Genomic DNA, 57,671 nt, shown 5'->3' with positions numbered 1-57,671 from the left:
GGTTGCTCGCCTTGAAGGGGCTGTAGCCCTCGAGCACGACGCCCCGCTCGGCCAGCCCCTCGGCGACCGCGGCGTCGTAGATGCCCGGGCTCCAGCGGATCTGGTTGACCGCAGGGGTGACCCCGGTCGCGGCGACGAGCTCGTCGATCTGGGCGAGCGAGTAGTTGCTGACCCCGATGCTGGTGGCCAGGCCGTCCTGCTGGGCCTTGATCACGTGCTCCCAGACCTCGGGCGAGGCCTGGGAGTTCGGCGGCCAGTGCACCAGCCACAGGTCGACGCGGTCGAGGCCGAGCTTGGTCAGGCTCTCCTCGATCGTCTGCCGCTCGTGCCCGACGTTCTCCGGCGGGAGCTTGGTGGTGACGAAGACAGCGTCGCGGTCGAGGCCGGACGAGGCGAGCGCCGCGCCGATGCCGGCCTCGTTGCCGTAGCCGGTCGCCGTGTCGATGTGGCGGTAGCCGAGCTCCAGCGCCGTCGTCGTGGCCTGCGGGGCGTCGTCGTTCTCGATCTGCCAGGTGCCGAAGCCCAGCAGGGGCATGCGGTGCTGACCGAGCGCGACGGCGGGTTCGGTGTAGTCGGAGGACGTCATGGCTCCATCCAACCCGCCGGTTTGACAACCCGACGGGCGGGGTCGCCGTCGGGGCCCGACCCCGCTCAGACCCGGCGCAACCGGAGGATCGCGGCACGTCCGTCCACGGACGTGAACGCCCACGGACCCTGCACCACCACCGTCCCGATCGGCCCCTCGAACGTCCCCGCCACCCGGACCTGGCCGCGGTCGTCGCGGTCGAGGACCAGCGTCGAGCCGTCCTCGAGCAGGGCCAGCGCCACGGGCGCGTCGGGGAAGCCCGGCACCGTCGTCACGCCCACGAGCCCGGGCAGGTCGAACCGGCCCCAGCTGCGGGGGCCGTCGTCGACGGGCGGCAGGGGCTGCGGGTTGAGCTCGACCTCGCCGTCGCCCAGCGGTTGCGGCTCGTCGCGGCGCCCCCCGGTCGACTCGCGGCCGACCAGCACGGTCGCCCCCACCTCGTCGACGGTGTGCAGCTCCAGGTGACCGGGTTGCTCGACCACGAGCAGCGGTCCGCCGCGGTCGTCGGTCCTCAACCGGGCGCCGAGCGGCGCCGGCACGCTGGACACGGCCTCGAGCAGGACTGACTCGACGTCGACGTGCCCCGCGATGCGCGCCCGGTTGAGCCGGACCAGGCTCGACGACGGCTGGTGCGCCTGCACCGGCAGCAGCACCGGCAGGAGGGCCCGCCCGAAGCGGTCGGCGCTGACCTCCACCGTGTGGTCGACCGAGGAGAACCGGACCAGCTCGCCGGGCTCGAGGTCGCCGAGGGTGACCAGCTGGACGTCGACGCCGGGGTGGGACGTCATCAGGGTCACCCAGTCGGGGTGCTCGGGCGGGGGGTTCAGCGAACCCGGGTCGTCCGGGTGACCGAGGTACCAGGTGAGCCCGTGCTCGACGTTCACGACGAGGCAGTTGGGGATGTGGTTGACCACCGCGTTCGTGACGTGGCCCTCCGCGTCGACGGCCACCCGCGGCGGTACGCCCAGGTCGAGCAGCCGTACGCCGCGGGCCGTCCGCACGATGAGCCGGACCGGGTCGTGGATGCCGAGGGCGACCTTCGAGGGGATGGTGATCACGACCTCCGGGAACGTGGCCGGTGGCCTGAGGAACGTCTCGACCCAGGACCCGGGCGACACCACCTCGACCCCGCACCAGCGCCCGAGGTCGTCGAGCCACACGCTGCCCGTGGTGGAGACCTCGCTGAGCAGCACCACCTGGCTCGGGTCGCCGCTGCCGGACTTCGCCAGCTCGCGGCAGAACGTCGTCCGTACGGGCAGCCCGAACGGCCTCGCCGTGGCCCGCAGCGTGGCGCGGTCGGGCGCGAGCGGAAGCAGTACGGCGCCGCCCAGCGTCATGCCCTCGGGTGCGGCCAGGACCGAGTCGTAGCGGAGCCTGGCGCCGCCGAAGGAGACGCCGGGCAGGCCCGTGTCGAGGGTGAAGGAGCGGGCGCCGGTGGAGCTGCCGCCGAAGGTGGTCGGGTCCAGGGACCCGGCGATCACGGACGCGACGATGTCGTCGACGAAGGCCGGCACCAGGGTGCCGAGGTCGACGTGGAGCGACCAGGTCACGCTCGTCCGCAAGCCCAGCACCGGCGGCGGGCTGAGGGAGAAGTCGCAGGACAACGTGCCGTCGACGTCGCCGGCGAACGGGTCAGGCGCCGGCGCCTGGCCGGAGTAGTCCACGTCGACGTGCGGCGTGGTCCCGTCGGGGCGCCAGTGCGGGCTGACCCGCAGCCCGTCGATCTTGGCGCTCAGGTCACTCGGAACCTTGCTCAGCGCCAGCTGTTCGACCGCGGCACCGTCGAGGTAGAGGCCCCAGTCCTGTCCGGGGAAGAGGTGACCGGCCGCGGGGCCGTCCGGCCCGAGCCGGATCGCGACGACCCCGTCCACGAGCTCGACGGTCGCCAGCGCGAGGTCGGGCAGGCCGAACCGCTCCAGCGCGGGCCCGAGGTCGAGGGTCGTGGCGGCGCCGACGGAGGCGACCATCGCCGCCTGGTCGAAGCCCGGCACGTCGGGCTCGACGGCGACGCAGGTCATGGTCACGAGATGGCCGGCCGCCTTCAGCTCCAGCACCGCCCCCGCCGCGTGCGCCGGCCCCGACGCCCCCGCCGGGACGGCGTTCGGAGCGGCCAGCACGTCCGTCCGGCTCACCACGAACACGTCGAGCGGCACCCGCAGCCGTACGGCCTCCCCCGCCGGCTCGAGCCCCACGGGAGCGGCCCCGACGTCGACGTGGTCGACGAAGCCCAGCGGGGTGGGTGGGAAGCAGGCGACGAGCAGCTGCTCCTGCACGCTGCTCACCGCCAGCTCGGCGAGGACGGACGACCGGATCTGCAGTTCGAGTGCCATGCCCTCAGGAGGACGGTCCCGCGGTGCCTGATACGTCGACGCGCAGCGCGGTCCTAGCCGTCCCCGACGAGGCGCCCCGCAGCACGGGTGAGGACGTCGAGGACGTCGGTGACCGCAGCGCGGTAGGCGCCCTCGGGTCGCACCAGGGCGTCGACGTGCCGGGCGAGGACGAGGTCGCCGAGCGGACGCAGGACGACGCCGGCGTGGGACGGCGCCGTGTGGCGGGGCATCAGCGCGATCCCGCCCCCGGCGGCGACCAGGCCGGCGACGACCGTGAGGTCGTTGACCCGGTGGGCGATCGTCAGCGGGCGACCACCCGCCGCGGCGATCGCCTCGAGCGGGGCGAGGAGCGGGAACCCCTCGTGCACGGCGATCCAGGGCTGCCCGACCACCTGGTCGACGCCGACCGACGCCTGGCCGGTCAGCGGGTGGTCGGCCGGTAGGGCGACGTCGAGGGGCTCGCGCAGCAGCGAGGTCACGGACACGGTCGTCGGCCACGGCGGGCTGTGGTCGAGCCGGTGGGCCAGGACGACGTCGTGGTCGGCGCACAGCGCCGGGAAGCGGCTCTGGGCCACGTCGTGCTCCGCGCACACGACGGGCGGTCCGCCCGCGGAGGTCGCCCGCAGCAGCGGCGGGAAGAAGGCGGTGGCCGCGCTCGAGAACGCGGACACGCGTACGGGGCCACGCGGGTCGGCGAGGAACACGTCGACCGCGGCGTCGGCCCGCGCCAGCGCAGTGGCCACCTCGGTCGCCGCCGCGGCCAACGCCTGGCCTGCATCGGTGAGGACCAGGGTGCGGCCGCGGCGCCGGGTCAGGGCGACGGGGACGTTCCGCTGGAGGGCGGCGAGCTGCTGGGACACCGCCGAGGGGGTGATGAACAGGGCCTCCGCGACCGCGGTCACGCTGCCACGGTCGCCGAGCTCGCGCAGCACCGCTAGCTGACGTGCGTCCATGAAGCCACGCTACAAGGTCGGGTGAGCAAGACGTCCTTGTTCTTCATCGAGCCGTTGGCGACCGTGGGCGGGTGCGCACCACCCGAGCCCGGTCCAGCCGGCTGACCGACGCCGTCCTCCTGGGCGTCGCCCTGGTCTGGGGCAGCAGCTACCTCGTGGCCAAGGACCTGACGGTCGTGGCGCCGGTCGTCGTGGTCCTGGCCCTGCGGTACGCGATCTCCGCGGTCGCGCTGGGCCTCGTGTGCCGGCGCGCGCGGGCGAGGATCAGCGGGCGGCGCGAGGTGGGCGTCGGCGTCCTGCTGGGCTGCACGCAGGCGGCGGTGCTGACGTTGGAGACGTACGGGGTGTCCGCGACCACCGCGACCAACGCCGGGCTGATCATCAGCCTCGTCGTCGTCCTCACCCCGCTGCTCGACGGGGTCTGGAGCCGCCGGCCGCTGCCCGCACCGTTCTTCGCGGCCACGACCGTGGCGGTGGTGGGCGTCGCCCTGCTCGTGTCGGACGGTGGGTTCCGGGCGCCGGGGTCGGGCGACGGGCTGATGCTGGCCGCCGCGGCGGTCCGGGCGGTGCACGTCAGCCTCGTCGGGCGCCTCACGGCTGACCGCCCGTACAGCTCCCTGACGCTCACCACGATCCAGGCGGTGGTCGGCGCCGTGCTCCTGACGGCCGTCGCCGCGCCCCGGCTGGGGAGCGCGGTGCCCGCGCTGCCGCTGTCCGCCTGGGCGCAGCTGGCCTACCTGGCCCTGGCGTGCACCGTCTTCGCCTTCCTCGCCCAGACGTCGGCCATCCGGCGTACGTCGCCCAGCCGCGCCAGCCTGCTCATGGGCACCGAACCCGTCTGGGCCGTAGCCGTCGGGGTCGGCCTCGGCGGCGAGCGCCTGAGCGTCCTCACCGTCGTCGGTGCGGCGCTGATCGTCGCCGCCACCTCCTGGGGCCAGCGCGTGGAGGGCGCCCACCGCCTCGCCGCCGTCGAGGTCCCGGTGCCCGCCGAGGTCGGTGGCGCCTAGCCGGGCGGCGCGTCGTCCACGACGATGGCGTTGCGCCCGGCGCGCTTGACCCGGTACATGGCCGCGTCGGCCCGCCGCACCAGGTCCTCGAGGTCCAGCTCCTCGCCCGGGTCGAGGAACGCGACCCCGACGCTGACCGTCAGCCGCAGCTCGTGCTCGCCGTACGTGATGGGCTCCGCCACGGCGGCGGACAGCCGCTCCAGCACGACGAGGGCGTCGCGCTCGCTCTCGAGGCGCCGCAGGAGCACTAAGAACTCGTCGCCGCCCCACCGCCCCACCTGGTCGCCCGGGCGCAGCCGCCGCTTGAGGCGGCTCGCGATCGTCCTGAGCACGTGGTCGCCCGCGAGGTGGGAGTACTGGTCGTTGATCTGCTTGAAGCCGTCCAGGTCGAGGAACGCCAGCGCCTCCAGGCTCTGCCCCTGCTCCTGGCCCTGGTTGTGGCTCTGGCTCGTCCGACCGAGGTCGTCGATGATGCTGGACCGGTTGGCGATGCCGGTCAGCTGGTCCTGGCTCGCGAGCAGCCGGTAGCGGGCCTCGGACGCCTCGGCCCGCTGGCGGAGGGTGGCGTGCTCGACGGCGAGCGCGGCCGAGATCGCGAACGCCTCGAGCGCCCGGCAGGTGGCGGGCGTCGGCCGCCGGCCACCGGGCGGGAGATCCACCGACAGCACGCCGAGCCGGGAGCCGTCGCTGGCGACCAGCGGCGCGAACAGGGCGTCCTCGGGGTGCCACGCCGCCGGGTCGAGGCCGATCTCCATCTCGGGCACCCAGCTGAAGATGTCGGCGGTCGCCGCCTCGTTGCGGTGGTCGATGAAGCAGAGCGCGCCCCACGACTCGCTGACGGCGAGCATCCGGTCCCACCGGGCGCTGCCCTCGGTCGTTCCGAGGAGGACGGCGCGGGCGTCCTCGTCCCCGGCGACGGAGACGACCTCCAGCCGGTCGCCCGGACGGACGAGGTTGACGACGGCGACACCGAAGCCGAGCACGTCGACGATCGTCTGCGCGAGCCGGTCCAGCATCGCGACGAGGTCTTCGGAGAGGGTGGGCTCCGGCGAGGGCGCGCCCGGCTGGTCGGAGGCCGGGGCGACCTCTGGGTCTGCAGGCATCACGACTCCCCCGGTGCTCGGCATCCCGCCCGGAGAGCAGTCACGCGATCGACGTGGAGCCTACCGGCGCGACCTCCCGCTCGGGCCGACCACCGACGACGAGACGACCGCGTCCACCGCCGGTCTCACGGGCGGCAGCCGTAGTCCGGCAGCTCGGGGCCGCCGACCGCGAGCTGGATCAGCGCGGTCAGGGCCTCCAGGTCGGGCTCGGGGCCCGCCGCGGCGTCCGGCTCGGCGCCCAGGATGCTCTGCACGTGCAGGCGGCCGATCTCCTGGTTGGCCTCCGCGTACGCGCGCATCCGCCCCTCGTACGCGGCGAAGCCGACCTCCGGGTCCCAGTCGGACGAGGCCAGCTCCCCCGCGAGCACGTACGCACCGACGAGGGCCAACCCGGTACCGCCCCCGGACATCGGCGAGGCGCTGCACGCGGCGTCGCCGAGCAAGCCGACCCGGCCGTGGGACCAGCGTCCCATCACCACCTGCGCGACCTGGTCGAGGTAGAAGTCCGGGGTGTCGTCGAGGTGGGCCAGGATGCGCTGCGTCGACCAGCCGAAGCCCGCCATGCGCTCGCGCAGCAGGGTCTTCTGGCTCCGGACGTCGCGGGGCACGTCACGCCCGGCGGCCGGGAAGCAGCACATCGCGATCGCCCGGGTCGCGTCGCGCACGGGTCGCAGCCCCGCCGAGCGTCCACCCTCCTGGTGGTCGACCAGCCAACGGTCGAGCCCGAACTCGTTCGGCACGCTGAAGTACGCCAGCACGAGCCCGAGGTGTCGGACGTGCTGCTCGGGCGGACCGAAGACCATCCGCCGCAGGCCCGAGTGCAGCCCGTCGGCCCCCACGACGAGGTCGAAGCGGCGGCGGTCCCCGCCGGCGAAGGTCACGTCGACGCCGTCGGCGTCCTGGTCGAGACTCCCGATCCGGTCGCCGAAGAGGTACTCGACCGTGTCGTCGGTGTCGTCGTGCAGGACCTCGGCCAGGTCCCCGCGCAGGATCTCGATCTCGGCGACGTAGCCGTCCCCGCCGTGGTCCTCGGCCCGGTGGGTCTCCAGGACGTTCCCGTCGGCGTCCACCACGTAGGCCCCGGCCGTGTCGGTGCAGGCCGCGCGCACCGGCGCGTCGAGGCCCATCCGACGGACGACCTCCTTGGCCACGCCGCGCACGTCCACCGCCTGGCCGCCGGGCCGGAGCCCGGACGTCTGCTCGACGACCGTCACCTCAGCGCCCTGCCGGCGGAGCCAGTGGGCCAGGGCCGGCCCCGCGATGCTCGCGCCCTGCACCAGCACCCTGATCTCGGTCATGTCGCTCCCCCTGCTCCTCGGCCCGGCGCATCTGCACGGTCGTCGTCAAACCCAGACCCGTCCGGCGCCCCGAAGTCATCTGCCCGCCGCTACCGCGGCCCCCGGTCCGTGGCCGCGTGCGGGCCGAGCGGGAGGTTGACGATGGCCCGGCTCAGCGCCTCGACGGGCTCGCGCGACGACCGCGGGTTGTCCACCAGCGCCATCTCGACGTCCGGCAGCGCGGGCAGGTCGAAGCGTCCGGACAGGATCCGCAGGTCCCCGGGCACCCGGCTCTGGGCCAGCACGCAGATGCCGATCCCGGCGCGGGTCGCGGCGAGGACGCCGTTGATCTCCCGGGTGTTGCACGTGATCCGCCAGGTGCGGCCGGCCGCGTCCAGCGAGTCGATCGCCGCGGACCGGCTCAGGCTCGGCGCGTGGTAGGTGATGACGGGCACCGGCTGCTCGGGGGCCAGCTGCAGCCGGTCGATCCCGACCCAGACGAGCCGGTCCCGCCGGACCAGCGTGCCGCGGCCGAGGTCGGCCTCCTGGTTGATGAAGATCAGGTCGAGGTGGTTGGCCGCGAGCCGGCGGTAAAGAGTGCCGCTCTGGGTGACCGTGAGCTCCAGGTTGATCCGGGGGTAGAGCTCGCGGAACTGCCGCAGGATCGTGGGCAGCTCGCTCAGCGCCAGCTCGTCGGCGGCACCGAAGCGCAGCCGGCCGCTCATGGCCGAGCCGGTGAAGTAGGAGACCGCCTCGTCGTTGGCCGCGAGGATCGTCCGGGCGAAGCCGGCCATCGCCTGACCGTTGTCGGTGAGCGACACCGACCGGGTGTCGCGGCGGACGAGCTGGCGCTTCGCCGCCTCCTCCAGGCGCCGGATGTGCTGCGACACCGTGGGCTGGCTGAGACCGAGCTGTTCCGCGGCCCGCGTGAAGCTCAGCCCGTTGGCCACAGCCAGGAAGGTGCGCAGCAGCACCGGGTCGAAGTTGGTCTCCTGGGCCACCGCCCCACCCCCTCCTTAAGCCATCCCGCCGCCGTCCCGGCGGAGAGTCATTGCGATACACAATAGGAGATATCGACCCCATTCTCCCGTCGAATGGTCTGCGTCGACCTACGGTGACGAGGTCGGTTCAGCGTGGAGCCGCCCTCGTCGAGCCTCGGCTCCGTACCGCCTGCTACTCCGAATCTGGGTGAACCCTGTGTCCGCGGCTCCCGCCGAACACGTTCTGACGTCCTCCGCACCGTCAGCCGCTCCGCCTCCCGACCTCTCTCCCCCCGTCGCCGTACGGCAGTGGCCCCGGTCCTTCGCCGCCCTCGAGGTGCGCGACTACCGGCTCTACCTGACCTCGCAGATGGTGGCCACGACCGGGCTCTGGATGCAGCGAATCGCCCAGGACTGGCTGGTGCTGGAGCTGACGGGCAGCGTGACCGCCGTCGGCGTCGCGGTGGCCCTGCAGTTCATGCCGATGCTGTTCCTCGGGCTGCTCGGCGGTGTGGTCGCCGACCGCTTCCCGAAGCGGACGATCCTCATCGTCACCCAGTCCACCCTGGCGCTGGTCGCGACCACCCTGGGCGTGCTGGCCCTCACCGGGACCGTCCAGGCCTGGCACGTCTACGTGCTCGCCACCGTCCTCGGGCTGGTCACGGTGGTCGACAACCCCACCCGCCAGGTCTTCGTCTCCGAGCTCGTCGGCCCGGCCCACATCCGCAACGCCGTCAGCCTCAACTCGTCGGTCTTCCAGCTCGGCGCGCTGGTCGGCCCCGCCGTCTCGGGCGCGCTGATCCACGCCGTGGGCCAGGGCTGGTCGTTCCTGATCAACGCCGCGTCCTGCCTCGTCGTCGTGACGATGGTGGCCGTGATCCGCTCGCGTCCTGCCCCCACGACCAGGCGCGCCGCCGGCCAGACCCGTGAGCTGCGCGAGGCGCTGCACTACATCGGCCGTACGTCGGAGGTCGCCTGGTCCATCGTGCTGGCCGCGACCATCGGGCTCTTCGGCCTGAACATGCCGGTGATCCTGGCGGCCTTCGCCGACCACGTCTTCGCCACCGGCGTCCGCGGCTACAGCCTCTTCAACTCCCTCACCGCCGTCGGGGCCCTGGCCGGCGCGATCCTGTCGGCCCGCCGCCAGTCGGTCCCACGGCTGAGGGTGCTGACCGGCACCCTGGTCCTGCTCGGCCTCATGGTGATGCTCGCCGCGCTCGCCCCGTCGACCTGGCTCTTCGGGATCGTGCTGGTGGCCATCGGCTTCTGCACCCTGCAGTTCCTCACCGGCACCAACTCGCTCGTCCAGACCACCGCCACCCCTGCGCTGCGCGGTCGGGTGATGAGCGTCTACCTGCTGGTGCTGCTGGGCGGGCAGGCCCTCGGGGGCCCGTGCGTGGGCTGGCTGATCGACCACTACGGCGCCCGGGCGAGCATGTTCGGCTGCGGCACCCTCGTGGCCGTCGTCTCGGTCGGCGTCGGCCTGATGATGGCCCGACGCTCGCACCTCACGGTGGAGCTGGAGCTGCGAGGCAGCTCCCGGCTCCCGCTGCACATCGTGCCCGCGCACCACTGACGGTCACGCCTGCTCGCTATCGTCTCGGCCGTGGGCGGCTACGACGAGCAGATCGGGCGCAACCTCGGTGCGGTGCGCGCGCGCCTGACCTCGCTCGCCCCGGCCGACCTGGACCTGGCCATGCGGGTCCGGGGCTGGTCCTGGCCGGCCGGCACCACCGACCACATCGAGGCAGGCCGGCGGCCGCTGCTGCTCGCGGAGTCCGAAGACGTCAGCAGCATCATGGGGCTGTCCGAGGGCTTCCTCCTCGGTCGCACCGAGTCCGACACGGCCGACGAGGTCGTGTCGTCCCTGCTCGACCGCGCCTCCTACGCCGTGCAGCAGGCAGCCGAGCTGTGGTTCGACGTCACCGACGAGCTGAGGGCGGCGGTCGACTGCCTGGGCCTCCTGGACGACGCCGGCCCGGTGACCCCACAGCTCCGCGACCGGCTGCGGCGGTGGCTGGCCGTCACGCCGGAGACGGTCCTGGCGCAGGCCCGCGTCCGGTTCGCCGCCGAGGCGGAGCCCGGGTCGGAGGCGGACGAGGGGTCGGCGCCACCGGAGGAGGGACGCGCTCTCGACGTGCAGGCGGGCCTGGACGTGGCCCGCGCGAGGTCGAGCCAAGGCACGACCCGCGGCGACCTCGCCTCCCGCCTGCAGGAGCGGGGCTGGGGCTGGACGGCCGAGACCGTGCGCACCGTGGAGGACGGCAGCCGGCCGCTGCGGCTCGCCGAGCGCGAGGACCTCGAGGAGGTCCTGCAGGCGCGGATCGGGCACGACAGCAGCGGTGTGGACTACGGCACGGACGCCTACCCGGCCGTCGCGGCGGCGACGCACCTCTACCGCGTCAAGGAGGCCGCGCACCAGCTCCGGTCGGCCGTCGTGGCCTGGCTGATCGCGGACGAGGAGTACTGCGCCACCTACGCCACGTTCGGCCTGGTCGACGAACGAGCCCCTCGAGCCGAGCACGGGCCCATGATCGAGACCTGGTCGACGGACGCCGAGCCGGAGGACGCGGTCCAGCGGGCGCGGGCCGGCCGACCGATCTCGTCCGCAAGCGCCCCGACGCCACCCGGCTGAGGGACCGGCCGAAGCGGCCTCGTTCCGCCGAGTGCTGCCGTGGGTCCCCACGCGCACCCGGGTCGGACGGTTCTGCTGAGCGGTCCGCGATCGCGGCTTCTACGGCGGAGCTTCGGCGCCTCACGGCCGTGAGGCCAGGACGGGGGTGGCGGCAGCGGGTCGCACGTCGACGAGATCTCGACACTCGATCGCGCTCGGCCGACAGGCTGAGCGTGGCCGGGAGGTCGCAGGCTCATCGAGTGTCGAGATCTCGTCACGAGCGCGCCGGAGGACGCCCGTTGCTCCGTGGGCGGGCAGAATCACCGGAGCACCGCCCGCGCAGTGGAACCAGGGAGACGCAGAGACCGCATGGCCCGTCGTACGCCGAGCAAGCCGAGCCCGCCCGAGGACGACTTCACCGAGCGCATCCTCGACGTCGACGTCTCCTCGGAGATGCAGACGAGCTTCCTGGAGTACGCGTACTCGGTCATCTACTCGCGCGCGCTGCCCGACGCCCGCGACGGGCTGAAGCCGGTGCAGCGCCGGATCCTCTACGGGATGGAGGAGATGGGCATCCGGCCCGACCGGTCGCACGTGAAGTGCGCGCGCGTGGTCGGGCAGGTCATGGGCCAGTACCACCCGCACGGCGACGGCGCGATCTACGACGCCCTGGTCCGGACCGCGCAGCCGTGGTCGATGCGGCTGACGCTGGTCGACGGGCACGGCAACTTCGGCTCCCTCGACGACGGCCCGGCGGCGATGCGCTACACCGAGTGCCGGATGGCACCGGCGGCCCTGGCGATGACGGCCGACCTCGACGCCGACACCGTCGACTTCCGGCCCAACTACGACGGCAAGGACGTCGAGCCGTCGGTGCTGCCGGCCGCGTTCCCGAACCTGCTGGTCAACGGCGCGGCGGGCATCGCCGTCGGCATGGCCACGAACTGCGCCCCGCACAACCTCGTCGAGGTGGTGCAGGCGCTGCGTCACCTGATCAAGCACCCCAAGGCGGGTCTCGACGACCTGATGCGCTTCATCCCCGGTCCTGATCTTCCCAGCGGCGGCAAGATCATCGGGCTCGACGGGGTGCGCGACGCGTACGCGACCGGGCGCGGGTCGTTCCGGATCCGGGCCACGACGCGCATCGAGCAGGTGCACCCGCGACGCAAGGGCATCGTGATCACCGAGCTGCCGTACCTCGTCGGTCCGGAGCGCGTCATCGAGCAGATCAAGACCGGCGTCCAGTCGCGGCGGCTGCAGGGCATCCACGACGTGAAGGACCTCTCCGACCGGGCGCACGGGATGCGGCTGGTCATCGAGGTCAAGAACGGCTTCAACCCCGAGGCGCTGCTCGAGCAGCTCTACAAGGCGACCAAGCTCGAGGACAGCTTCGGCATCAACGCCGTGGCCCTGGTCGAGGGCCAGCCGCGCACCCTCGGGCTGCGCGAGATGCTCGACGTCTACCTCCAGCACCGCTACGACGTCACCACCCGGCGCACCGAGTTCCACCGCACCCGGGCGACCGACCGGCTGCACCTCGTGGCGGGCATGCTGCTGGCCATCGTCGACATCGACGACGTCATCGCGATCGTGCGCTCCAGCGACGACGCGGCGCAGGCGAAGGGCCGGCTGATCGAGGCGTTCGACCTGAGCGACGTGCAGGCCACCTACATCCTCGACATGCCGCTGCGCCGCCTCACCCGGCTCAGCGTCCTCGAGCTCGAGTCCGAGCGGGACGCGCTGCTCGCGCAGATCGCCGCCCTCAGCGAGATCCTCGACAACCCCGACCGGCTGCGCTCGCTCGTCTCCGACGAGCTCGCCGAGGTGGCCAAGACCCACGGCAACGCGCGCCGGACGATCCTGCTCGCCGCCGGCGGCACCGCGACGACGACCGCGGCCACGCCGCTGGAGGTGGCGGACGACCCGTGCTGGGTGCTGATGTCCTCCGCCGGGCTGCTGGCCCGGACCGGGCACGCCGACCCGCTGTCGGACGAGGGCTCCCGCAGCAACCACGACGTCGTCGTGTCCCGGATCCTCAGCACCGCCCGCGCGGACGTGGGCCTGCTGACGAGCCGCGGGCGCTGCGTACGGCTGAACGCGCTCGACCTGCCCACGGTCCCGGCCACCGCGGCCGCGCCCAACCTGCAGGGCGGGACGCACGTGAGCGAGCTCGTCACCCTCGATCCCGGCGAGCGGGCGCTCGCGCTCACGACGCTGCGCGCCGACAGCCCCGGGCTGGCCCTCGGCACGGCCTCCGGCGTGGTCAAGCGGGTCGCTCCCGAGGTCCTCAACCGCGACGCGTGGGAGGTCGTCCGCCTCGACGACGCCGACGAGGTCGTCGGCGCGGTGGAGCTGACGGCGGAGCAGGCGGCGGGCGCCGACCTCGTGTTCGTCACCAGCGACGCCCAGCTGCTGCACTTCCCGGCCAGCCTCGTGCGCCCGCAGGGTCGCGGGGGCGGCGGGATGGCCGGCGTCCGGCTCGCACCCCGCGCCAGCGCGGTCTGGTTCGGCGTGACCGACCCCACCGAGGGCGTCGTCGTCACGGTCGCCGGCAGCGCGTCGGCCCTGCCGGGCACCGACCCCGGGACCGTCAAGGTCACCCCGCTCTCCGAGTACCCGGCCAAGGGCCGTGCGACGGGCGGCGTGCGCTGCCACCGGTTCCTCAAGGGCGAGGACGCGCTGCTGCTGGCCTGGGTCGGGCCGCAGCCCGCCGTCGCCGCGGCGGCCAGCGGAAGCCCGGTCGACCTGCCGGCCGCGGACGGACGCCGGGACGGTTCCGGGGTGCCGGCCGGCCAGCCGATCGCCGCCGTGGCGAGCCGCAGCGCCGGGTGAGTGCGACCGGCTGGCTGATCGGCAAGGCCGAGCGGGCCAACGCCCGGACCGTCCTCGACGACGCCTACCCGGGCGACCAGGCGTGGTCGACCGGGAACGTCGTCCGCCCGCTCGTCCACGGCAGCGCGTACTTCGCCCATCTCGCCGGGCGGATCCGGGCGACGCGGCCGGGCGACCTGGTCCTGTTCACCGACTGGCGCGGTGACGGCGACGAGCAGCTGCTGGGCGAGGAGGGCAGCGAGGTGCTGCGCGTGCTCGGCGAGGCCGACCGGCGCGGCGTCGACGTGCGTGGGCTGATCTGGCGCAGCCACCTCGACGCGCTGTCGTTCTCCGCGCACGAGAACCGGACGCTCGGCATCCGGCTGCAGGAGCAGGGCGCCGAGGCGCTGCTCGACATGCGCGTCCGGACAGGAGGCTCCCACCACCAGAAGCTCGTGGTGATCCGCTACCGGGGCCACCCCGAGGACGACGTCGCGTACGTCGGCGGCGTGGACCTGTCGCACAGCCGCCGCGACGACGCCCGCCACGACGGCGACCCGCAGGCCCAGCCGATGGCGCCGGCGTACGGCCCCACCCCGGCCTGGCACGACGTGCAGCTGGTGATCGCGGGCCCGGCGGTCCGCGACGTCGAGACCGTGTTCCGGGAGCGGTGGGAGGACCCGACGCCGCTCAGCCAGAACCCGCTCTTCTGGCTGCACGACCGGCTGTCGCACACGGACCTCTCCCCCGACCCGCTGCCGCCGCAGGCGCCGGCGCCCGCCCCGGTCGAGGGCGGGACCCACACGGTCCAGCTGCTCCGCACCTACCCCAACCTGCGCCACGGCCGCGACTACCCGTTCGCCCGGGGCGGTGAGCGGAGCGTCGCGCGCGGCTACGGCAAGGCGCTCGCCAAGGCCCAGCGGCTCGTCTCCATCGAGGACCAGTACCTCTGGTCGCTCGACGTCGCCCGGGCGTTCGAGGAGACGCTGAGCACGAGCCCGGAGCTGCGGGTGATCGCCGTGCTGCCGCCCGTGCCCGACCAGGCCGCACCGCTCTCGCGGGTGCCGCAGGAGTTCGCCCGCCAGGAGACCGTCGAGCTGCTCCGGCGCGCCGGCGGCGACCGGGTCGCGCTCTACAGCCTCGAGAACCACGCCGGCCGGCCCGTCTACGTCCACGCCAAGGTCTGCGTGATGGACGACGTGTGGGCGACCGTCGGCTCCGACAACTTCAACCGCCGGTCGTGGACGCACGACTCCGAGCTGTCGGCCGTGGTCGTCGACGAGGCGAGCCCGCCCGGAGCGCCCGGGGTGTCCGCGTACGCCCGCCGGCTCCGGCTGGCCCTGGCCGCTGAGCACCTGGACCGCGAGGTGGGCGCGGCCCGGTTCCCGGGCGACACCGGCCATCTGCTCTCCCCCGACCGTCCGGTCGACGCGGACGACGACGCCCTGCTCGAGGTGATGGCCGACTGCGTCGACGAGCACGGCATGTTCGACGCGTACGCCGCCTCCGCCGACCGCCTCGACGCCTGGTACGCGGGCGGGCAGGTCGGCCCACGCCCGCGCGGTCGCCTCCGCCGTCTGCGCCCGCCGCACCTCGGCCCGCTGACGCGGCTGTGGGCACGTCCGATGGCCCGGCTCGTGCACGACCCCGACGGCCGGCCCGCCCGGCTCCGCCGGGCCCGGCGCTTCTGAGGGGATGCTGACCTCTTCGAGGCCCTTCGACAAGCTCAGGGAGCGTCCCCGCCTACGCCCCCTGAGCCTGTCGAAGGGCCCCGCAGGGGTCGGCGCTTCACACCCGCGTCACACACGCCTCATACGCTGGGCGACGTGAGCACCCCCGACTTCACCGACCTGCTGGAGGCCAACGCCCGCTACCGCGAGCGGTTCGGCCTGACCGGCTTCGACGGCATCGCCCAGGCCGGCGTCGCCATGGTCACCTGCATGGACTCGCGCATCGAGCCCCTGGAGATGATCGGGCTGCGCACCGGCGACGCCAAGATCATCCGGACGCCGGGCGGTCGCATCACGCCCGACGCGCTCGTCGGCTGCGTGCTCGGCGTGCACCTGCTCGGCGTCACCCGCATCCTCGTCGTGCCGCACACCCGGTGCGCCATGGCCAGCGGCGAGGACGCCGACGTGATCGACCGCGTGCGGCGCGAGACGGGCCAGGACCTGTCGGACATGCACCTCGGCGCCTCGACCGACCAGCGGGCCCGGCTCGTCGAGGACGTCGACCTCCTGCGCACGCACCCCCACGTCGGCGAGCGCGCGACCGTCGGCGGCTTCCTCTACGACGTCGACTCCGGCGAGCTGCAGCAGCTCCTGTGAGCGACAGCCACCACTTCTACCGCCCCGCCGACGGCCACGGGCTCGCGCACGACCCGTTCAACTCGATCGTCGCACCGCGGCCGATCGGCTGGATCGGGACCCGGTCGCGGGCCGGCGTCCGCAACCTCGCGCCGTACAGCTTCTTCAACGCCCTGTCCTACACCCCGCCGCTGGTGGGCTTCAGCAGCATCGGGGACAAGGACAGCGTCCGCAACGCCCGCGAGACCGGCGTCTTCACCTGGAACCTGGTCACCCGCGCGCTCGCCGAGCAGATGAACGCGACGTCGACGCAGGCCGGGGTCGACGAGTTCGAGCGCGCCGGGCTGGCGGCGGCCGAGTCCGAGGACGTCGCGGCGCCCCGCGTGGCGGCCGCGCCGGTGAGCTTCGAGTGCCGTACGGCCCAGGTCGTCCGGCTGCTCGACGCCGATGGGGGGCCGACGGACAGCTGGTGGTGCACCGGGGAGGTCGTCGGGGTCCACATCGCCCCCGAGCTGCTGGTCGACGGCGTCTACCGGACCGAGCTGGCCCGCCCCGTCCTGCGCGGTGGCGGTCCGAGCGCCTACTACGAGCTGGGCGACCGGTTCGACCTGACCCGCCCCGACTGACCCCCGACCGACCCGGTCCGCGCGTGAGCCGGGCACAGGGAACGGACAGGAGCCGCTCCTAGCCTGACCGGGTGACCACGACGACCGACCGGGCCGCCCTCATCGTCAACACGGCGTCGCGGCGCGGTGCCGTCGCGTACGAGACGGCCCACCGGCTGCTGCTCGAGCGGGGTGTGCCGATCGTCGACGCCTTCCCCGTGACCGACCCCGCGCGGCTGCGCGAGACGGTCGAGCAGGCAGTGGCCAACGATCACGGTCTCGTGGTGGTCGGCGGCGGCGACGGCACCGTGAGCAGCGTGGTCGACGCGCTGGTCGGCACGGGGGTCACCCTCGGGCTGCTGCCGCTCGGCACCGCGAACGACCTCGCCCGCACCCTCGAGGTCCCCCTCGCCCTCGAGGCCGCCTGCGCGACCGTCGCGCACGGCAAGGTCGTCGACATCGACGTGGGCCGGATCGGTGGGACCGCCTTCCTCAACGTCGCCTCGCTCGGGCTCTCGGTCGAGGTGGCGAGGTCCATGAGCCCGCTGCTCAAGCGCCGGCTCGGCCCCCTCGCCTACCCGCTCGCCGCCGTCCCGGCCTACCGCCGCCACCGCGCGTTCACCGCAGAGCTGACGTTCCCGGCCGGGGACCACGAGCCCGTACGCCTGCCGAACCTCCTCCAGCTCGCGGTCGGCAACGGCCGCTTCTACGGCGGCGGGAACGCCGTCTCGGTCGAGGCCGGCATCGACGACCACAGCCTCGACGTCTACGCGATCCCGCACGGCCGGTTCCGCGAGCACGTGAACGTCGCACGCTCGTTCCGCTCCGGCGGCTTCGTCGAGCACCCGGAGGTCGTGCACCTGCGCACGCGGGCCGTCGACGTGGCCACCGACCACCCGATGTCGGTGAACGTCGACGGCGAGATCATCGCGACCACGCCGGTCTCGTTCACCGTCAGCGCGAACGCGCTCGACGTCCTCGTCCCGCAGGGCTCGACCGCAGCCCGCCAGGACCGCGAGGCATCGGCCCGCGACCGCTGAGACCGCAGACGACCCTCATTCCGACGGGTGCCGGCCCAGGACCGCCTTCGCCTTGGCCACCACGGACTCGCGCACGCCGTCCGCGACGATGCCGAAGAACGCCGGGTCGCCGGAGAACTCGGCCTTGGCCGTCTGCAGCACCTGGTCCGCGGTGAGGTGCGGCGGGATCAGCGGGACGTTCGCGTCGACGACCGCGTCGATGACGAACGGACGGTCCGCGGCGAAGGCGGCGTCGAGCACGGAGTCGATCTGGTCCGGGTGCTCGAGGCGTGCGCCGTCCAGCCCGAGCAGGCGGGCCCAGTCGGCGTACGGGACGTCCGGCAGGCTCGACGACTCCGGGTCCGGCCTGGCCCCCAGCGTGGCGCGCGTCTCCCAGGTGACGAAGGAGAGGTCGCGGTTGTTGAGCACGAGCACGACGAACGAGCGGTTGGCCCAGCGCTCCCAGTAGCGGCTGACCGTGATCAGCTCGTTGACCCCGTTCATCTGCATCGCGCCGTCACCGATCATGGCCAGCACGGGCCGGTCCGGGTTCGCCATCTTGGCCGCGATCGCGTACGGCATCCCCCCGCCCATCGACAGCAGCAGTCCCGACAGGCTGCCGAGGTGGCCGGGACCGAGGTCGAGGTCGCGGGCGTACCAGCTGGTCGACGTGCCGCAGTCGACGGCGACCGCCGCGTCGGCGGGCAGGCGGGCCGAGATCGCGCGGACGACGGCCTCGGGGTTGACCGGGTCGGCCTTGGCCGCGGCCCGCTGCGCGGAGTAGTCGTCCCAGCGCCGCTTGTGACGGGCCACCTCCGTACGCCAGTCGTCGTCGTGCTGGTCGAGCAGCGGCAGCAGCGCGGTCAGGGTGGCGCCGGCGTCGCCGGTGAGGTTGACCTCGGTGGCGTACTTGAGCCCGCACTGCGCGCCGTCGATGTCGATCTGCACGCCGCGGGCCTGACCGGGCTCGGGGTAGTACTCGGAGTACGGCATGTTCGAGCCGATGATCAGCAGGGTGTCGCAGTGGCGCATCAGGTGCCAGCTGGCCGTGGTGCCGAGCAGACCGATGGCCCCGGTGACCCACGGCAGGCGGTCGTCGAGGACCGTCTTGCCGAGCAGCGCCTTCGCCGCCCCCGCCCCGAGCCGGTCGGCGACCTGCTCGACCAGCGCGCTGTGCCCGAGCGCGCCTGCGCCGACGAGGAGGGCGACCTTGCGGCCCGCGTTCAGCACCTCGGCCGCCCGCGCCAGGTCCGCCGCACCCGGCGCCGCGACCGTGGAGCTGGGGACCGCGCTGCTGTGGACGTAGCCGTGGGCGTCGGGCGGGTCGACCACCGCGTCGCGCTCCTGCACGTCGCTGGGGACGATCAGCACCGCGGGGCGCCGCTCGGCCAGGGCGGTCCGGCAGGCGCGGTCCACCATGTGCTGCACCTGCGAGGCGTCGGTGATCGTCTGGAGGTACGCCCGCCCAACGTCGGCGTAGACGCGCGCGAGGTCGACCTCCTGGTAGTAGCTCGAGCCGAGCGCGCTCGACGCCGTCTGCCCCAGCACGGCCACGATCGGCACGCGGTCCATGAGCGCGTCGTAGACGCCGTTGAGCGCGTGCAGCGCACCCGGACCGCCGGTGACGACGCAGCAGCCGATCGGGTTGCCGCCGTACTTGACGTCGGCGGTCGCGGCGAAGCCGGCGGTCTCCTCGTGCCGGACCTGCACGAAGTCGATGTGCCCCTCGCCCGTGTCCTCGTGGCGGGGCGCCAGGGCGGCGATCACGCCGCCGATCCCGTCCCCGGGATAGCCGTACACCCGCCCCACGCCCCAGGCGTGCAGCCGTTCGACGACGTGCTCAGCGACGTTCACCGGTTCAGCGTCGCACGCGGCTCTGACCCGTCCGGGAGCGAGGCTCAGACGTCGATCGCCGCGGCGTCCAACGCGTACGCGCCGTCGATGATGAAGCTCTTGCGGGGGGCGACGTCGTTGCCCATCAGCATCTCGAAGGTCGTCTCGGCGATCAGCCCGTCGTCGACGGTCATCCGGCGCAGCGTGCGGTGCCGCGGGCTCATGGTCGTCTCGGCCAGCTGGTCGGCGTCCATCTCGCCCAGGCCCTTGTAGCGCTGCGGCTCCTTGAAGCGCTGGTTGCGCTTGGTCAGCTCGGCGGCCGTGCGCTGGTACTCCGCGTCGGAGTAGGTGTAGATGAAGCGTTCCTGCCCCTTCTTGGGGTTGGTCAGCTCGAACCGGTGGAGCGGCGGGACCGCGGTGAAGACGCGTCCGGCGTCGACCATCGGCCGCATGTAGCGGAAGAACAGCGTCGCCAGCAGGCAGCGGATGTGCGCGCCGTCGGAGTCGGCGTCGGCCATGAAGATCACCCGGCCGTAGCGGGCCGAGTCGAGGTCGAACGTCCGCCCCGAGCCGGCGCCGACGACCTGGATGATCGAGGCGCACTCGACGTTCTTGAGCATGTCGCCGGTGGAGGCCTTCTGGGTGTTCAGGATCTTGCCGCGGATCGGCAGCAGCGCCTGGAACTCCGAGCTCCGCGCGACCTTCGCCGTGCCCAGCGCCGAGTCGCCCTCGACGATGAACAGCTCCGAGCGGTCGTCGTTGCTGCGGCAGTCGACGAGCTTGGACGGCAGCGAGGACGACTCGAGCGCGGTCTTGCGGCGCTGGTTCTCCCGCTGCTGACGCGCGGCCACCCGGGCGCGCGACGCGCTGACGACCTTCTCCAGCACCGCACGGGCCTGCTGCTTGGCCACGCCGCTCTTCGACTCCAGGAACGCGCCCAGCTCGGTCTCGACGACCTTGGTCACGATCTTGGCGACCGCCGGCGTGCCGAGCACCTCCTTGGTCTGCCCCTCGAACTGCGGCTCGGCCAGCCGGACGGTCACGACCGCCGTGAGGCCCTCGAGCACGTCGTCCTTGACGACCTCCTCGCCGGTCTTGAGCAGCCGGGTCGGCGTCAGCGCGTTGGTGACCGACCGGGTCAGCCCCCGCTCGAAGCCGACGACGTGCGTGCCGCCCTTCGGCGTGGCGATGATGTTGACGTACGAGCGCACGGTCGTGTCGTACGCGGTGCCCCAGCGCACCGCCACGTCGACCTCGAGCTCGCGGTCGACGTCGGTCGGCTCCATGTGACCGGCGTCGTCGAGCATCGGCACGGTCTCGGTGAACGACCCGGTGCCCTGCAGCCGGACGATCTCGGTGACGGCCGCGTCAGGGGCGAGGTACTCGCAGAACTCGCCGACCCCACCGTCGTGGCGGAAGACCTCCTCCTGGACGCCGTCGGCCCCGGGGTCGCGGGCGTCGGTGACCTTGAGCGCGAGGCCCGGGATGAGGAAGCTGGTCTGACGGGCCCGGTCGTGCAGGTCGGTGAGCGACAGCGCGGCGTCCACCAGGAAGATCTGGCGGTCCGGCCAGTAGGTGACGCGGGTGCCCGAGCGGCCCTTGGCCACGCGGCCGACCTTGGCCAGCGGCGCCCCGGGCGTGAACGGGGCGGTGGGGCCCGGGCCGTCGAACGTCCCCGGCACGCCCCGACGGAACGACATGGCCCAGGTGGCGCCGTCGCGGTCGACCTCGACGTCGAGCCGGGCGGACAGCGCGTTCACCACGGACGAGCCGACGCCGTGCAGGCCGCCGGTCGCGTTGTAGGAGCCGGCGCCGAACTTGCCGCCGGCGTGGAGCTTGGTGAAGACGACCTCGACCCCGGAGAGACCCGTACGGGGCTCCTTGTCCACGGGGATGCCGCGTCCGACGTCGGTGACGGTGATGCCGCCGTCCGCGCGGAGGATGACGTCGATCTCACGACCGTGGCCGCCGAGCGCCTCGTCGACCGAGTTGTCGATGATCTCCCAGAGGCAGTGCATGAGGCCGCGGGTGTCGGTCGAGCCGATGTACATGGCCGGCCGCTTGCGCACCGCCTCGAGGCCTTCGAGCACGAGCAGGTGCCGGGCCTCGTAGTCCCGGCTCTCGAGCTCCGGGCCGGCGGCGCGCGGCGTGGTGCGCCGGGGCTTCGGCGCCGCGGTGGTGCTCGTACGGGCGGGGGCTGACACGGGCCGAGGCTACCGTCCGGGGCCCTCTTGAGCCCGCACGTACCTTGGGCCATCCGGAGGGTGTCGTGGTGGCGAAGGAGAGATGTCACCGGCAGCGCGCCATACCCCGGAGGACACCTGAGAAACCGTTACACAGAAGACACGACCCGAGACTCCGATCAGGAAGTTTTTGGGCCTGGTTGGATGTTGACTAGACGTAGGACGCGGGACATGGTCGGCACCGTCGGCGAGCACCGTGAGTTTCACCCCCTGCACCAGATCAAGGAAGCGAGGCCGACCGTGAGCACAACCGTCATCGAAGGCGCCGCGCTCAACGCTGCCGATCGCTGCGATCGCTGCGGAGCCCAGGCGTACGTCCGCGTCACTCTGAACAGCGGGTTCGACCTCCTCTTCTGCGCTCACCACAGCAAGGAGCACGCGGACCGGCTGAAGCAGGTCGCGCTCGAGATCCACGACGAGTCCGCGCGGATCAGCTAGACCCCGTCACGACGACGTCTCAGCCCCTCGCTCCCCACCCTGGGAGCGGGGGGCTGTGTCGTTCCCGGGTCGGATCTGGAGGACGACCTTGGCGCCCACTGCTGCGCGACCTCAGGATTGGCGCGATGGACGTAGTTTCTGTTTCAACTCTGCCCGGGCAGCCGACACATCTGCCTAACCTGCTCGCGTGCTGCGCTCCGTCCTTCGTTCTCTGTGCTCCCTCGGGTGCGCCCTCCTGCTGGCGGTCGCGGCGGTGAGCGCCACCGCGCTGCCCGCCGTCGCGGCTGCGCCCACGGGCTGGCTGCACACCAAGGGGTCGCGCATCCTCGACTCCAAGAACGCCGACCACGTGATCCGGGCCACCAGCTGGTTCGGGATGGAGACGGCGAACTGCGCCCCGCACGGGCTGTGGCAGATCAAGCTCGACGACGGCATGGCGGAGATCGCCTCCTTCGGCTTCAACGCGATCCGGCTGCCGTACTCCAACGAGTGCCTCGCCGCGACGGAGACCTCCGGCATCGACCTCACGCTGAACCCGGCGCTGAAGGGCCTCACGCCGCTGCAGGTGATGGACGCGTTCGTCGCCAGCGCCAAGGCGCACGGCCTGAGCGTGATCCTCGACCGGCACCGCCCGGACTCGGGCGCGCAGTCCGAGCTCTGGTACACCTCGACCTGGTCGGAGTCGCGCTGGATCTCCGACTGGACGATGCTCGCCCGGCGGTACGCAAAGGACCCGACGGTCGTCGGCGTCGACCTCCACAACGAGCCGCACGGCACCGCCTGCTGGGGCTGCGGCGACCCGAAGCGCGACTGGGCCGCCGCCGCGACCCGGGCCGGGAACGCGGTGCTCGCGGTCAACCCGAGGCTGTTGATCGTCGTCGAGGGCGTCGAGCAGCAGAAGTCGTCGAAGACCTGGTGGGGCGGCGGGCTGGCCGACGCGAAGAAGCACCCCGTCAAGCTCAAGGTCGCCAACCGGCTCGTCTACTCCACCCACGACTACCCGGCGTCGGTCTTCGCGCAGCCCTGGTTCTCGGCCAAGAACTACCCCAAGAACCTGCCGGGAGTCTGGAAGGCGAGCTGGGGCTACCTGCAGGAGTCCGGCACGGCGCCCGTCCTCCTCGGCGAGTTCGGGACCAAGCTCGAGACCACGTCGGACCAGCAGTGGCTGACGACCCTCGTCGAGTACGTGCGCAAGAACAAGATGAGCTTCGCCTACTGGTCCTTCAACCCCAACAGCGGCGACACCGGCGGTCTGGTCAAGGACGACTGGCGTACGCCGCAGCAGGCCAAGCTCGACGTGCTGCGCCCGATCCTGGGCAAGCAGACCCCGTTCACGCCGAGCACGAAGACGACGAAGCCGACCCCGGGCAGCACGACCCAGCGCCGCACGAGCGGCCCGCAGCCCGAGCCGACGCCGAGCGCCTCGGCCGCCCCGAGCACCCCGGCACCGTCGGCCAGCCCGAGCGCGGAGCCGTCGGTCGCGCCGTCCGAGCCCACGGCTTCGCCGTCCGAGCCCGCCTCGAGCACCAGCCCCGGCACCGCCACGGGCACGGCGGACGGCACGACCGCCGACTGGAAGGTGCAGAGCTCCTGGCCCGGCGGCTACGTCGCCGAGCTGACCGTCAGCAGCGAGCAGGCCCGCCAGGGCTGGACCGTGAGCTGGCCGGACGCGGAGGCGAGCTCGGTCGTCAACGCCTGGGGCATGACCTGCACGGACGCCGCCGGCACGATCAGCTGCTCCGGCGACGGCTGGGGCGGCGACCTGCGGCCCGGGCAGCCGGTGCGGGTCGGCGTGCAGGTGGCCACCCCGGGAACAGCGCCGACGGCGCCGACGCTGACGGTGTCGTGACCGACGGTGCGCGAGCGACGACCCTCCCGGAGCCCGTGTCGCGGGACGCTCCCGCCCTGCGCGGGCCCGCGCTGCTGGACCAGGTCTGGCGTGACCTCACGTTCCTGCACTGGCGGGTCGACGCCGAGCTCGTCGCGCCGCTGCTGCCGACCGGCGTGGTGCCGGACGTGCACGACGGGTCGTCCTGGGTCGGGCTGATCCCCTTCCGGCTGACCGACGCGCGCTTCGGCAGCGGGCCGGTGCTGCCGTACGTCGGGTCGTTCGCCGAGACGAACGTCCGGCTGTACGGGGTCGACGCGTCGGGCCGGCGGGGCGTGGTGTTCGCCTCGCTCGAGGCGGAGCGGCTGGCCTTCGTCATCGGCTCCCGCGTCGCGCTCAACATCCCGTACACGTGGGCGAAGATGCGCGCCACGCACGAGGGCGACCGCTACACGTACGAGAGCCGGCGCCGCTGGCCCTCCCCGCGCGGCCTGCGCTCGCGCGTCGACGTCGAGGTCCTGCCCGGCGAGATCCACGACGACCCGCTGGCCGACTTCCTCACCGCGCGCTGGGGGCTCTTCACCCACCACCTCGGGCGGACCTTCTTCCTGCCCAACGAGCACGCCCCCTGGCCCCTGCGCCCCGTCCGGGTCCTCGAGATCGAGGACCACCTCGTCGCCGCCGCGGGCCTGCCCGGCCTCACGCACCGCGCCCCCGACTCGGCCCTCTTCTCCGCCGGCGTCCGGACGGTCTTCGGCGGACCTCAGCGCGTCGAGGTCTAAGCCGTCCGGTACACGCAAGAACGCTCCCTGAGCCTGTCGAAGGGCCTCGGTGAGGTCGGCCGTCAGGCCCGGGGACGGATCCTCTTCCGCAGCCCGACGCCCACCGCGGCCAGGACCAGCCCCGTCGCGGCCACGAGCGCGGCGGCAGCCTGCTGCTGCGTCCAGACCGTCGTGGCGAAGACCTGGTGGTAGCCGGGTCTGAACTTCGAGATGGAGACGGTCGCCTCGGTGCGGTCCAGCCGCCCCAGGACGACGAAGGACGCCAGGCCGCCGACGACGAGGAGCGCTGCGAGCACGAGGACACGTCCGCCGAGCCGGGCAGGTGCCAGGCCGCGGGCCGCAGCGACCAGGCCCAGAAGACGGGCGAGCACCAGCAGACCGACCATGACCAGGACCGCTCCGGCTGCCCGGGTTCTGTTCCACGCGACGAGGCCGTCGAGGAAGTCCTGCGACGGGGGTCCGTCGTAGGAGAACCAGCCCACTTCTGCCTGCGCAGCCGGGGCCCGCAGGACGAGCACACCGATGACCACGACCAGGACGCCGAGGCCTGCGGTCAGCGCCGTCCGCCGCCTGGTCACCATGCGCACAGGCTCCCACGGCAGCCGGCCGGGGACGACCGACGACTCGGCCCACCCCCCGGGGCACGCCCTCCGTCGGTTGGATGCACCCCCCGACGTCGGGATCACCACACCCCCAAAAGGGTGCAGGACGGCCCCCGAGGATGCACTCTGGACTGGTCAGTGGCGTCGGGAGGCGCCAAGCCGGACCACCGGGAGCTAACCGGACGACCCGCAGGAGCAACGAGATGGCCCGAGACGACCTCGCCTACCCCCGACGTCAGCCCGACCAGGCGGGAGAGGACGTACGGACCCGCAACTGGGCCCGTAACGCGACCCTTGGCTCCGCCGGATCGGTCCGCGCCCCTCGCACGGAGGACGAGCTCCGCGAGCTACTCGCCACGACGCAGGGTGGCGTGCGCGTGATCGGGAGCCGCATGTCCCCGGGACGCATGCTGTCCCTCGCCGCCCAGGGCGACACCCTCCTCGACCTCAGCCACCTGCGTGGGCTCGTCCACCTCGGCGAGGATCGGGCCACCTTCGCTGCGGCCACCACGCTGGGCGAGATCTACACCTGCCTCAGCAGCCGCGGCCGGATGCTGCCGTCCTCTCCGGGCGTGATCGCCCACCAGACGCTCGCGGGGGCCCTGGCGACCGGGACGCACGGCCAGGGCCTCGGCCAGAGCTGCATCGCCGACTCCGCCCTCTCGGTGCGCATGGTGCTCGCCGACGGCTCCGTCGCCGAGTACGAGGCGGACCACCCGTGGTTCGGTGCGGTCAAGCTCGGCCTCGGCCTGCTCGGCGTGGTCACGCAGGTGACGCTGCGGACCGTCCCCTCCCCCGTCTACTCCTGCCAGAAGGCCGTCACGAGCGCGGCGACGCTGGAGACCGACCTCCTCACGTGGAACCGCGACAACGCCCTCAGCAAGGCCTGGTGGTTCCCCGACCAGGACCAGGTGCACGTCTGGACCGCGCAGGAGGCGTCCGAGACCGAGGTCGAGCGCTACCGCGCCGGCGGCAGCGTCCTGATCGAGGAGCAGGTCACCAGCGCGGTGCTCAACTCGACCGTCGACCGGACGCTCGAGCACATGCGTGGCGACACCAAGATCCTCGACGAGCAGGGCAAGCCGTTCCAGACGGTCAACCGCTTCAAGGACTTCTCCGACGTGACCGGCGACGTCTACCAGGTCTTCTGCCGCGGGATCGCGACCCCGCAGATCAACGTGGAGATCGGCATCCCGCTGGCCAGCGCCGGCCGGGTGGTCGCCGCGATCAAGCGGTGGCACGCCGAGACCCGCCCGCACATGCACTACCCGGTCATCCTCCGGGCGACCGGCGCCTCGGACTCCTGGCTGAGCCCCTCGTACGGGCAGGAGACGTGCTTCTTCGGCTTCGTCGTCTACTACGCCGAGGACGGCTCGCTGGCCCCCGAGGGCGTGGACTTCCTGCGGGCCGTCGAGCGGGTGCTGGCCGAGGAGGGCGGGCGTCCGCACTGGGGCAAGTACTTCGACGAGGCGCTCTACGACTGGTCCGCGCTCTACCCGCGCTGGGCGGCGTTCCGCGGCGTGCGGGCGGCGCTCGACCCGCACCACCGCTTCGACAACGCGTTCACCTCCGAGCTCTTCGCCCCGACCGTGCACCCGTCGCGCGACCTGGCGGGAGCGCGGGCGTGAAGGCCTGGGCCACGCTGCTGACGCAGCCGGGCTACCTCCCCGGCGTGCGCACGCTGCGCGCCTCCCTCGAACGGGTCGGGAGCGCCTACCCCCTCGTCGTTACCGTGACAGACGGGATCGGGGCGGAGGACCGCGCCCTGCTCGAGGCGGAGGGCTGCCTCCTGCGTGAGCTCGAGCCCCTACGACCCCCGAGCGGGCTGCAGGACCACTACGCCAACGCGCGCTTCGCCGAGGTGTGGACCAAGCTCGGGGTCTGGCGGCTGACCGAGTTCGAGCGCCTCGTCGTGCTCGACGCCGACATGCTCGTCACGCAGAACATGGACGAGCTGTTCGACCTCGCGCTGGACGACGACGAGATCGCCGCGTGCCACGCCTGCCGCTGCAACCCCAACCGGATCGCGTCCTACCCGGAGAGCTGGACGCCGGCGGGCTGCGCGTACACCTACCTGGCCGGGGCCGAGCCGGGCGCCGACGTGGACGTCGTCGACCCGTACTTCAACGGCGGCACCCTCGTGCTGCGGCCCGACCTCGCCGTCTTCGACGCGCTGCTGGCCGAGCTCGCCGCCGTGGACGACCTGTCGCGCTACGTCTTCGCCGAGCAGGACTTCCTCAACGAGCACTTCTACGGCCGCTGGGTGGCGCTGCCGTACGTCTACAACGCGCTCAAGACGTTGCCGTTCCAGCACCCCGACCTGTGGGACGCCAGCGCGGTCAAGAACATCCACTTCATCATCGACAAGCCGTGGGAGTCCCCGCTCGACCCCGCCAGCCGCTACCACGAGCTCGAGCGGCAGTGGTGGGACGTGACCCCGGTGACGTCGGACGACACGGGCCTGGTCCAGCTGCACTGACCAGGCACCGCGGTACGGTCCCCCGGTGTCGAGCCTGATCCTGGCCGCGGTCTTCGCCGTCCTCTACGGGGTGTTCCGGCAACGGGACCGACGCCTCCTGCGCAACGGGGTCTTCCTCGTCGGCGCGCTGTTCTTCGGTCTCGTCGGCGTGCTCGGGCTGCTCGTCGAGACCGTTCCCGTGCTGGGGGTCGTCGTCGTGGCGCTCCTGGCCCTGCTGCCCGCCGCCGTCCTCGTGCTCGCCGGCTTCCTCGTCGCCAACGGCCTGACGATGGTGCGCAAGGAGGGGCGGAGCCTGGCGAACCTGCTGTCCTTGGTCGCCGGGCTGGCCGTGCTCGCCGTCCCCGTGGCCGCGGTGCTGCTCGCCGCGACCCGGCTGCGGCTCGGCATCCTCCTGGCCGTCGTGCTGGTCTTCGCCGCCAGCTACCTGGGCGTCGTCTTCGTCGCGTTCCTCGTCTACTCCCTCGTGTACGGGCGGACGCGCTTCAGCAGCCAGCCCGCGGCCGTCGTCGTGCTCGGCTCCCGGATCATCGACGGCCGGGTGCCCCCGCTGCTGCGGAGCCGGCTGGACCGGGCCGTGCAGGTCTACCGCCTCGCCGCGCAGACCGGCCGGCCTCCGCTGCTCATCCCGTCCGGCGGCCAGGGCGCCGACGAGACGCGGCCCGAGGGCGAGGCGATGGCCGAGTACCTCCTCGCCCAGGGCGTCGACCCCGCCGACGTGCGGCCCGAGGAACGGGCGACGACGACCCGCGAGAACCTCGTCCTGTCCGCCGCCGTGCAGGAGCAGGCGGGCCGGCCGGGTCCGGTGCTGGCCGTGACGAACAGCTACCACACCCTCCGGGCCGCGATGATCGCGCGCGACCTCGGTCTCGACGCCCAGGTCGTGGGGTCCCCCACCGCCCGCTACTACGTCCCCAGCGCCTTCCTCCGCGAGTTCGTCGCCGTGCTGGTGGAGCAGCGTACGGTCCACGCGGTCGTGCTGGGCATCCCGTTCCTGCTCGGTTCCGTCCTGCTCGTGCTGGACCTCACCGGTCTCGTGACCTGACAGGCCGGGCCGTGCGGGCGTATCGCCGCGCCCTCGGCTAGGGTCCGGCTCGACCAGGTGCCGTCATCGTCGACCGCCACGTTCTGAGGACGCAGAGGACAGCCCGACATGACCTTCACCATCGTCGCCGTCGACCCCGAGACCCGCGCCGTCGGCCTGTGCCAGGGCACGAGCGCCATGGGGGTGGCCTCACGCTGCACCCACGTCCGCGCCGGCGTCGCCGCGATCGCCTCGCAGAGCCACAGCGACTGGCGCCTCGGACGGCGGGCGCTCGACCTCGTGGAGAGCGGGCTCGAGCCCGCCGTCGCGATCGACGCGCTGCGCACGACCGACGCCCACTTCGGCTACCGGCAGGTCGGGATCGTCACGCCCGACGGGCGCGTGGCGGGCCACACCGGACCGAGCTGCGGCCCGTACGCCGCGCACCGGACCGGTGACGGCTTCGCCGTGCTGGGCAACCTGCTCGTCGGTCAGCAGGTCCTCGACGCGATGGCCGAGAGCTACGAGGGCAGCGGCGACCGCGCCTTCGCCGAACGGCTCCTGCTCGCGGTGGAGTCCGGCCTCGCGGCGGGCGGCGAGGGCGTGCAGCACCTGTCGTCCACGATCGTCGTCGCCGGCACCGCGTCACCGCGTCCGCTGCTCGACCTCCGGGTCGACGTGGCCCCGCCCGGCACGGACGCGATCCCCGAGCTGCGTCGCATCTTCGATGAGTTCGCGCCGCTGGTCGACTACTACGCCGACTACTGGCTCGACCACCCCGAGGTGACCCCGGAGCAGTGGCGCGAGCTCGGGAGCCCGACCAGCCGCTGAGGCGCGGAGGCGCGGACGCTCGGTCAGAGCAGGTCGCGGGCGGCCAGGTTCCGCATGAGCTCCCGGATCCCCGACGTCCAGGGCGGAGCCTGCTCGGAGGACGTCACCATGTTGACCAGCCGACCGAGGGCGGGCGCCGAGATGGTGACGCGGTCGCCCGGGTGGTGCGTGAAGCCGAGCCCCGGCTCGTCGCGGTCGTCGACGGGCGCGAACATCGTCCCGGTGAACAGGGCGAAGCCGTCGGGGTACTGGTGGTGGCGCCCGTGGGCGTGGCGGACCAGGTCGAGCGGGTCCCGGCTCATCTCGCTCATCGAGCTGCCCGCCTCCAGCACGTAGCCGTCGCGGCCCTCGATGCGCAGCGTGACGTCGAGGCGGCGTACGTCGTCGAGGGTGAAGGTGTCGTCGAAGAGCCGGATCATCGGCCCGATCGCGCACGAGGCGTTGTTGTCCTTGGCCTCGGTCAGCAGCAGGGCGCTACGGCCCTCGAAGTCGCGCAGGTTGACGTCGTTTCCCAGGGTGGCGCCCACGGGCTCGCCCGTGCTGGTCACGGCCAGCACGACCTCGGGCTCGGGGTTGTTCCAGGTCGAGCGCTCCAGCACCCCGATCTGCGCCCCCGTGCCCACCGCCGACAGGACCGGCGCCTTGGAGAAGATCTCGGGGTCGGGCCCGATGCCCACCTCCAGGTAGGGCGACCACAGCCCCTCGGCGATGAGCACGGTCTTGGCCCGCGCGGCCTCCTCCGACCCCGGCCGCACCGAGGCCACCGCCCCGCCGACCACGTCCGCGACGCGCGCGCGGATCTCCCGGGCCCGGGCCGGGTCGCCCTTCGCGTGCTCCTCGATGACGCGCTCGAGCATGCTGCGGGCGAACGTCACCCCCGCGGCCTTGATCACCTGGAGGTCGACGGGCGCCAGGAGGCGCGGCCCGGTGCGGTCGCCGTCCAGCGTCGCGGCGAGCACGGCCGGCAGGGACCAGCGTCGGCCACCGTCGGACCCGCGGACCACGCCGAGCCGGTCCTGGCGGTCGAGCAGGTCGGACACGGTGGGCGTCGTCCCGCTCAGGTCGACGAGCTCGGTGCCCCGCACCGCGACCACGCACGGGCCCACCTCCGGGTCGAGCAGCCGCCCGACCAGGAGCGCCTCCGCGCCGTCGGTCGTCAGCGGCAGGTGCTCGAACGGTTCGGTCATCTCGTCTCCTCGGTCTAGGACGCGGCCAGCAGGTCGTCGCCGGTGAGCAGCGGCTCCGCCGCCCCGCCGCGGTTGAAGTAGGAGCAGGCGTCCGGCGGGCGGATGTCGGCGACCGTGTCGGAGAAGAGTGCCATCGGGTGCGGGACGTACGGGTGCTCGGCGATCGCGTCCAGGTCGAGGTCGATCCCGAGCCCGATCCCGTCGGGGATCAGCACGTCGCCCTCCGCGGTGAGCTCGAGGTGCTCGTCCGACACGTCGCCCCGCCACGGGACGTCCACGGCCATGATCTCGAGGTAGCGGAAGTTGGGCAGCGTCGCCCCCAGCTGGAGGGTGGCCGCCGTGCTGAGGGGCCCGCTCGGGTTGTGAGGCGCGAACGGTACGTAGTGGTGGGCCGCGAGCGTCGAGATGAAGGCGAGCTCGAGGAGCCCACCGGCGTGCGTGACGTCGGGCTGGACGAAGTCGACCGCACCGCGTTCCAGCGCGGGCACGAAGCCCTGACGGCCGTACCAGCGCTCGCCGGCGGCGATCGCGACCGGGGAGTGCCGCCGGATCTCGATCATCGCGTCGATCCCCTCCGGCGGGCAGGGCTCCTCGAAGAACACGGGGTTGAAGGGCTCGAGACGCCGCGCCACCCGGATGGCGGTCGGCACGTCGAAGCGCCCGTGGCCCTCGACGAACAGCTCGACGTCGCCCCCCACCGCCTCGCGGACCGCGGCCACGGACTCCAGCATCCGGTCGAGGTCCCGGTCGGTCACGTAGAGGTCGGCCGCCTCGAAGGGGTCCCACTTCAGCCCGCGGAACCCGGCCGCCGTCGTCACCACGGCCGCCGCCGCGAAGTCCTCCGGGCAGGCGGCGCCGGAGAACCAGCCGTTGGCGTACGCCCGCACCCGGTCGCGGATCGCCCCACCCAGCATCCGGTGCACCGGCACGCCGAGCGCCCGGGCGGACACGTCCCAGAGCGCCATCTCCAGGGCGCTGAGCGCGGTGCCCGACACGGGGCCGCCGCGCCAGTAGCCGTCGCGGGAGACCTCGTAGACCAGCTGGCTGATCCGCGTCGGGTCCTTGCCGAGCACCGCCTGCTCCAGGACCCGAACCGCGCCCTGCACGGCCAGCTCCTGACCCTCGAGGGTCGCCTCGGCCACGCCGGTCAGCCCCTCGTCGGTCGTCAGCCGCAGGAAGACGAGGTTGGTGCGGTAGAAGTCGACGGTCACCGTGTCGAGCGAGATGATCTTCATGCGGGTTCCTATCCTTTGACGGCGCCGGCCGTCATGCCGGAGACGACGTACTTCTGGGCGAAGAGGTAGAACGCGACCGCCGGCAGCGTGAACATGAACGCGACGGCCATGATCGTCTGGATGGCGGTGCCCTGCTCGCCCACGAAGCCGGCCAGGCCGACCGACGCCGGCTGCAGGCCCTTGTCAAAGATGAACGTGACGGCGAAGACGTACTCGTTCCACGCGTGGAAGAAGGCGATGACGGCGGCCGCGGCGATCGACGGCGTCATGATCGGCAGGTTGATCCGTGTCAGGACCGAGAAGGGCCCGCAGCCGTCGACGCGGGCCGACTCCTCCAGCTCCTTCGGGATGCCGTCGATCGCCCCCTTGAGGACCAGCGCGACGATCGGCAGGACGAACGCGGCGTTCGCGAGCACGAGCCCGCCGAGCGAGTCCAGGAGGTCGAAGCGGCGGTAGAGGGAGAACAGCGGCACGACCATCAGCGCCTCGGGGAGCATCTGCGTCATGAGCAGCAGCAGCCCGACGAGGCTCTTGCCGACGAAGGAGAACCGCGACAGCGCGTACGCCAAAGGGATCCCGAGCCCGATCGCCAGCACGGTGGTGCCGACGGCGACGACGGTGCTGTTGGCGAGCCACGTGAGGGTCTGGCCCTCGGTCAGCGCGTCGACGAACACGTCGAACTGGCGGAGGTCGGGGACCAGCCGCGTGCGGGGGGCGAAGAGGTCCGCGTCGCTGGTGAGCGCGGTCGTGAACATCCAGTAGATCGGGAAGACCGACACCCCGAGGACGACCAGGACGGCGAGCATGCGGCCGGCGACACCGAGACGGAGGCGGCGCATCAGGCGGTCCGCTCCGCTGCGCGGGCGACGGCCCGGCTGCCGGCGACCACGATCAGCGCGATCACGATCCCGACCATGCCGACGGCGGCGGCGGCCCCGAGCTGCTTGGAGTCGAACGCCTGGGAGTAGAGGTCGATGACCAGCGTCCGCGTACGGCCGAGCGGCCCGCCGCGCGTCATCAGCCAGATCAGCTCGAAGCGCCGCAGCGACCAGATGGTCATCAGCAGCGCGACCAGCCCGACCGTCGGACGGATCACCGGCCAGGTCACCGCGAGGAAGATCCACCCGCCGCGCGCGCCGTCGACCCGCGCGGCCTCGACGAGCTCCGCGGGCACCGACTGCAGCGCCGAGAGGATCACGACGGCGACGAAGGGGAAGAGCTGCCAGACCGTGGTCACCAGGATGGCGGCGAGGGCCAGGCGCGGGTTGTCCAGGACGCCGCTCTCCCCCACGTCGACCCCGACGGCGCGCAGCGCGCGCGTCAGGACGCCGTACTGGGCGTTGAGCATCCAGGTCGCGATGAGGGCGGTGGCGATCCCCGGGGCCGCCCACGGGATCGTGACCAGGGCCCGGGCGACACCCCGGCCGGGGAAGCGCCCGTTCAGCAGCAGCGCCACCACCAGACCTGAGCCGACGGCGCCGACCACGCAGGCGAGGACGTAGGCGAGGGTCGTCACCAGCGTCTGCCGGAAGTCCTCGCTGGCGAAGATGCGTGCGTAGTTGTCGAGCCCGACCCAGGTGCTCCGGGTCGGGTTCAGCAGGTTGGTCCGGGTGAAGCTGAGGTAGACCTCCTGCAGCAGCGGCACGGCCTGGAACAGGACGATGTAGACGGCGGCCGGCAGCAGGAACAGGTACGGCGTGCTCCTGCTGCCCAGCGCGCCGCGCCGTGGCCGCGTGGCCAGGAGAGCGGCGTCGGCCACCTCAACCGACGATCTTCAGCGCTTCGTCCTGCGCCTTGTCCATCGCCTGCTGCATGCTCTGCTGCCCCTGCAGGGCCGCGATCACCTGGGTGACGACGATCTTGCGGATGTCCGCCGTCTTCGGGCCGAAGCCGACGACGATCTGCGGGGCGCTGGAGTTGGTCAGCTCGTCGTAGACGGGCAGGAAGGGCGTCTCCTCCAGCTGCTTGGCGCTGCGCTGGGTCACCGTCGCGACGCTCGAGGCGCCGAGGGCCTCCTGCAGCGCCGTCTGGTTCTCGCTCTGGAGCACCCAGTCGACGAAGGCGGCGGCCTGGTCCTTGTGCTCGCTGTTCGCGTTGATCACGATCGGCGCCATGATTGCGCCCTGCGCGCGGACCGGGAACGGGATCGGGGCGACGCTGAACTTGAGGTCGGGGTTCGTGCCGCGGGTGGCCACGAGGTAGCCGCCGTTGTTCAGCTCCATCCCGACCTTGTTCTGGGCGAACATCTTGCGGAACGTCGCCGCGTCGGCACCCTTCGGGATCACGCCCGCGTCGTAGAGCGACTGGTACGCCTCGAGGCCCTTGACGTTCTCGGCCTTGTTCAGCGTGAGGTTCGTGCCGTCCGACCACTGGCCGCCGAAGCCGTAGACGTAGTTGAAGATGTCCTGCCAGACGCCGTTCTCCTCGGCCTGCGTCTGCCGGAAGGCGAGCCCGTAGACGTCGCCCTTCGTCGTCGCCTTCGCGGTCTTCATGAACTCGTCGAACGTCTTCGGCGGCGTCTTCACGAGCTCGGTGTTGTAGTACATGACGTAGTTCGAGGTGTCGAAGACGATCCCGTAGCGCTTGCCGTCCAGCTTCATGTACTGGTCGGGGCCGGGCTGCAGCTGCAGGCCGTCGGTCTTCACGCGGTCGTCGAGCGGCTCGAGCAGGTCCGCGTCGGCGGCGGCGGTGAACTCGGGCATGTCGAAGCGCACCAGGTCGGGCCCCTCGCCCCCGCCCATCTGGGTCAGGACGGTCTGGCCGAAGGTCGGGAACGGCACCGCGGCCGGCTCGATCTTCACCGCCGTCTGGCTGGCGTTGTAGCTGTCGATGAGCGCGGTCAGGCGCGGGCCGAGCCCGGGGTCGCCGAACGTCGAGGCCGCGAAGGTGACCGTGACGGGGCCGCCGTCACCACCGTCGTCGGAGCCGGCCGAGCCGCCGCAGGCCGTCAGGCTCAGCCCGGCCGCGAGGGCCAGGGCGACAGCCGCCAGAGGTGAACGCCGGGGGTGCGGGAAAGCCATCGGGTTACTCCTTCGTAAGCGCCAGGTCGGTACCGCCATAAAATACTAATTAATGAAGAGTGGCAAGCGCACGGCTGGAAGGCGGGCGCACCTGCGCTACGGTCAGGACGTGGCTGTGTACCCCGGGCGCGGCCTCCACGGCGAGGTCGTCTCCGCGCTGGGCCTGCGGATCATCCGCAGCGACTACCCGCCGGGCTCGGTCATCGACATCGACGCCCTCGAGCCCGAGTTCGGGGTCAGCAAGACGGTCATCCGGGAGGCCCTGAAGGTCCTCGGGGCCAAGGGTCTGGTCGACTCGCGACCGAAGCGCGGCACCTTCGTCCGCGAGCGCGACGCGTGGAGCCTGCTCGACAGCGACGTGATGATGTGGCGCCGCGAGGCGCGGCGCGAGGACGACCGGCTGCTGGCCGACCTGGCGGAGCTCCGCGACGCGATCGAGCCGGCGGCCGCGCGGCTCGCGTCGCTCCGTCGCACCGACGCCGACCTCGAGGCGCTCGAGTCCGCCTTCGACGCCTTCGCCGCCGCCGGCCGCGACGTCGACCAGCTGGCGGCCGCCGACCTCGAGTTCCACCTGCTGCTGCTCAAGGCCACGCACAACGAGCTCTACGCCCGCCTCGACATGGTCGTCACGCACGCGCTCGAGGCGCGCAACCGGATTCAGCACCACCCGGGGGCCGGCTGGATGGACCCGGTGCCCGACCACCAGGCCGTGCTCGACGCCGTCCGGGCGGCCGACCCCGGTGCGGCCGAGGCGGCCATGCGCTTCGCGCTGCGGGATTCCGACGAGGACCTGCGTTCGGGCGAGCCGCCCTTCGAGGTCGAGCACCAGGTCTGACCCCGTCTTCGCGGCACGGTCTCAGGGGGCGGTGCCGGCCTCAGCCGACGCCGGTGGCTTCCTCGAGCTCATGCCGGTTGAGCCGGGTGGGTCGGAAGGCGTTGATCTCGACGAGGGTGGGTTCCTCGACCCGGCCGGGGCCTCCGTCGGCGACCCAGCGGACGATGTCGGCGGTGGTGTCGGGGTCGAGGGCCTGGCCGATCCAGACAGCATCACCACCGGCAGCCCGGCCGTCCTGGCCGGGGAGGACGACGACGACGTTGGAGTGGTCGCAGGCGTCGAGGCAGCTGCTCGACACCACGTCGGCGACGCCGTCGAGGCCGAGCCGGACCTGGCGCAGCTGGGCGACGTGGTCGAAGCCGGGGTGCTTGGTGCGGTTGCCGCAGTCACCGCCGCGGCAGACCACGACGACGGGCCGGTCGCCAGCGATCTCGCGGGGCGGCCGTCGGTTCTTGGGTGAGCGCTTGGCCATGGAACCTGAACGGCGGCGCCCCGACGGGGAACCCGTCGGAGCGCCGCCGCCTGCAGACTCAGTCCAGGTAGTCGCGCAGGACCTGCGAGCGCGACGGGTGCCGCAGCTTGCTCATGGTCTTCGACTCGATCTGGCGGATCCGCTCACGGGTCACGCCGTAGACCTTGCCGATCTCGTCCAGCGTCTTGGGCTGACCGTCGGTCAGGCCGAAGCGCATGGAGACCACACCGGCCTCCCGCTCGCTGAGCGTGTCGAGCACGTCGTGCAGCTGCTCCTGCAGGAGCGTGAAGCTCACCGCGTCCGCCGGCACGACAGCCTCGGAGTCCTCGATCAGGTCGCCGAACTCGGAGTCGCCGTCCTCGCCGAGCGGGGTGTGCAGCGAGATCGGCTCACGCCCGTACTTCTGGACCTCGACGACCTTCTCCGGGGTCATGTCGAGCTCCTTGGCGAGCTCCTCCGGCGTGGGCTCGCGCCCCAGGTCCTGCAGCATCTGGCGCTGGACGCGGGCGAGCTTGTTGATGACCTCGACCATGTGCACCGGGATGCGGATGGTGCGGGCCTGGTCGGCCATCGCGCGGGTGATCGCCTGGCGGATCCACCACGTCGCGTACGTGGAGAACTTGTAGCCCTTGGTGTAGTCGAACTTCTCGACCGCACGGATCAGGCCGAGGTTGCCCTCCTGGATCAGGTCGAGGAAGAGCATGCCGCGGCCGGTGTAGCGCTTGGCCAGGCTGACGACGAGGCGCAGGTTGGCCTCGAGCAGGTGGTTCTTCGCCCGGCGGCCGTCCTCGGCGATCCAGTCGTAGTCGTCGGCCTCCTTGGGCTTGATCTTGACGGCGACGTCGGCGATCTTCTCGTCCGCGAACAGGCCGGCCTCGATCCGCTTGGCGAGCTCGACCTCCTGCTCGGCGTTGAGCAGCGCGACCTTGCCGATCTGCTTCAGGTAGTCCTTGACCGGGTCGGCGGTCGCACCGGCCACCATGACCTGCTGCTCGGGCTCGTCGGCGTCGTCGGCCGCGGAGAGCGTGAAGCCCTGGTCCTCGACGAGCTTGGCCTCGACCACGGCCTCCTTGGCCGGCTCGAACTTGGCCTCGTCGACGTCGTCGAGCGTCCGCTTCTTGCCCACGGTGACGACGACCTCGTCGCCCTCGAGGTCCACCTGCACCTCGGCGCCGCCCACACCGGCCACGACGTCCACCACGGCGAGCTCGGCGGGGTCGATCTCGTCCTCGAGGTCGACGGACGGGTCGGGCTCGACCTCGTCGGAGGGATCGGCGTCGGCCTTCTTCTTCGCCGCGGCCTTCGGGCCGGCGGCGGGGGCCGCGACGGCCTTCAGGGGCGTCTTCTTGGCCGCAGGCCGTCGGGCCGGAGCCTTCTTGGTGGCCGTACGGGTGCCGCGGGAGGCCGCGCCCTCCGAGAGCGTGGCCTCGTCGTCGAGCGACTCCGACACGGGGGCGGGGGCTTGGGCTTTGGCGGGCGGCGTCACAAAGAACCTCTCGGGCTGCTGAGGGTCGTTCAGGGCAGGCAGCGGCCATCGGATGTCAACCGCCGCTCCAAAAGTATTCTGGCACGGACATCCAAATGAGCACAGCGTTCCGGGGTCCGAGAAGCAACCGCGGCACGCCCCCCGACCGTACGCGCGCGCGAACGGTCGGGCGCGACAGAAGTTCCCGTGCTACTCGGCCTTGACGGCCAGGACCGGGCAGGACGCGTCGAGCAGGACCCGCTGGGCGTTGCTGCCCAGCAGCAGCTTGCCCACGGGCGAGCGACGCCGCAGCCCGATGACGATGAACACCGCTCCCGTGTCCTCGGCGACCTCGATCAGGTCCTCGGCCGCGTCGCTCCCCTCCTCCGGCGCGCGCAGCTCGTACGCCACGCCCGCCGCGTCCAGGTCGGCGGTGAGCTCGACCAGGTCGTCGTCGGCCCCGTGCAGGACGATCAGGCCCGCCGAACGCAGGGTGGCCTCGCTGAGCGCGCGCCGCAGGGCCGCCCGGCCCTCGGGCCGCGAGCTGTAGCCGACGACGATGCGCGGACTCGCCGACGGCTGGACCTTCTCCACGGCTCCACTCATGCGGACGCCACCTCCCAGGTGTGCACGGGCTCGTTGCTGTGCATGAGCTCGGTGTAGCGGGCGAGCATCCGGTGCAGGGCCTCGTCGCGCGTCGCGCCCGCCCGTTCGAGCTCGGCGACCTGCGCGACCTGCCAGGTGGCGCCGTTGCGACCGGTCAGGCAGCGCTGCTCGACGATCCCGAGCAGCCGGGTGATCTCGGTCGGCTCGACCTCCCAGCGCCGCAGCCCGTCCGCGGCCAGGGGCAGCAGGCGCCGGACGACGAGCTCGGTGACCGGGCACTGCCCCACGCCGGGCCAGTAGACCTCGGCCTCGAGGCCCGCGCGGGTGCCCGCGGCGAAGTTGCCCGCGGCGGCGGCGAAGCTCATCTGCGACCACACCGGACGGTCCTGCGCGGCGAGGGCGCGGACGAGCCCGGCGAAGAAGGCCGCGTTCGCCATGGTGTCGACCACGGTCGGTCCCGCGGGCAGGACCCGGTTCTCCACGCGCAGGTGCGGGGCGCCGTCGTGGGTGTCGTAGACGGGACGGTTCCACCGGTAGACGGTGCCGTTGTGGAGCTTGAGCTCCTCGAGCTCGGGCGTCCCGCCGGCGTCGAGCACCGCGGCGGGGTCCTCGTCGGTGCTCACCGGCAGCAGCGCGCCGAAGTAGCGGGCGTTCTCCTCGAAGAGGTCGAAGATCGAGGTGATCCAGCGCTCGCCGAACCACACCCGCGGCCGTACGCCCTGCGTCTTGAGCTCCTCGGCGCGGGTGTCGGTCGCCTGCTCGAAGAGCGGGATGCGCGACTCCGCGACGAGGTGCTTGCCGAAGAGGAAAGGTGAGTTGGCCCCGACCGCGACCTGGACGCCGGCGATCGCCTGCGCCGCGTTCCAGTAGCCGGCGAAGTCGTCCGGGCTGACCTGCAGGTGCACCTGGGTCGACGTGCAGGCGGCCTCCGGCATGATCGTGTCGGTCACGACGTGCAGCCGCTCGACGCCGTCGATGACGATCTCGATGTCCTCGCCGCGGGCGTCGAGGATCTGCCGGTCGAGCAGGGAGTAGCGCGGGTTCTCGCTCGTCGCGTCCGCGGTGACGTGCTCGGGCCGCAGGGTCGGCAGGATCCCGATCATGACCGTGCTGGCCCCGGCCTCCTCGGCCTTCGGGTCGGCGGCGTTGAGCGACGCGCGCACCGACTGCTCGAAGGAGGAGAAGCCGAAGTCGGCGAGCTGGCGCGGCGCCACGTTGATCTCGATGTTGAACCGTCCGAGCTCGGTCTGGAACTCGGGGTCGGCGATCGCCTCGAGCACCTCCGCGTTCCGCAGGGCGGGCTCGAAGTCGCGGTCGACGAGGTTGAGCTCGATCTCCAGGCCGGCCATCGGGCGCTCGAAGTCGAAGCGCGACTCGGTCAGCATCCGCGCCAGCACGTCGAGCCCGCGGCGCACCTTCTGGCGATGACGCTTGCGGTCCTCGCGCGTGAAGTGCCTGGCGTCCACCTCGGCTCCCATGCGCACATCCTGGCCCATCGGCGCCCGCACGCCGCACGGCGCCGTCCGTGGCACGCCCGCCGGTGCGCGCCAGCCTGAGAACTGGCCGGGTCTTCGGGACATCGTCCACCAGGCAACTACCGTCCGACTAGGGTGGTCGCCCGTGACCGAGGACCTGACCGACAGCCGGCAGCCGCCCGTCGCTGCCCGTCGACCCTCCGTGCGCGAGCACCACGGTGACGTCGTCGTCGACCCGTACGAGTGGCTCCGCGACAAGACCGACCCCGAGGTCATCGCCTACCTGGAGGCGGAGAACGCCTACACGGACGCGCTGACCGAGCACCTCGAGCCGCTGGTGGAGACGCTCTTCACCGAGCTCAAGGACCGGACCCAGGAGACCGACCTGTCGGTCCCGACCCTCGTCCGGCACCACGGCCCGGACGGGCTGCGGACCCCGGGGCCCTCCTACTGGTACTACACCCGGACCGAGGAGGGGGCCGAGTACGCCCGCTTCTGCCGCGCCCCGGTCGTCGACCCCGCCACCCCGCCGTCGCTGGAGGGGCAGATCCCCGGCGAGACGGTCTACCTCGACGCGAACGTCGAGGCCAGCGGCCACGAGTTCTTCGACCTCGGCGCCCTCGCCGTGTCGCCCGGCGGGCACCTGCTCGCCTACTCCACCGACGTCAGCGGCGCCGAGCGCTACACGCTGCGGGTCCGCGACCTGCGGGCCGGGGAAGACCTGCCCGACACGATCCCCGACGTCAGCCACGGCGCCTGCTGGGCCGGGGAGACGCACCTCTTCTACTCCCGCTGCGACGAGGCCTGGCGCCCGTACGTCGTCCTGCGGCACCGGCTCGACACCCCCGCCGACGACGACGTCGAGGTGCTGACCGAGCCCGACGAGCGCTTCTGGCTGGGCGTCGACACGAGCCGGGACGACAACTGGCTCGTCTTCGGCTCCGAGAGCAAGCTGACCTCGGAGTACCGCCTGCTCGCCACCGACGACCCCGAGGGCACGCCCCGCGTGGTCGCGCCCCGCCGTCAGGGCGTGGAGTACTCCGTCGAGCCGGCCGGCGACCGCCTGCTCGTGGTGCACAACGACGGCGCGGAGGACTTCGCCCTCGCGGAGGCCCCCCTCGACGCGAGCAGCCACACGCAGTGGGTGCCGGTCCTGCCGTCGCAGCCCGGCGTCCGGCTGCTCGGCGTGGACGCGTACGCCTCGCACGTCGTCGTGACGCTGCGCCGCGACGGCCTCAGCGGGCTGCACGTCCTGCCGCGCTCCGACTCCGGCGACCTGCTGACGGGGGCCGACGTCGCGTTCGAGGAGCCCATCTTCACCGTCGGCTCCCCCGGCTCGCCCCAGTACGACACCCCGAGCATCCGGGTCGACTACACCTCGATGCTCACCCCGCCGTCGGTCTACGACTACGACCTCGCGACCGGCCGGCGCACCCTGCTGAAGCGCACCGCCGTGCTGCCGTCGGCCACCCAGGGCCCGTACGACCCGAGCCGCTACGTCCAGGAGCGCACCTGGGCGACCGCTCCCGACGGGGCGCGCGTGCCGATGTCGGTCGTCCGGCGCGCCGACGTGCCGCTCGACGGCTCGGCCCCGGCGCTGCTCTACGGCTACGGCTCGTACGAGATCTCGATCGACCCCACGTTCTCGGTGTCGCGGCTCTCGCTGCTCGACCGCGGCGTCGTCTTCGCCATCGCGCACGTCCGCGGCGGCGGGGAGCTCGGCCGGGCCTGGTACGACCACGGCAAGGTGCTCACGAAGTGGAACACCTTCGTCGACTTCGCCGCCTGCGCCGACCACCTCGTCGAGCAGGGCTACACCCGGCCGGAACGGCTCGCCGCGCGCGGCGGCAGCGCGGGTGGGCTCCTGATGGGCGTCATCGCCAACCGCTGGCCGGAGAAGTTCGAGGCGATCCACGCGCAGGTGCCCTTCGTGGACGCGCTCACCACGATCCTCGACCCCGACCTTCCGCTGACGGTGACGGAGTGGGAGGAGTGGGGCGACCCCCTGCACGACGCGGACGTCTACGCCTACATGAAGTCGTACACGCCGTACGAGAACGTGGCCGCGACCGAGCACCCCGCGATCCTCGCCACGACGAGCCTGAACGACACCCGCGTCTTCTACGTGGAGCCGGCCAAGTGGGTCGCGGCGCTGCGGGCGACCGCCGCGCCGACCAACCGGCGTCCCGTCCTGCTGAAGACCGAGATGGTCGCGGGGCACGGCGGCGTCAGCGGTCGTTACGCCAGCTGGCGTGAGGTGGCCTTCGCGAACGCCTGGGTGCTCGACCGGATCGCGGGCTGACCCCGGGAAAAAGGCCTGCTCAGGCGTAAAGTCGAGCCCTCCTGCATCCCAGTGGCGCGCCGCAGGAGAAATTCTTTACCTAGGCGTCTTGACAAGGAACCGACTCAGGGTTTCTTCAGGGCTGGCCAGGAATCCTTCGGCCCATCTCACACGTTGAGTGGAGCGAAGGCAACGAAAAAGGAGGCCCCAGTGGCCATTTCTGCACGAAGCAGAGTCTCCGACGGCATCGATGGCAAGGATGCGGTCGGCCTATATCTCGAAGGCATCGCCAAGACTCCGCTCCTCACGGCCGAGGAGGAGGTCATGCTCGCCCGTCAGATCGAGCTCGGCCTCTACGCCGAGCACATCGCCTCCGGCGACCTCACCAAGGCCGACCGTGGTGCGCACGCCAAGCGCCCGTCCAAGGACGAGCTCGAGGTCATCATCGCCGAGGGTCAGGCGGCCATGCAGCGCTTCGTCACCGCGAACCTGCGGCTCGTCGTCTCCGTCGCCCGCAAGTACGGGCGCTCGCAGATGCCGCTGCTGGACCTCGTGCAGGAGGGCAACACCGGGCTGATCCGTGCGGTCGAGAAGTTCGACTACACCAAGGGCTTCAAGTTCTCCACCTACGGCACGTGGTGGGTGCGGCAGTCCATCAGCCGCGGCATCGCGCAGCAGGGCCGCATCGTCCGGCTCCCGGTCCACGTCGCCGAGCAGGTCAACCAGGTCGGCGCCGTGCGTCGCACGCTGGAGCGTCGCCTCGGTCGCGACCCGGAGATCGCCGAGATCGCCGCCGAGATGGACCTCGAGCCCGAGCGCGTGCTGGACCTGATCCGTTACGGCCGCGACCACGTCAGCCTCGACGCTCCCGTCGAGGAGGGTGGGGACACCGCACTGGGCGACCTGATCGCCCGCGAGCCCATGCCGGGCCCGGACGAGGTGTTCCTGGACGCCGAGGAGCACGCCCGTCTCGAGGAGATGCTCTCCTCGCTCGACGAGCGTTCCGCCGACGTCGTACGGCGCCGCTATGGTCTGGTCGACGGCCGGCAGGCTAAACTCGCCGACATCGGTGCGCTGTGGGGCATCACCGCCGAACGTGTCCGCCAGATCGAGCGGCACGCCATTGCCAAGCTGCGAGGAAAGTCGGTGCTGGCCGCGTAGCCCCAACGCGCAGCACACGCTACGACCCATCCCGTAGCTCGCCCCGAGGCGACCCGGACCCCCCTCCGGGTCGCCTCGTTCTTTGTTTCTCGCACCCGGTCGGGGCCCTTGGCGTCGGGCCTTCCTCCTCGCTCGTCAGCGGTTGTTGCTGCCGCTGCCGCGATCTGGGTAGCTGACTCGTTCGTCGTCCAGGCTCGACGACGGGCCCCTCCCTACCCGATGCTCGAAACGGCCGCTGCGCGTCGGGTGCCGTCAGCATGAGGGCCAACGAGAATCAGCCGCGCACGTCCGACACAGCCGCACAGGACGCTTCCTGGGCGGCTGTTGGCGTCTTGCGCGGCTGTCGCCTTGGGCGGAAGGTCCAGCTAGCCCGGGTGTCTGGGCCAACCAGGGGCCGGCCTACGGCTTCAGGCCGTGCGGGCGCGCATGGGGCGGAGCAGCCCCTCCTGCGCGACGGTGGCGACCAGGCGACCGTCCTGGAACAGCCGCCCCGTGGCCAGGCCGAGAGCGCCCGAGGCGGAGGGCGAGACCTGGTCGTAGAGCAGCCAGCGGTCGGCCCGGAACGGCCGGTGGAACCACATCGCGTGGTCGAGGGAGGCGGCCTGCACCGTGTAGCCGACGACGACCCCGTGCGGGACCGCGCTGACGCCGATCAGGGTCAGGTCGCTGGTGTACGCGAGCGCGGCCTGGTGCAGCACCGGGTTGTCGGGCAGCTCGCCGGCGACGCGCACCCACGCGCGGGCGCGGGCCGGGTGCGCGGGGTCCTGGATCGGTCCGCCAGGACGCGAGTCGCCGACGTAGCGGACGTCGATCGCCCCCCACTCGTGCTGCCAGCCCGACGCGGAACGTCCGGTCATCTTCGCCAGCACCGCGGTCAGCCTCGGCGACTCCTCGGGCCCGGGCGCCTCGGGCGCCGGGTCCGCGTGCTCGTAGCCCTCCTCGTGGGTGTGGAACGACGCCGACAGGTAGAACATGACCTGGCCGCCCTGGCGCGCGACGACCCGCCGGGAGGAGAACGACCCTCCGTCGCGGACGGTCTCGACGTCGTACACGATCGGCAGGTCGGGACGCCCGGCGACGAGGAAGTAGCCGTGCAGCGAGTGCACCGTCCGCTCGGGCGGCACGGTCCGCGACGCGGCCATCAGCGCCTGGCCGAGGACCTGCCCCCCGAACACGCGCTGCAGCGAGGTCCGGGGCTGCCGCGCCCGGAACAGCCCGACCTCGATCTCCTCGAGGTCGAGCAGCGTGACGAGCTCGTCGACCGACTCAGGCATGGGCCGAGCCTAGTGACGGACCCAGGCCCGCCGAGGAGCGGTCAGTCCTCGTCCTTCTTCTCGCGCTCGGCCAGGAACTTCTCGAACTCGGCCGCGATGTCGTCCGCGCTCGGGACGCCCTGGTGCTCGGCCTGGAGCGCGTCGTACTGCTGCTCGAGCGTCGCCACGAGGTCCTGGACCTCCTGCGAGGTCTGCATCTCGGCGGCGATGTCCTCGAGGTTGCTGGCCGAGGCCTTCTCCAGCGGCTCGAGCGGCACGGCGAGGCCGGTGGCGGCGTTGATGGACCGCGTCAGCGACAGCGCGGCCTCGGGGAACGTCGCCTGCGCCAGGTAGTGCGGCACGTGGACGGCGAACCCCATCGCGCGCCGGTCGACCTGGCCGAGCCGGAGCTCGAGGAGCCCGGTGAAGCTCGCCGGCACCTCGACCCGGTCGATCCAGCTGCGGTAGCCCGTGACCAGGTCGGGGTCGGTGGCGTGCGCGGTCAGGGTGATCGGGCGGGTGTGCGGAACGGCCATCGGGATGCCGTGGGCGGAGATGGTGAGCCGGACGCCGAGCTGCTCGATGAGCCCCATCACGGCGGCGGCGAAGCGCTCCCACTGCACGTCGGGCTCGGGGCCGCTCAGCAGCAGGAAGACCTCGCCCTGCTCGTCGACGACGCGGTAGAGGCGCAGGTGGAGGTCGGCGTACGACTTCCACTGGTTGGTGTCGAAGGTCATCGCCGGGCGACGGCTGCGGTAGTCGTGCAGCTGGTCGTGGTCGAACGTCGCGACGATCTCGTGGTCGAGGTGCTCGAGCACGTGGCTCGTGAGCTGCCGACCGGCACCGCCGGCGTCGACGAACCCGTCGAGCTGGTGGATCAGGACGGGGTGCGCGCCCGCCAGCGTGGCCACGACCTCATCGTCCAGCGTGTAGAGCGAACGTGGATCGAGCATGCGTCCCAATCTACCCGCGGGCTGCGAGCCGGGGCCGCGTCTCGCCGACCTCAGAGCGTCGCGCGCGCCGCCTCGACGGCGCTGCGGACGCGCTTCTCCGACACCGGCACCTTCGTCCGCAGGCCCGGCGCGAACAGGCTGACCCGCAGCTCCTCGATCAGCCAGCCCACCTCCGACACCGCCGGGGGCAGCGGCCCGGGCGGGACCTGGGCGGCCAGGGCGCCGTACGCGTCCTCGCAGCGCAGCACCGTGGCCAGGGCCGTGGCGTCGCGCGTCGGCTGGGTCTGCAGCGTCGTCACCCGCTGCTGCGCGGCCTGGAGGTAGCGCGGCAGGTCGACCAGGTGCTCGTACGCGGTGGCGGACAGGAAGCCGGGGAACACGAGGTTCGCGAGCTGCTCCTTCAGGTCCGCGGCCGCGTCGGGGTGGCGACCGGCGAGCCCGGGCACCGCGGTCTGCAGGGTGCCCCAGCCGCGCAGCACCTCGGCGGCGACCGAGACCACCTGGCGCATGAGGTCGGGGTTGTCCATCCGGACCGCGTCGCACAACCGGGTGTACGCGTCGGCGTCGCGCACCGGTGCCTTGGCGTGACGGCGGACGAGCTCGCCGACCGACGCCAGCCGCGCGTCGGCGAGCAGGGTCGGGACGCCGGCGTACGGGCTGGAGCCGAGGGCGAGCTTGTCGAGGTTGGACAGATGCGACACCACCCACCGCGTCGGGTCCGGCGTGCCGAGCAGGACGAGCCGGCGCAGGCCGGCGGTGGTCGCCGCGGCCTGGCGGGCGGGGGTGTCGAGCAGCGTGAGGGTGACGCTCGTCTGCTCGTCGACCAGGGCCGGGTAGCCGACGACGGTCCGACCGTCCCGCGTCACCGTGAGCTCGGGCTCGAGGCGCCCGAGGTCCCACCGGGTGATGCCGGTGCGCGTGAAGGTGTCGGCGGTCGAGGCCAGCGCCTCGCTGACCTGCGCCGAGAGCGAGGTCTTGAGCGCGGCCAGGTCCTTGCCCTCGGCGAGCGGCTCGCCGTCGGCGTCGGTCACGACGAACGCCACCCGCAGGTGGTCCGGGACGCGCTCGACGTCCCACGCGTCGTCGGGGACGACCTCGCCGGTCAGCACGCGAAGCGCCCGGCCCAGGGCCGTCGGGAACGACTCCCCCTCGGCTCCCGGGTGGTCGCGGAGCCACTCGAGCGCCCGGCCGGCGTGCTCACCGGCCGGGGCGAGCAGGCGGCGGACAGCCCGGGGCAGCGAGCGGACGAGCTCGGTCGCCAGCTCGAGCCGGAGCCCGGGGACCTGCCACCCGAACGGTTTCGGGCTCACCTGGTTGAGCACGTCCAGCGGGATCGTCACGGTCACGCCGTCGCGCGGGTCGCCCGGGGAGAAGCGGTAGATGACGGGCAGCCGGTGGCCGGCGACGTCCCAGTGGTCCGGGTAGGCCGTCGCGACCTCGAGCCCGGGCGCCGACGTCGTCAGGTCCGCCAGGGTCAGGTCCAGCAGCTCGGGCGTGCGGTGGCGCGCGTCCTTCCACCAGGCGTCGAACGCCGCGCCCGACGTCGCGTCGGCGGGCACCCGGGCGTCGTAGAAGGCGAAGATCGTGTCGTCGTCCACCGTCAGGTCGCGGCGCCGGGTCCGTTCCTCGAGCTCCTCGACCTCGGCCCGGACGGCGGCGTTGCGGGCGACGAAGCGGTGCCGGGTGTGCCAGAGGCCCTCGACCAGCGCCGAGCGCAGGAAGATCGCGCGCGCCTCGACCGGGTCGATCTTGGCGTAGCCGATCCGGCGGCGGGACACGATCGGCACGCCGTAGAGGGTGACCTGCTCGTACGCCAGCACCGCGCCCGAGCGCGACGACCAGTGCGGCTCGGAGTACTGCCGGTTGAGCAGGTGCTGCGCGACCTGCTCGACCTGGGCGGCGGTGACACCGGCGACCGTCCGGGCGTAGAGCCGGCTGGTCTCGACGATCTCGGCCGCGACGACGAGGGGCGGCGGCTTGCCGGCGGCCGACGAGCCGCTCCCGATGACGAACCGGGTGCCGCGCGCCCCCAGGTACTCCCGCGTCGGCCGGCGCCGCTTCGTGGCGGGCTTGGCCCCCTTGGCGGGGCGCTGCTCCTCGCGCTCGTCGAGCAGGCCGACGTGCGACAGCAGCCCGGCCAGGGCGGACGTGTGGATCTGGTCCGGGCCGGCGGGCTGCTCGTTCGTACCCATCCCCAGGTCGCGGCACGCCTGCTTGAGCTGGGTGTGCAGGTCCTGCCACTCGCGGATCCGCAGGTAGTGCAGGTTCTCCTCGCGCACCCGGCGCCGGAACGCGTTGCCCGACAGCTCGGTCCGCATCGCCTTGACGTAGTCCCACAGCCGGAGCAGGGCGAGGAAGTCGCTCCCCTCGCTCGGGACCTTGGCGGGCTCCCCGTCGTCCGACGACCCGCAGCGACCGTTCCGCGACCTCGACGACGAGGCCCCGACCGGCTCGGTCTGCAGGGCGCGGTCGCTCGACAGCGGCGCCCAGAACCGCCGGTGCAGCGCCTCGGCGCGCTCGCGGTGCTCGACCGGACGCTCGCGCGGGTCGGGGATGGAGAGGCCCGCGACGATGACGAGCATCTCGGCCAGGCAGCCCTCGCGCTCCGCGGCCAGCAGCATCCGGCCCATCCGCGGGTCGACCGGCAGGGCGGCGAGCCGCTGCCCGACCTTGGTCAGCCGGACCTCGTTGCCGCTCCGGCCCGGACGGCTCGCGTCCTTCGACACCGGCTGCACCGCGTTCAGCTCGGTCAGCAGCCGGAGCCCGTCGGTGACCTGGGTCCGGTCCGGCGCCTCCACGAAGGGGAACGCGGCGATGTCGCCGAGCTCGGCCGCGGCCATCTGCAGCATCACCGAGGCGAGGTTCGTGCGCAGGATCTCCGGCTCGGTGAACAGCGGCCGCGACTCGAAGTCCTCCTCGCTGTAGAGGCGGATGCAGACCCCGGGCGCCACGCGGCCGCACCGGCCCGCGCGCTGGTTGGCCGAGGCCTGCGACACCGGCTCGATCGGGAGCCGCTGGACCTTCGTGCGGGCCGACCAGCGCGAGATCCGGGCGGTCCCGACGTCGACGACGTAGCGGATGCCGGGCACGGTCAGGGAGGTCTCGGCCACGTTCGTCGCGAGCACCACCCTCCGGCCCGGGTGGTCGGCGAAGACGCGGTGCTGCTCGGCCGACGACAGCCGGGCGTACAGCGGGAGCACCTCGGTGAAGCGCAGGTTCGCCCCGGCGAGTGCGTCGGCGGCGTCGCGGATCTCGCGCTCGCCCGAGCAGAAGACGAGGACGTCGCCGCCGCCGAGCGCGCTGAGCTCGCGCACCGCGTCGACGATGCCGGTGTTCTGGTCGGTCTGGCCGTCCTCGAGCAGCGGGCGGTAGCGCATCTCGACCGGGTACGTGCGCCCCGACACCTCGACGACGGGCGCGGGAGTGCCGTCGGGACGGGCGAAGTGCGCTGCGAACCGGGCCGTGTCGATCGTGGCCGAGGTGATGATCACCCGGAGGTCGGATCGCCTGGTCAGCAGCTGCTTGAGGTAGCCGAGCAGGAAGTCGATGTTGAGGCTGCGCTCGTGCGCCTCGTCCACGATGATCGTGTCGTAGCGGCGCAGGTCCCGGTCCCGGCCGATCTCGGCGAGCAGCACCCCGTCGGTCATGATCTTGAGCCGCGTCTGCTTCGACGTCTGGCGGGTGAAGCGCACCTGGTAGCCGACGACCTCGCCCAGCGTCGTCTGCATCTCCTCGGCCACGCGCTGCGCGACCGTACGAGCCGCGAGCCGGCGGGGCTGGGTGTGTGCGATGGAGCGACGCCCGATCTCCAGGCAGATCTTCGGCAGCTGCGTCGTCTTGCCCGACCCGGTCTCCCCGGCCAGGACCACGACCGGGTTCTCGCGGACCAGGGTGGCGATCTCGTCGTGCCACTCCGTGATCGGCAGCGCCTCGTCGTACGTGAGGTGCAGCGGCGCTGTGCCCTCGTCCCGGACGACAGCAGCCTCACTCACTGGGCCCAGGTTAGTCGGCGAAGGTGGTGCGGCCGTCGAGCTTGGCGGCGAGCTCCTCGTCGATACCGTCGGCCACGTCGGAGACGACGCGGACGGCCTGGTGCAGGTGGGCCGGGACGAACGGTTGGGCGAGCACGGACATGCTGGCGAACACGCGGTCGCGGACGAGCTGGAACTTGACCCACCGCGACTCGACGTTCAGGTCGTTGATGACCTCGGCCGCCCGGGAGCGGCCGGACACGTCGTGGACCACCGCAGCGAAGACGGTGACCTCCTTGCCGTCGCTGCTGGTGCGCAGGAAGAGCATGGTCGAGCCGACCCGGATGGCGACGTCGCCCTCGTTGTCGCGGAACGGCGGGTGGCCGTACATGCTGGTCAGCTCGTCGTCGACCATCTGGTTGAGGTGGCCGGGGCCGTCCGGGAGCGTCGAGGTGAGATCCTCGGGGTCGATCTCCACCGAGGTCCCCCGGCGCGCCTGCCGTGTGGGCTCGAGGACCCGTCCGATGAAGCTGTCCTCGGACTTCGAGGCCGACCCCAGATCGGCCGCGTCCGGCTGCAGCACCTCGGCGAGCTGGTCGGGCGCCAGGAACACGGGGTGCTGGACCCCGAAGACGTCGCGGAGCGCGCGCACGGCCTGCTCGGCCAGCGCCTCCGACTCGTCCTGCACGCACTCCGCGGCGACGATCACCACCGGCGCGGCGACGGCGCCGCTGCGCTCCCAGCCGTCGGCCAGGAGCGCGTCGACCTGCTCGGACTGGCCGCGGGCCGGGGCGACCCCGGCCTCGCAGCGGACCCGGTCGCGGGAGGGGCTGGAGAAGCGCAGGAAGCTGTCCGGCTCACCGTTGCCGGTGGGCGTGCCGATGGTGAGGTCGCCGGACTCGTCGACCATCGACAGCACCTCGGCCAGCCGGGTGCCGAACTCGGCCCAGGCGTGCGAGATGGCACGGTCGATGTCGAAGTCGTCGATCCCCTCGGTCCCGCTCATCCAGCACCTCCCCTCCGCTTTCGACCGAACCTAGCGCACCGTCGACGGACGGCAAGGACCCCGGACCGGCTCGTGTCGTCCACCGGATGGGCGCGACGGCCGCGCCGGTCGCGGGAGTTTCCTATGGTGGCCTCGCACCCGTGGACGGTGCGCGTCGAGAAGGAGTCAGCATGAGCGGTCGAGCCCCCGTGCCCGCGGGCCGACCGGGCGGCGGGGTCGTCGTCCCGCCCGCGCTGCTGCACCACCGACGGTCGGCGCTCACCTGGGTGACCGTCGCCGTCCTGGGTCTGGGTGCCCTGGTCATCGCCGGGATCTTCCTCGCGTACGCCGGTCCCGGCCCGTTCGCGCTGGTCACGTTCCTCGCCGCGCTGGCGTTCCCGCTGATCCTGCTGGTGATCTTCTGGCTGGACCGCTACGAGCCCGAGCCCACCCGCTACCGGCTCGCCGCCCTCGGGTGGGGAGGCGTGGTCGCCGTGATCCTCAGCTTCGTCGTCGAGTCGGCCGCAGCGCTGGTCGCCGGGAACGAGTCGTTCGCGTCGTTCGCGATCGTGGCCCCGCTCGTCGAGGAGACCGGCAAGGGCCTGTTCCTGGTGGCGGTCGTGGCGCTGCGGCGCCAGCAGATCCACGGCCTGCTCGACGGCGTGGTCTACGGTGCGCTCGTCGGCGTCGGCTTCGCCTTCGTCGAGGACATCCTCTACTACCTCTCCGCCCTCGCCGAGGGTGGCGCGGCGGGCCTCACGACCACCGTCGTGCTGCGCGGCGTGATGAGCCCGTTCGCGCACCCGCTCTTCACCTCGGCCACCGGGCTGGGCTTCGGCATCGGCCTCACCTCGCGGTCGACGGCCAAGCGCATCGTCGCCCCGGTGCTCGGCTTCCTGACCGCCGTCGTGCTGCACGGCATCTGGAACGGCAGCGCCTTCTACGGCACCCGGAACTTCCTCACCGCGTACGCCGTCGTGATGCTCCCGCTGCTGATCGTCATCGTCTCGATCACCATCTGGGCCCGGTCGCGCGAGGGCCGGATGCTCGTCGCCGCGCTCCAGCAGACCGTGCAGATGGGGTGGACCCGGCCCGAGGAGGTGCGCTGGGTGGCCCGGCTCTCGGACCGCGTCTCCGCCCGCCGCTACGCCCGCCTGCACGGCGGACCGGGGGCCGCGAAGGCGATGCGCGCGTTCCAGCAGACGATGATCGAGGTCGCGTTCCTGCACAACCGGTTCGTCGACGGGTCGGCGCCGCGCGACGTGAACGCCCGGATGGGCGCGCTCCTCGACCGCGCGGCCGCGCTCCGGCCGTACGTGATCCTCCCGCCCGAGCTGGGCCAGCAGGGCTACGGCGGACCGCCGCCCGGTGGCGTGGCGGTCCCGGCGACGGTGCCGGGCTGGGTGCCCCCGGGGCTGCCCGAGTGGTACGGGCCCGGCGCCGGCACCCGGCCCACCGGTGCCGGTTGGCCCTGACCCGGGTCTCCCGGGTGCTGCGGCGCGCCGGGCGACGGACGAACCTCGGCCTGCTGCTGCTCCTCGTCGGGAGCTTCGCCACGGGCTGGGTCGCGTTCGCGACCGCCGGGCCGGTGTCCGCACGCGTCGCCGCCGTCGCCCACGGGGTGCTCGGGCTCGGCCTGGTCGTCCTCACGCCCTGGAAGGTCGTCGTGGCCCGGCGCGCGCCGAGGCTCACGCCGGCCAGCCTGGGTCTCGCCGCCGTGGTGGTCGTCTGCCTCGTCGCGGGCGTCGTCGAGGTGCTGGTCGGACCCGGGGTCGGGGCCGGGCTGACGCCGATCCAGGTCCACGTCGGGGCCGCGTTCGTCATCGTCGCGTTCCTGGTCGAGCACGTCTCGCGCCACTGGCGCCCGCGGCTCGCGCGCAAGGGCGACCTGAGCCGGCGTCGGCTGCTGCGCACCGCCGCCTTCGGCGCGGGCGCCGGGGTCACGTTCCTCGCGGTCGAGGGGGTCGGCCGGGTCGGCGGCACCGCCGTCGCACGGGCGGCGACCGGCTCGCACCCGATCCCGGCAGCCGACATCCCGGCGACGACGTGGCTGCTCGACCGCGTGCCGACGCTCGACCGGGCGACGTTCCGGGTGCAGGTGGGGCCCGCCTCGCTGTCGGTCGCCGACCTCGACGCGCGCGGCCGCGCGGTGCCGGCGCGGCTCGACTGCACCACCGGCTGGTACGCCGACGCCGTCTGGACCGGCGTGCCGCTCGACGAGCTGCTCGGGGTCGAGGCCGACGCGTCCACCGACGCCCGGAGCGTGCGGGTGACGAGCGTGACGGGCTACCACCGGCATTTCCCGCTCGACGCACTGCCCCGGCTGTTCCTCGCCACCCGCGTCGAGGGCTCACCCCTCGCGACCGGGACCGGCGCCCCCGTCCGGCTCGTGGCGCCCGGGCACCGCGGCTTCTGGTGGGTGAAGTGGGTCGCCTCGGTCGAGCTCAGCGCGTACCCGGCGTCCGTCCAGCTGCCCTTTCCGCCGCAGTAGCCAGCGGTACCAGCCGCCCTCGAGCGGTATGCCTTCCCGCTCTCAGCGCGCCAGGGACCGGGAACACCGACCGCTCGGAGGATCGCGGAGCCGGTCGACGAGGCTCACCCCGGGCGGAGCGCCTGGAACTCCTGTACCAGCGGCCAGACGTGCTCCCCCAGCTCGACCTGCGTCAGCAGGATGCCGATCGCCCCGTCCGGGTCGACGAAGAAGTCGGTTCCCTGCCCGCCCGACCAGCCCCACCGTCCGCGCCGGGCACCTTCGGTCTGGACGCCGACCCCGAAGCCCCAGCCCATCCCGTCCCAGAAGCCCGGGAAGAAGTCCTCCGGCGTCTTGTGCTCCGGCCGCACCTGGTCGGTGATCATCAGACGGTGGTGCTCCGGAGAGATCAACGAGCCGAGCGCGGAGAGGAAGCGGTGGTAGTCGCCGGCGGTCGAGACCAGCTCGCCGTGGCTCACGTCGGTGCCCGGCACCCCGGCGTACGGTCCGCCGCCCGCGGGCTCGGTCTCGACCAGGCGCTCGCCGTCGTGCCGGTAGGCCGCAGGCAGCCGGTCGAGCTTCGCCTCCGGCACCCAGAGGCCGGTGCCGTCCATCCCCAAGGGCCCGAAGAGGTCCTCGGTGAGGTGCTCGGCCAGCGGACGCCCGGTCAGTCGGGAGACAAGGATGCCGAGCACGGAGAACGAGTGGTGGTATCGCCAGCCCTCCCCCGGCTGGAAGACCAGCGGCAGCTCAGCCAGCGCGGCGAGCCATGCGTCGGCCGCCGCCGACCACGGCTGGGCGCCGGCCTCGAGGCCGCTCGCCGCCATGGCTCGCGCCAGCGGGGAGTCGTCCAGCGCCATGCCGTAGCCCGACCCGTTGGTCAGCAGGTGCCGCAGCGTGATCGGGCGTACGGCGGGCACCGTGTCGTCGAGAGCGGCACCGGGGCTGGTCAGGACCCGACGGTCGGCGAGCTCGGGCAACCACGCCTCGACGCTGTCGTCGAGCCCGACGCGGCCGGCCTCGACCAGCCGTAGCGCTCCGACGGCCGTGACGGCCTTGGTCATGGACTGGATCCGCACGATCGCGTCCGTACGCAGCGGCGGTCCTCCCACGGCGGCCACGCCCACGGCGACGACCGCCGGCTCGTCGAGGCCGAGGAGCCCGACTGCCCCCGGCACCGTTCCCGCCTCGACGTGTCGAGAGAGCAGGTCCTCCAGAGCGCTGGCCATGCGCCTGACTCTGGCAGGCGACCGGTCCTTAGACCAGACCGGCCCGGCCCCCTCGCGGGGACCGGGCCGGTCGGGTTCAGCGGCGGTCGGTCAGCTGCACGTAGGTTATCGACGGGTATCCCCCTCACACCTCAATACCCCGAACTGACTTCCTGTCCCCCATGCGTCAGGAGCGCGTTGAGGCCCTGGCCGACGGAGATCGCCTGCTCGCCTGTCCCCCTTCAGCTCGATGCGCGCACCAAACGAGCCGCTAGGGGGCATGCGCCTCTGAATGGTCGTCGGCGCCTGCACCAGGGCCGGCGTGCTGTGATCCCCCCATTCACCATGGCATCGTCGCCTTCTGCCAAAAGCCGGGCGTCTACGTCGAGGCGATCCCCACCTTCACCACCGCCAGCAGTCCGAACGAGCAGACCGGAGCGCCTGAACCGCTGACCGAGACGGCACCGGTGCAAGAAGCCGCACTCGCCAGGGGGCTGGAGCCACCGGCACCGCGACGTCTCCGGAGGCTGGCTCCGCCCGACGGTCTTCGGCGCCGTCGACGGATTGGTGACCAACGCCGCCCTGATCGCCGGCGTCGGCGGCGGTGGCGTGTCGACGCACGCGATCGTGCTGACCGGCCTAGCCGGACTCGTCGCCGGAGCGTTCTCGATGGGCACCCGGGGAGTACATCTCGGTCACCGACCAGAACGAGCTCGTCGACGCCGAGGTCGCCATCGAGAAGACGATGCACGCCCGCTTCCCCGAAGCAGAGCAGGCGGAGCTGACCGATACCTTCGCCGGCTACGGCGCCGACCCCCACACCGCCGCCACCATGGCCGCCGCGGTCTCCGCCGACCCAGAGACGGCGCTGCGGTTCCACACCCGCGAAGAGCTCGGCGTCGACCACACCGACCTGCCCTCACCGATCGTCGCCGGGGCTGCGTCGTTTGCCGCGTTCTCGATCGGAGCGGTGCTGCCGCTGCTGCCCTACCTGCTCGGCGCGCCGCTGCTCGAAGTCGCGATGGCCATCACCGCGGGCGCGCTCGTCGTCGGTGGGATGGTCGTCGGCCGCCTCACCGGCCGCCACCTCGTCCGATCAGGGCTGCGCCAGCTCGGACTCGGCGGTGTCGCCGTCCTCGTCACGTACGCATCGGCCGGCTGATCGGCGATCCGCTCTCGTGACCGAGGTCCGCAGCACGTCGATCTGACTACACGCTCCTCCTTGCCGTGGCACAGGCGATTGGCGATCGCTTCTACCCATACATGCATACCCCCTGGGGGTACAGTCGGTTCATGACCAGCGCGCCTCGCCAGGACCATCCGGGCTCCTCGACCGCCCTCGTCCGGGACCCTGTCTGCGGCATGGACGTGGATCCCGCAGCGGACGGCCCCCGGTCTGAGCACCTCGGCGCCACGCACCACTTCTGCTCGGAGCACTGTCGGGCGAAGTTCGACGCCGACCCGGCGGCCTACACCCACGAGCCCGACCAGAGCCGACACTCCGCAACGCCGAGGGCGATGCAGTTGGGGGAGGTGCAGGCGGCGGTGATGCCGACGGGTGACGGCGTCGAGTACACGTGCCCGATGCATCCCGAGATCCGGCAGGCGGGACCTGGTGCCTGCCCGATCTGCGGCATGGCGCTGGAGCCGGTCGTCGTCACCGCCGACACGGGGCCGAGTGCTGAGCTGGCGGACATGACGCGGAGGTTCTGGATCGGCCTGGTCCTGGCGATCCCGGTGTTCCTGCTGGAGATGGGCGGGCACCTGTTCCCTGCGCTGCACGAGGTGATCTCGCCGTCGGTGTCGGCGTGGGTGCAGCTGGTTCTGGCGACTCCGATCGTGTTGTGGGCGGGGTGGCCGTTCTTCGTCCGCGGCTGGGTGTCGGTCCGCACGCTGAAGCTGAACATGTTCACCCTGATCGCGATGGGTACCGGCGTCGCCTGGCTGTTCAGCGTCATCGCCACGCTCGCCCCGGGGGTGTTCCCGTCCTCGTTCCGCGGCATGGGTGGCGCGGTGGACGTGTACTTCGAGGCCGCCGCGGTGATCACGGTGCTGGTGCTGCTCGGTCAGGTCCTCGAGCTCCGGGCCCGCGAGCAGACGTCCGGCGCCATCCGCGCCCTGCTCGACCTCACCCCGAAGACGGCGCACCGACTCGATGGCGATGGGACCGAGGAGGAGGTGAGCCTGGACGCGGTGCAGATCGGGGACCGGCTCCGGGTGCGGCCGGGCGAGAAGGTCCCGGTCGACGGGGTCGTGGAGACCGGCCGTTCCGCGGTGGACGAGGCACTCGTCACCGGTGAGTCGATGCCGGTCACCAAGGCCGAGGGCGACACGGTCATCGGCGGCACCCTGAACCAGACCGGGTCGCTCGTCGTGCGCGCCGACCGGGTCGGCCGCGACACGATGCTCGCTCGGATCGTGCAGATGGTCGCCGATGCGCAACGCTCCCGCGCACCGATCCAGCGCATGGCGGACCGGGTCGCCGCCTGGTTCGTACCGGCCGTCATCGCCGCAGCCGTGCTGGCCGCCGTCGTCTGGGCCACCGTCGGCCCCGAACCCCGGCTCGCGCACGCCCTCATCGTCGCCGTCGCGGTGCTGATCATCGCCTGCCCGTGCGCGCTCGGCCTCGCGACCCCGATGTCGATCATGGTCGGCGTGGGCCGCGGCGCTGGGCTCGGTGTCCTGATCAAGAACGCTGAGGCGCTCGAGCGGATGGAGAAGGTCGACACCCTCGTCGTCGACAAGACCGGCACGCTCACCGAGGGCCGACCTTCGGTCACCCACATCGCCCCAGCGGCCGGGTTCGACCGCGACGACGTCCTGCGCCTCGCGGCCGCGGTGGAACGTCCGTCCGAGCATCCGCTCGCCCGCGCCGTCGTCAACGCCGCCGATGCCGCTGGGCTGGTCGTGCCGGACGTGCGTGACTTCGACTCCACGACCGGCAAGGGCGCGGCCGGTACCGTGCAGGATCGCCGTGTCGTGGTCGGCAGCTCCTCGTTCCTGGACAGCCTCGGCATCGACACCGCCTCGTTCGCCGCGTCGGCCGACGAGCTGCGCTCCGAAGGTGCCACGGCGATCCTCCTGGGCGTCGACGGTGTCGTCGCCGCGGTCATCGCGATCGCCGACCCGGTCAAGCCCACTACCGCCGACGCCCTGCGCGCACTCCGGGGCGAGGGGATCGAGATCGTCATGCTGACCGGCGACAACCGCGTCACCGCCGAAGCCGTCGCCACCCGCCTCGGCATCACCCGGGTCGAGGCCGAGGTTCTGCCTGATCACAAGAGCGACATCGTCGAGCAGCTCCGCAGCCAGGGCAAGGTCGTCGCCATGGCCGGCGACGGCGTCAACGACGCCCCCGCCCTCGCCGCCGCCGACGTCGGACTCGCGATGAGCTCCGGCACCGACGTCGCCATCGAGAGCGCTGGGATCACCCTGCTGAAGGGTGA

Annotated in this window: 44 protein-coding genes and 1 pseudogene (2 of these 45 running past the window's edge); 22 read left to right on the top strand and 23 right to left on the bottom strand. The window is 72.6% G+C overall.

What is annotated here, in order from left to right; all coding sequences use genetic code 11:
* From FHX39_RS07900 to FHX39_RS07890, 3 genes are all read right to left on the bottom strand, one after another.
* Positions 1 to 586, bottom strand: the 5' portion of a protein-coding gene (locus FHX39_RS07900; RefSeq protein WP_183337551.1) for an aldo/keto reductase. Its footprint begins 200 nt before the window's first position; 586 of the gene's 786 nt are visible here — the first part of the coding sequence; its start codon is at positions 584 to 586; its stop codon lies off the left edge, out of view.
* A gap of 65 nt (positions 587 to 651) precedes the next feature.
* Positions 652 to 2,916 carry a hypothetical protein gene (locus tag FHX39_RS07895; protein ID WP_183337550.1) on the bottom strand — a complete coding sequence of 755 codons (2,265 nt, stop codon included), beginning with the start codon at positions 2,914 to 2,916 and terminating at the stop codon, positions 652 to 654.
* A gap of 53 nt (positions 2,917 to 2,969) precedes the next feature.
* On the bottom strand, positions 2,970 to 3,869 hold the full coding sequence (locus tag FHX39_RS07890) for a LysR family transcriptional regulator (RefSeq protein WP_183337549.1): 900 nt from the start codon (positions 3,867 to 3,869) through the stop codon (positions 2,970 to 2,972).
* Positions 3,870 to 3,940: 71 nt separating this feature from the next.
* Between FHX39_RS07890 and FHX39_RS07885 the strand changes: the two genes are divergently transcribed.
* A complete protein-coding gene (locus tag FHX39_RS07885) occupies positions 3,941 to 4,876 on the top strand; it encodes a DMT family transporter (RefSeq protein ID WP_183337548.1) in 936 nt (311 codons plus the stop codon).
* On the opposite strand, the gene FHX39_RS07880 is transcribed toward FHX39_RS07885, so the two are convergent.
* The 3 genes from FHX39_RS07880 to FHX39_RS07870 all read right to left on the bottom strand — a co-directional run bounded on the left by FHX39_RS07880 (position 4,873) and on the right by FHX39_RS07870 (position 8,257).
* Positions 4,873 to 5,979: a GGDEF domain-containing protein gene (locus tag FHX39_RS07880; protein ID WP_183337547.1), complete on the bottom strand. Its 1,107-nt coding sequence runs from the start codon at positions 5,977 to 5,979 to the stop codon at positions 4,873 to 4,875. The two genes, FHX39_RS07885 and FHX39_RS07880, sit on opposite strands and share 4 nt — an antisense overlap.
* A gap of 125 nt (positions 5,980 to 6,104) precedes the next feature.
* Positions 6,105 to 7,277, bottom strand: coding sequence for an FAD-dependent monooxygenase (locus FHX39_RS07875; protein WP_183337546.1), 1,173 nt, complete (start codon positions 7,275 to 7,277; stop codon positions 6,105 to 6,107).
* Between the two features lie 89 nt (positions 7,278 to 7,366).
* A complete protein-coding gene (locus tag FHX39_RS07870; RefSeq protein WP_183337545.1) occupies positions 7,367 to 8,257 on the bottom strand; it encodes a LysR substrate-binding domain-containing protein in 891 nt (296 codons plus the stop codon).
* Positions 8,258 to 8,444: 187 nt separating this feature from the next.
* Between FHX39_RS07870 and FHX39_RS07865 the strand changes: the two genes are divergently transcribed.
* From FHX39_RS07865 to FHX39_RS07835, 7 genes are all read left to right on the top strand, one after another.
* Complete coding sequence (locus tag FHX39_RS07865) at positions 8,445 to 9,812, top strand: MFS transporter (RefSeq protein WP_332836725.1); 1,368 nt, start codon at positions 8,445 to 8,447, stop codon at positions 9,810 to 9,812.
* 30 nt (positions 9,813 to 9,842) lie between these two features.
* Positions 9,843 to 10,871, top strand: coding sequence for a hypothetical protein (locus FHX39_RS07860; RefSeq protein WP_183337544.1), 1,029 nt, complete (start codon positions 9,843 to 9,845; stop codon positions 10,869 to 10,871).
* A 348-nt stretch (positions 10,872 to 11,219) separates the two neighbouring features.
* A complete protein-coding gene (locus tag FHX39_RS07855) occupies positions 11,220 to 13,682 on the top strand; it encodes a DNA gyrase/topoisomerase IV subunit A (protein ID WP_183337543.1) in 2,463 nt (820 codons plus the stop codon).
* Complete coding sequence (locus tag FHX39_RS07850) at positions 13,679 to 15,352, top strand: phospholipase D family protein (protein ID WP_183337542.1); 1,674 nt, start codon at positions 13,679 to 13,681, stop codon at positions 15,350 to 15,352. Before FHX39_RS07855 ends, FHX39_RS07850 begins: the two co-directional genes overlap by 4 nt.
* 135 nt (positions 15,353 to 15,487) lie before the next feature.
* Positions 15,488 to 15,988: a beta-class carbonic anhydrase gene (locus tag FHX39_RS07845; RefSeq protein ID WP_183337541.1), complete on the top strand. Its 501-nt coding sequence runs from the start codon at positions 15,488 to 15,490 to the stop codon at positions 15,986 to 15,988.
* Positions 15,985 to 16,593 (top strand): flavin reductase family protein, encoded by a 609-nt coding sequence (locus FHX39_RS07840; RefSeq protein WP_183337540.1) that lies wholly within the window; start codon positions 15,985 to 15,987, stop codon positions 16,591 to 16,593. The genes FHX39_RS07845 and FHX39_RS07840 overlap by 4 nt, the downstream gene beginning before the upstream one ends.
* Before the next feature lie 71 nt (positions 16,594 to 16,664).
* Entirely contained in the window at positions 16,665 to 17,612 is a 948-nt protein-coding gene (locus FHX39_RS07835) for a lipid kinase (protein WP_183337539.1), read from the top strand.
* Between the two features lie 15 nt (positions 17,613 to 17,627).
* Here the strand turns inward: FHX39_RS07835 and FHX39_RS07830 are convergent, their stop codons facing one another.
* Both FHX39_RS07830 and FHX39_RS07825 read right to left on the bottom strand, forming a co-directional pair.
* Positions 17,628 to 19,445, bottom strand: a complete 1,818-nt coding sequence (locus tag FHX39_RS07830) for a thiamine pyrophosphate-requiring protein (RefSeq protein ID WP_332836724.1) — start codon at positions 19,443 to 19,445, stop codon at positions 17,628 to 17,630.
* A 44-nt stretch (positions 19,446 to 19,489) separates the two neighbouring features.
* Positions 19,490 to 21,628 carry a DNA gyrase/topoisomerase IV subunit B gene (locus FHX39_RS07825; protein ID WP_183337538.1) on the bottom strand — a complete coding sequence of 713 codons (2,139 nt, stop codon included), beginning with the start codon at positions 21,626 to 21,628 and terminating at the stop codon, positions 19,490 to 19,492.
* 279 nt (positions 21,629 to 21,907) lie between these two features.
* On the opposite strand from FHX39_RS07825, the gene FHX39_RS07820 reads away from it, so the two are divergent.
* The 3 genes from FHX39_RS07820 to FHX39_RS07810 all read left to right on the top strand — a co-directional run bounded on the left by FHX39_RS07820 (position 21,908) and on the right by FHX39_RS07810 (position 24,715).
* Entirely contained in the window at positions 21,908 to 22,105 is a 198-nt protein-coding gene (locus FHX39_RS07820; RefSeq protein WP_183341091.1) for a DUF7455 domain-containing protein, read from the top strand.
* A gap of 187 nt (positions 22,106 to 22,292) precedes the next feature.
* Positions 22,293 to 23,954: a cellulase family glycosylhydrolase gene (locus FHX39_RS07815; RefSeq protein WP_183337537.1), complete on the top strand. Its 1,662-nt coding sequence runs from the start codon at positions 22,293 to 22,295 to the stop codon at positions 23,952 to 23,954.
* Positions 23,951 to 24,715, top strand: a complete 765-nt coding sequence (locus FHX39_RS07810; protein WP_183337536.1) for a YqjF family protein — start codon at positions 23,951 to 23,953, stop codon at positions 24,713 to 24,715. The genes FHX39_RS07815 and FHX39_RS07810 overlap by 4 nt, the downstream gene beginning before the upstream one ends.
* Before the next feature lie 62 nt (positions 24,716 to 24,777).
* Here FHX39_RS07810 and FHX39_RS07805 read toward each other — a convergent pair whose 3' ends face one another.
* Positions 24,778 to 25,296: a hypothetical protein gene (locus FHX39_RS07805; RefSeq protein WP_183337535.1), complete on the bottom strand. Its 519-nt coding sequence runs from the start codon at positions 25,294 to 25,296 to the stop codon at positions 24,778 to 24,780.
* A 224-nt stretch (positions 25,297 to 25,520) separates the two neighbouring features.
* On the opposite strand from FHX39_RS07805, the gene FHX39_RS07800 reads away from it, so the two are divergent.
* The 4 genes from FHX39_RS07800 to FHX39_RS07785 all read left to right on the top strand — a co-directional run bounded on the left by FHX39_RS07800 (position 25,521) and on the right by FHX39_RS07785 (position 29,648).
* Positions 25,521 to 26,945: a D-arabinono-1,4-lactone oxidase gene (locus tag FHX39_RS07800; RefSeq protein ID WP_183337534.1), complete on the top strand. Its 1,425-nt coding sequence runs from the start codon at positions 25,521 to 25,523 to the stop codon at positions 26,943 to 26,945.
* Positions 26,942 to 27,796 carry a glycosyltransferase family 8 protein gene (locus FHX39_RS07795; protein ID WP_183337533.1) on the top strand — a complete coding sequence of 285 codons (855 nt, stop codon included), beginning with the start codon at positions 26,942 to 26,944 and terminating at the stop codon, positions 27,794 to 27,796. The genes FHX39_RS07800 and FHX39_RS07795 overlap by 4 nt, the downstream gene beginning before the upstream one ends.
* Positions 27,797 to 27,821: 25 nt before the next feature.
* Positions 27,822 to 28,838 (top strand): YdcF family protein, encoded by a 1,017-nt coding sequence (locus FHX39_RS07790; RefSeq protein ID WP_183337532.1) that lies wholly within the window; start codon positions 27,822 to 27,824, stop codon positions 28,836 to 28,838.
* A gap of 108 nt (positions 28,839 to 28,946) precedes the next feature.
* The gene (locus tag FHX39_RS07785; RefSeq protein WP_183337531.1) at positions 28,947 to 29,648 is read left to right on the top strand and encodes a DUF1028 domain-containing protein; all 702 of its coding nucleotides are present in this window, start codon (positions 28,947 to 28,949) and stop codon (positions 29,646 to 29,648) included.
* A gap of 23 nt (positions 29,649 to 29,671) precedes the next feature.
* Here the strand turns inward: FHX39_RS07785 and FHX39_RS07780 are convergent, their stop codons facing one another.
* Genes FHX39_RS07780 through FHX39_RS07760 form a run of 5 tightly spaced genes read right to left on the bottom strand, consistent with a single transcriptional unit; the run spans position 29,672 to position 35,090 of the window.
* Entirely contained in the window at positions 29,672 to 30,835 is a 1,164-nt protein-coding gene (locus FHX39_RS07780) for a fumarylacetoacetate hydrolase family protein (protein ID WP_183337530.1), read from the bottom strand.
* 14 nt (positions 30,836 to 30,849) lie between these two features.
* Positions 30,850 to 32,070 (bottom strand): mandelate racemase/muconate lactonizing enzyme family protein, encoded by a 1,221-nt coding sequence (locus FHX39_RS07775; RefSeq protein ID WP_183337529.1) that lies wholly within the window; start codon positions 32,068 to 32,070, stop codon positions 30,850 to 30,852.
* An 8-nt stretch (positions 32,071 to 32,078) separates the two neighbouring features.
* Positions 32,079 to 32,909 (bottom strand): carbohydrate ABC transporter permease, encoded by an 831-nt coding sequence (locus FHX39_RS07770; RefSeq protein WP_183337528.1) that lies wholly within the window; start codon positions 32,907 to 32,909, stop codon positions 32,079 to 32,081.
* A complete protein-coding gene (locus tag FHX39_RS07765; protein WP_198423298.1) occupies positions 32,909 to 33,829 on the bottom strand; it encodes a carbohydrate ABC transporter permease in 921 nt (306 codons plus the stop codon). Before FHX39_RS07765 ends, FHX39_RS07770 begins: the two co-directional genes overlap by 1 nt.
* Position 33,830: 1 nt before the next feature.
* Positions 33,831 to 35,090: an ABC transporter substrate-binding protein gene (locus tag FHX39_RS07760; RefSeq protein ID WP_183337527.1), complete on the bottom strand. Its 1,260-nt coding sequence runs from the start codon at positions 35,088 to 35,090 to the stop codon at positions 33,831 to 33,833.
* A gap of 109 nt (positions 35,091 to 35,199) precedes the next feature.
* Here FHX39_RS07760 and FHX39_RS07755 point away from each other — a divergent pair, with 109 nt between their 5' ends.
* Positions 35,200 to 35,925 (top strand): FadR/GntR family transcriptional regulator, encoded by a 726-nt coding sequence (locus tag FHX39_RS07755; protein ID WP_183337526.1) that lies wholly within the window; start codon positions 35,200 to 35,202, stop codon positions 35,923 to 35,925.
* A gap of 40 nt (positions 35,926 to 35,965) precedes the next feature.
* Here FHX39_RS07755 and FHX39_RS07750 read toward each other — a convergent pair whose 3' ends face one another.
* The 4 genes from FHX39_RS07750 to FHX39_RS07735 all read right to left on the bottom strand — a co-directional run bounded on the left by FHX39_RS07750 (position 35,966) and on the right by FHX39_RS07735 (position 39,946).
* Positions 35,966 to 36,397 (bottom strand): (2Fe-2S) ferredoxin domain-containing protein, encoded by a 432-nt coding sequence (locus tag FHX39_RS07750; RefSeq protein ID WP_183337525.1) that lies wholly within the window; start codon positions 36,395 to 36,397, stop codon positions 35,966 to 35,968.
* Positions 36,398 to 36,455: 58 nt separating this feature from the next.
* On the bottom strand, positions 36,456 to 37,883 hold the full coding sequence (locus tag FHX39_RS07745) for an RNA polymerase sigma factor (RefSeq protein ID WP_408631483.1): 1,428 nt from the start codon (positions 37,881 to 37,883) through the stop codon (positions 36,456 to 36,458).
* A gap of 189 nt (positions 37,884 to 38,072) precedes the next feature.
* The gene (locus FHX39_RS07740; RefSeq protein ID WP_183337524.1) at positions 38,073 to 38,468 is read right to left on the bottom strand and encodes a universal stress protein; all 396 of its coding nucleotides are present in this window, start codon (positions 38,466 to 38,468) and stop codon (positions 38,073 to 38,075) included.
* Complete coding sequence (locus FHX39_RS07735) at positions 38,465 to 39,946, bottom strand: glutamate--cysteine ligase family protein (protein WP_183337523.1); 1,482 nt, start codon at positions 39,944 to 39,946, stop codon at positions 38,465 to 38,467. Before FHX39_RS07735 ends, FHX39_RS07740 begins: the two co-directional genes overlap by 4 nt.
* Before the next feature lie 142 nt (positions 39,947 to 40,088).
* Here FHX39_RS07735 and FHX39_RS07730 point away from each other — a divergent pair, with 142 nt between their 5' ends.
* Positions 40,089 to 42,245, top strand: coding sequence for a S9 family peptidase (locus FHX39_RS07730; RefSeq protein WP_332836723.1), 2,157 nt, complete (start codon positions 40,089 to 40,091; stop codon positions 42,243 to 42,245).
* 189 nt (positions 42,246 to 42,434) lie between these two features.
* Positions 42,435 to 43,385, top strand: a complete 951-nt coding sequence (locus tag FHX39_RS07725; RefSeq protein WP_183337521.1) for a sigma-70 family RNA polymerase sigma factor — start codon at positions 42,435 to 42,437, stop codon at positions 43,383 to 43,385.
* A gap of 407 nt (positions 43,386 to 43,792) precedes the next feature.
* Here FHX39_RS07725 and FHX39_RS07720 read toward each other — a convergent pair whose 3' ends face one another.
* Genes FHX39_RS07720 through FHX39_RS07705 form a run of 4 tightly spaced genes read right to left on the bottom strand, consistent with a single transcriptional unit; the run spans position 43,793 to position 50,568 of the window.
* Positions 43,793 to 44,659: an acyl-CoA thioesterase gene (locus FHX39_RS07720; protein WP_183337520.1), complete on the bottom strand. Its 867-nt coding sequence runs from the start codon at positions 44,657 to 44,659 to the stop codon at positions 43,793 to 43,795.
* Positions 44,660 to 44,700: 41 nt separating this feature from the next.
* On the bottom strand, positions 44,701 to 45,591 hold the full coding sequence (locus tag FHX39_RS07715) for a proteasome assembly chaperone family protein (RefSeq protein WP_183337519.1): 891 nt from the start codon (positions 45,589 to 45,591) through the stop codon (positions 44,701 to 44,703).
* A 50-nt stretch (positions 45,592 to 45,641) separates the two neighbouring features.
* On the bottom strand, positions 45,642 to 49,583 hold the full coding sequence (gene hrpA / locus FHX39_RS07710; RefSeq protein WP_332836722.1) for an ATP-dependent RNA helicase HrpA: 3,942 nt from the start codon (positions 49,581 to 49,583) through the stop codon (positions 45,642 to 45,644).
* Positions 49,584 to 49,593: 10 nt separating this feature from the next.
* On the bottom strand, positions 49,594 to 50,568 hold the full coding sequence (locus tag FHX39_RS07705) for a T3SS (YopN, CesT) and YbjN peptide-binding chaperone 1 (protein WP_183337518.1): 975 nt from the start codon (positions 50,566 to 50,568) through the stop codon (positions 49,594 to 49,596).
* Positions 50,569 to 50,738: 170 nt separating this feature from the next.
* Here FHX39_RS07705 and FHX39_RS07700 point away from each other — a divergent pair, with 170 nt between their 5' ends.
* The gene (locus tag FHX39_RS07700; RefSeq protein ID WP_183337517.1) at positions 50,739 to 52,022 is read left to right on the top strand and encodes a PrsW family intramembrane metalloprotease; all 1,284 of its coding nucleotides are present in this window, start codon (positions 50,739 to 50,741) and stop codon (positions 52,020 to 52,022) included.
* A complete protein-coding gene (locus FHX39_RS07695) occupies positions 52,013 to 53,038 on the top strand; it encodes a molybdopterin-dependent oxidoreductase (RefSeq protein ID WP_183337516.1) in 1,026 nt (341 codons plus the stop codon). Before FHX39_RS07700 ends, FHX39_RS07695 begins: the two co-directional genes overlap by 10 nt.
* A gap of 104 nt (positions 53,039 to 53,142) precedes the next feature.
* Here FHX39_RS07695 and FHX39_RS07690 read toward each other — a convergent pair whose 3' ends face one another.
* On the bottom strand, positions 53,143 to 54,246 hold the full coding sequence (locus FHX39_RS07690; RefSeq protein ID WP_183337515.1) for a serine hydrolase domain-containing protein: 1,104 nt from the start codon (positions 54,244 to 54,246) through the stop codon (positions 53,143 to 53,145).
* A gap of 546 nt (positions 54,247 to 54,792) precedes the next feature.
* Between FHX39_RS07690 and FHX39_RS07685 the strand changes: the two are divergent.
* Both FHX39_RS07685 and FHX39_RS07680 read left to right on the top strand, forming a co-directional pair.
* Positions 54,793 to 55,387, top strand: a pseudogene (locus FHX39_RS07685) (VIT1/CCC1 transporter family protein).
* 131 nt (positions 55,388 to 55,518) lie between these two features.
* Positions 55,519 to 57,671, top strand: the 5' portion of a protein-coding gene (locus FHX39_RS07680; protein WP_269778511.1) for a heavy metal translocating P-type ATPase. Its footprint extends 232 nt past the window's final position; 2,153 of the gene's 2,385 nt are visible here — the first part of the coding sequence; its start codon is at positions 55,519 to 55,521; its stop codon lies off the right edge, out of view.

Origin of the sequence: Microlunatus antarcticus (genome assembly GCF_014193425.1) — a bacterium.
GTDB classification, from domain to species: domain Bacteria; phylum Actinomycetota; class Actinomycetes; order Propionibacteriales; family Propionibacteriaceae; genus Microlunatus; species Microlunatus antarcticus.
Note: the sequence above shows the minus strand (reverse complement) of the source record. Positions and strands in the feature narration are given on the sequence as shown.

Coding starts and splice junctions, on each gene's coding strand:
- FHX39_RS07895 (WP_183337550.1), bottom strand. CDS start 2,916: ATGGCACTCGAACTGCAGATCCGGTCGTCCGTCCTCGCCGAGCTGGCG.
- FHX39_RS07890 (WP_183337549.1), bottom strand. CDS start 3,869: ATGGACGCACGTCAGCTAGCGGTGCTGCGCGAGCTCGGCGACCGTGGC.
- FHX39_RS07880 (WP_183337547.1), bottom strand. CDS start 5,979: ATGCCTGCAGACCCAGAGGTCGCCCCGGCCTCCGACCAGCCGGGCGCG.
- FHX39_RS07875 (WP_183337546.1), bottom strand. CDS start 7,277: ATGACCGAGATCAGGGTGCTGGTGCAGGGCGCGAGCATCGCGGGGCCG.
- FHX39_RS07855 (WP_183337543.1), top strand. CDS start 11,220: ATGGCCCGTCGTACGCCGAGCAAGCCGAGCCCGCCCGAGGACGACTTC.
- FHX39_RS07805 (WP_183337535.1), bottom strand. CDS start 25,296: ATGGTGACCAGGCGGCGGACGGCGCTGACCGCAGGCCTCGGCGTCCTG.
- FHX39_RS07800 (WP_183337534.1), top strand. CDS start 25,521: ATGGCCCGAGACGACCTCGCCTACCCCCGACGTCAGCCCGACCAGGCG.
- FHX39_RS07785 (WP_183337531.1), top strand. CDS start 28,947: ATGACCTTCACCATCGTCGCCGTCGACCCCGAGACCCGCGCCGTCGGC.
- FHX39_RS07780 (WP_183337530.1), bottom strand. CDS start 30,835: ATGACCGAACCGTTCGAGCACCTGCCGCTGACGACCGACGGCGCGGAG.
- FHX39_RS07775 (WP_183337529.1), bottom strand. CDS start 32,070: ATGAAGATCATCTCGCTCGACACGGTGACCGTCGACTTCTACCGCACC.
- FHX39_RS07770 (WP_183337528.1), bottom strand. CDS start 32,909: ATGCGCCGCCTCCGTCTCGGTGTCGCCGGCCGCATGCTCGCCGTCCTG.
- FHX39_RS07760 (WP_183337527.1), bottom strand. CDS start 35,090: ATGGCTTTCCCGCACCCCCGGCGTTCACCTCTGGCGGCTGTCGCCCTG.
- FHX39_RS07750 (WP_183337525.1), bottom strand. CDS start 36,397: ATGGCCAAGCGCTCACCCAAGAACCGACGGCCGCCCCGCGAGATCGCT.
- FHX39_RS07740 (WP_183337524.1), bottom strand. CDS start 38,468: ATGAGTGGAGCCGTGGAGAAGGTCCAGCCGTCGGCGAGTCCGCGCATC.
- FHX39_RS07735 (WP_183337523.1), bottom strand. CDS start 39,946: ATGGGAGCCGAGGTGGACGCCAGGCACTTCACGCGCGAGGACCGCAAG.
- FHX39_RS07720 (WP_183337520.1), bottom strand. CDS start 44,659: ATGCCTGAGTCGGTCGACGAGCTCGTCACGCTGCTCGACCTCGAGGAG.
- FHX39_RS07715 (WP_183337519.1), bottom strand. CDS start 45,591: ATGCTCGATCCACGTTCGCTCTACACGCTGGACGATGAGGTCGTGGCC.
- FHX39_RS07705 (WP_183337518.1), bottom strand. CDS start 50,568: ATGAGCGGGACCGAGGGGATCGACGACTTCGACATCGACCGTGCCATC.
- FHX39_RS07700 (WP_183337517.1), top strand. CDS start 50,739: ATGAGCGGTCGAGCCCCCGTGCCCGCGGGCCGACCGGGCGGCGGGGTC.
- FHX39_RS07690 (WP_183337515.1), bottom strand. CDS start 54,246: ATGGCCAGCGCTCTGGAGGACCTGCTCTCTCGACACGTCGAGGCGGGA.